The organism is Bacillus sp. F9_6S_D1_P_5, from assembly GCF_054823925.1.
On the sequence record NZ_JBTREW010000010.1, the window covers coordinates 57,672 to 115,342 of the forward strand.

Genomic DNA, 57,671 nt, shown 5'->3' on the forward strand with positions numbered 1-57,671 from the left:
AGCAACGGAGTAGTTTCTACTCGAGAAATGATTCATTTCATAGAAGGAAATACGGGAATAAAAGCACTCGTTCAACAGGTAGGAGATCATGTAGCACCTTATAATGAAGTGATTAATTGTACATTACATAATGGAAAAGCTAATGAATTAGGATTCACGTTCCGAGAGTTGAAAATAGAAATAGAAAAGGTATTACGTTATTACTTACATGCAATGGAATAATCATAAATCCCCCGGTGGCAATCCGGGGGATTCTGGAGGATTTCGACAATACTAATTTTACATTACCAAATTTACCTTATACGCACGACTAATGTGTTTGTGATTGAATTGCTTGTAAATACTTTTCATTTACCCGGTCCCAGTTCACCGTATGCCACCAGTTGGTAACAAATTCTGGGCGCCGATTTTGATACTTTAAATAATAGGCATGCTCCCATACATCGATGACGAGTAATGGAATCTTACCTTCTTGCAGAGGTGTATCTTGATTAGGTGTACTCATAACAGTAAGTTCCTCACCATCAAGGACAAGCCACCCATAGCCACTTCCAAAACGGCTAATCGCTGCTTTGGACAATTGATCTTTTAAGTTGTCAAAGGTATTGAAATAATAATCAATTACTTTTGCAACGTCTCCATTAGGTTCGCCGCCACCGCGTGGGCTCATTACTTCCCAAAACAGACTATGACAATAATGTCCACCACCGTTATTTCTGACAGCTGTAACAATTTCCTTTGGTAAAGTTTCTAAATTACATAGTAACTCTTCTAAAGATTTATTATGTAATTCCGTATAGTTTTCTAAAGCCGCATTCAAATTATTTACGTATGTCGCATGATGTTTTCCATGATGAATAGAAAGTGTGTTGCTATCAATATATGGCTCTAGTTCATCATAGTCATATGAAAGCTTTGGCAATTGAAATGAAGACATGACATTCCCTCCTTTCTCATTAAAAGTTGGTCTAGGTAAAAATAATTTACCTGAGTCAAAAATACACCTATTTTTTATACAAGTCAATAGTAATCTCTTTAATTTTCTGAAAAATATTACAATAAAAGTAACACTTCGACTTTCATTTGTGACTCTTATTCTTTTTGCTTATACTGTAAAGTAGTAACGTTTTGTTGAAATAGAAGGAGATCGTTTATGAGTAAAACGAAACAATTAATAGAGGAAGCGAGTCAGTTTATTACGATTTGCTACAAAGAGCTTAATAAAGAACAATTCATAGAAGAACGCATGAAAGAAATTCAAGTTGAGATAGAGAACACAGGGACGTATGAGCATACATTTGAAGAACTTGTTCATGGATCGCGCATGGCATGGCGCAATAGTAATCGATGTATTGGAAGACTATTTTGGAGTAAGATGCACATATTAGATGCACGTGAAGTAAATGATGAAGAAGGTGTATATAATGCATTAATTCATCATATTAAATATGCAACGAATGACGGAAAAGTAAAACCGACCATTACAATCTTTAAGCAATATCAAGGTGAAGAAAATAATATACGAATTTATAATCACCAATTGATTCGATATGCAGGATATAAAACAGAAATGGGAGTGATTGGTGACTCTCATTCCGCTGCGTTTACGAATTTTTGTCAGGAGCTTGGCTGGCAAGGAGAAGGTACGAATTATGATGTATTGCCACTTGTGTTTTCTGTCGATGGAAAAGAACCTGTATATAAAGAAATTCCTAAAAAAGAAGTGAAAGAGGTACCGATTGAACATCCAGAGTATCCAATCTCATCTTTAGGAGTAAAGTGGTATGGAGTACCGATGATTTCAGATATGCGCCTAGAGATTGGCGGTATTTCTTATACTGCTGCTCCGTTCAATGGATGGTATATGGGTACAGAAATTGGTGCCCGTAATTTAGCGGATCATGATCGTTATAATTTACTGCCAGCCGTTGCAGAGATGATGAATCTCGATACATCTAGAAACGGTACGTTGTGGAAAGATAAGGCGTTAATTGAGTTGAATATTGCCGTACTAAACTCTTTTAAAAAACAAGGAGTTAGTATTGTGGACCATCATACTGCTGCACAACAATTTCAGCAATTTGAGAAACAAGAAGCTGCTTGTGGACGGGTTGTAACAGGGAATTGGGTGTGGCTCATTCCACCGTTATCTCCAGCTACTACTCATATTTATCATAAACCGTATCCGAATGAAATTTTAAAGCCGAATTTCTTTCATAAATAGTTTGTAGTATAGGGCATTTTCTATAAAAATATAATTTTTTTTAATTACTGTTATGTAGCAAATGGAAGCCTTTACGCTCGGTTATTTTTGGAAGGTGCTTTTTGAACCAAGCAGTTCCTTATGTTATAATCAAATTTCTGTTTCGAAGACCTTATAGAAATATAAGGTCTTTTATTTTGCTTTTTTATGTAATAGGAATAGAAATTTTCTTTTAAATAAGGGATTTAGCATATTTTTAGGGACAACATAAGTGTGTGGAAAAATTGATGAATTATTATGCTTATATAATCATTATGTTTTGGGTGTAAACGATAAAACATAATAAAGTTGTTTTTTTAGATTGCTGAGGAAGGAGGAAGTGTAAATGAGAATGAAGAGTCGAAAAACAGATTGGCCTGTATTTCTTATTAGTGGTGGCTTACTTTTATTATTTGTAATTGCAGTTTTCTTAAATAAAAGTTACGTAGAGGAAGTTATTAATAGCAGTTTTGCAGCTTCAATTAAATACTTTGGTGCCTTTTGGCAGGTTTTACTAATTGGTACATTTATTGTTGCAATGTGTATGGCGTTCTCAAAATATGGGAGAGTTAAACTTGGGGGATTAGAAAAACCTGAGATTAGTACGACAAAATGGCTTGCTATTATTATGTCTACATTACTGGCCGGAGGTGGCGTTTTTTGGGCAGCAGCAGAGCCGATGTACCACTTGATGACAGTGCCACCGATACATGAAGGTATAACTGCTGGAACGAAAGAAGCGGTAATGCCTGCTTTAGCACAAAGTTATATGCACTGGGGTTTCCTCGCTTGGACGATTTTAGGTACAATTAGTGCGGTAGTTATGATGTACGGACATTATCATAAAGGTATGCCGTTAAAACCTCGAACGCTTTTATATCCTATTTTTGGAGAGAAATTGCGAAAGAGTTGGCTTGGAACAATGATTGATGTATTTGCCATTATTGCGGTAGCTGCAGGGACGATTGGTCCAATCGGATTTTTAGGACTACAAGCAAGTTATGGGTTACAAGCATTGTTTAATATTCCTGATGTGTTTACTACTCAATTAGCTATTATTGTTTGTGTAGTAGCGGTTTCTACTATATCTGCGGTAACGGGAATTGATAAAGGGATTCAAATTATAAGTAATTTAAATGTTAGGTTAGCAGTTTTATTAATGGTATTCGTATTACTGTTTGGACCAGGTGGATTTATTATTGATTCATTTGTTTCTTCATTTGGATTTTATATAAATGAATTTATTCCAATGAGCACATATCGTGGTGATACAGGTTGGTTAGGATCGTGGACAATCTTTTTCTGGGGATGGTTTATTGGATATGGACCGATGATGGCAATTTTAGTGAGCCGTATTTCAAGAGGAAGAACAATCCGAGAAATTATCGTTGCAATTGGAATTATTGCACCTATTATTACAACGTTTTGGTTTACAATACTAGGGGGATCAGGTGTGTTTTATGAGTTAATGAAGCCTGGTTCTATATCGACAGCATTAAGTGAATCTGGTATGCCAGCAGCTATGATTGCAATTACAGAGCAACTGCCACTCTCAAATATTATTGGACCCGCGTTTCTTTTATTAACAATTTTATTTGTAGTAACAACAGGAGATTCAATGGCGTATTCAATTTCAATGGCAGTGACTGGAGATGGAGATCCTAGAATTAGCTTGCGAGTGTTTTGGTCGCTTATTATGGGAACAGTTGCTGCGATTCTTTTATACATGGGTGAGGGAAGTATTAATGCGCTGCAATCATTCATCGTAGTAACAGCTGTCCCGGTATCTATTCTGTTATTCCCAATGCTATGGCTAGCGCCAAAAGTTGCAGGGGAATTAGCTTTAAAGCAAGGTATTGTAAAAGAAGAAGAGAAAACCTCCTTCTTGTTCCAAAAAGCTAGTAAATCAAAATAAATAATTGTATTTATATAAAAAGAGGAAGCATCTCATTTGAGATACTTCCTCTTTCCTATTTATCCAACTATTTTTCTTGAAGGATACAGTTTCAATCTATTCTAGTACTTTATCCTTCGTCTCTGGAACACATAATAGCATCGTAACTAAACCGATTGGATAGATAATGAAGATGAGAGATAATGCTCCCATTAAATTCCCACCTGCAGCAAGCAATCCGATAATAACCGGTCCAAATCCAGCTAAACCACGTCCTGTACCGAAAATAAAGTTTTCTGCTGTAGAGCGAGCTTCAGCAGGATAGTTTTCAGCTAAAACTGCTCCGAATCCTCCCATCATGCCATTTGCAAAGAATCCAAGCAATGCGCTTCCCCATAATAATAATGTTGAGTCTGTGAATAAGAAGAAGTAAATGAGACAGTATATAGTACCACCGACATAATAGATTGTAAAAGTTTTACGGCGACCAATTTTATCGGCTAGAATACCAAAAGTTGCAATCCCAATTAGCATGCCGATCGTAGAGATGAACATCCAACCGCTCGCCTTTGCTAATGTGTAGTTATATTTATTCGCTAAAATAGTTGGCATCCATGTAAAGATGCCATAATATCCGAAGTTCTGGATGAATGACATAATAATAAGACCAATTGTTGTTATCGTTACTTTTTTATTTGCGAACAGCTTTCGAAGTGGGAACTTTTTCATTTGTTTTAGCTGTTCTGCTTCAGTAGTTGTTAAATTACCTTCAACCTCTTTTTGTAACAACTCTTTCTTGTATCTTTGTTTCTGTTCCCATATTTTCGGTTCACTTAAACTTTTGCGTACATAAACAGCTAATAAAGCGGGAATGAGTCCAAATAAGAAAACAGCTCTCCATCCAAAATGCGGGACGATAAACGCTGGAAGGAGTGAAGCGACTAGTACGCCGAATTGCCATCCAAGTGCAACAACGGATGTTGCTTTAGCACGCATTTCTTTAGACCATGTTTCAGTTACGATGGCCATTCCAATCCCGAATTCACCACCAACTCCCATTCCAACTAAAAAGCGAAGAATTAATAATTGCCAATAATCTGTTGCGAAATAAATGAGTGCTGTTGCGAGTGAAAATAGTAAAATCGTGAAGGCCATCGTACGGATACGACCAAATAAATCAGCGATAAATCCAAACAAGTAGGACCCGATTAGCATCCCTATTGTAGTAGCTAATGTTAAGTTTCCACCTTCAACAGGGCTTAAATGAAACTCTTTTAAAATGTAGACGAGTACGAAAGATAAGAGCAACATATCTAAACCTTCTGCTGCATATCCTAGCGCGGAACCAAATAATGTTTTATATCTTTTCTCTTTCGTCTCCTCTGTTGTTGATTGTACATCAGTAGTGACGCTCATCATTACTCCTCCTTATTTTTCTACAGTCGCTATGGAAGAATAACAAAAGGCCTTCTCACCTGATATGATGAGAAGGCCAAAAAGTCATACGTATCCCTAAAAAAGGGCATACGTATAGTATATTCCGACTTCCTTCTCAACCTCACGGGGTTGGGTTAAAGGACTGTATTATATTACTTTATTTTTAGCACTCTTCTATTACATTGTCAAATAAAGAGGGAATTGTTATGTGTAAAATATTTCAAAAGGCATGTCATTCTTCTTGACGTCCACTTCATTATTTTCCCATAATAAAACTAACTCATATAAAAAGGAATGAATCACAGATGCTAAATTTAGTACTTATGATGATTGAACGTGTCGGACTTATTGTTATTTTAGGATTTTTACTTTCTCATATTAAAACGTTCAGGCGCCTTCTTCATAAGCAAGATGGATATGTAGATAAGCTTAAGCTTATTTGTATTTTTTCAGTGTTTACAATTGTAAGCAATTACACAGGGATTGAAATTGCCGGGAATACAATTATGAAAGAAAATTGGCTACAAGGTGTTTCGTCATCGAGTACAATTGCGAATACACGTATTATGGGTGTTGGAATTAGTGGGTTGCTTGGTGGTCCTATCGTCGGCATTGGAGTAGGATCGATTGCGGGTATTCACCGTTATATGCTTGGCGGGACGACAGCACTAAGCTGTGCAATTTCGTCAATTTTAGCAGGTATTATAACGGGGTATATTGGATATATTTTCAAAAAATATAATCGTGCAATTACACCTAAATTTTCAGCGGTTTTAAGTGTGTTTATCGTTTCTTTAGAAATGATTATGATCCTATTAATCGTAGAGGATGGGAGTAGTATCGTGAAAACAATTGCGATACCAATGATCCTTGTAAATAGTTTCGGGAGTTTTATTTTACTTTCTATGATACAAGCTATTTTGCGTCAGGAAGAAAATGCGAAAGCCCTGCAAACGCATAAAGTATTACGAATTGCTGACAAAACATTACCATATTTTCGCCGCGGATTAACAGAAGATTCTTGTAAACATGTGGCACAAATTATTCACCGCTTTACGGGAACAGATGCGGTATCCTTAACAGATACAGAGAAAATATTAGCTCACGTTGGATTAGCATCAGATCACCATATTCCTTCACATAGCTTAATAACTGGTTTATCGAAAGAAGTGTTGAACACAGGAAAAATAATGAAAGCGAAATCGCGTGAAGTTATTAATTGTCAACATGAAGGTTGCCCTTTGCAAGCGGCGATCGTTATTCCACTAACTTCACATGGAAATACAATTGGGACATTAAAACTGTATTTTAAAAATTCTAATCAGTTAAGTCGTGTGGAAGAGGAATTAGCAGAAGGGTTAGCAAAAATATTCTCTACACAACTTGAATTAGGTGAAGCTGAGTTGCAAAGTAAATTATTGCAAGATGCAGAGATAAAAGCATTACAAGCACAAATTAACCCACACTTTTTATTTAATGCGATTAATACAGTTTCAGCTTTATGCCGAACAGATGTAGAGAAGGCAAGGAAGTTATTATTACAGCTTAGCGTGTATTTCCGTTGTAATTTGCAAGGGGCACGCCAATTACTTATTCCATTAGAACAAGAGTTAAATCATGTACATGCATATTTATCGTTAGAACAAGCGAGGTTTCCGAATAAGTATGAAGTGAAAATGTACATTGAGGAAGAGTTAAAGACGACCTTAGTTCCACCATTTGTACTGCAGTTATTAGTTGAAAATGCGTTGCGCCATGCTTTTCCGAAAAAGCAACCGGTGTGTCAAGTTGAGGTACATGTATTTGAAAAAGAGGAGATGGTTCATTTTGAAGTACAAGATAATGGACAAGGGATTGAGAGTGAACGTCTAGGACAATTAGGAAAAATGGTAGTTCCATCAAAAAAAGGGACTGGAACAGCTTTATATAATATTAATGAACGACTTATCGGATTATTTGGGAAAGAGACAATGCTTCAAATTGAAAGTGAATTAGAGCAAGGGACAAAAATCTCCTTCGTAATCCCGAAAAAAGTAGGGGAGGAAAAACGGAGTGTTAAAAGTATTAGTAGTTGACGATGAAATGTTAGCACGTGATGAGTTGAAATATTTATTAGAACGAACAAAAGAAGTAGAAATAATTGGAGAGGCTGATTGTGTAGAAGATGCATTGGAAGAGCTAATGAAAAACAAACCAGATATCGTTTTCCTAGATATTCAGTTATCTGATGATAACGGATTTGAAATCGCAAATATATTAAAGAAGATGAAAAATCCACCTGCAATTGTGTTTGCGACTGCCTACGATCAATACGCACTGCAAGCATTTGAAGTAGATGCGTTAGACTACATTTTAAAGCCATTTGATGAAGAACGTATCGTACAGACATTAAAGAAATATAAAAAGCAAAAACAAATAAAATTAGAAACAAAACAGGAAGTAAAGAGTGTAGACGTAGCGACCGAGATGCATAAATTAGCATTACCAATTGAGGAATCGATCGTACTTGTGAATATTGAAGATATTATATATGTAGGACTTGTGGACGGAAAAGTGACAGTGAAAACGATGAAGGAAACATATGTAACACATGATACACTTGTCATTTTGGAAAAGAAGTTGCCGCAAGCAAGTTTTATGCGTGTTCATCGTAGTTTTATTGCAAATATTAATCATATTACAGAAATACAACCGTGGTTCAATTCTACTTATAATTTAATTATGAAAGAAGGATCAAAAGTACCTGTTAGCCGTACATATGCAAAAGAACTCAAAAAGCTACTTCGTATTTAAGAAGTAGCTTTTTGTATTTCATCTACCTATTTTTGTAACTAATTTTGTATATTTGACGTTCTATTATGCAAACGCTTACAGTTTTGTTTGTATCTTATACAATAAAGGTACCAAATCGAAAGAGGTGGCCAAAATGAGTACGAAAAAAGTATATAGTTTCTTATCACAAGCATTCATATTTTCAGCTATTATGTTAGTTTCTAATATTATTGCAACACATTTACCAATTCCAATGCCTTCATCGGTGATCGGATTAGTCATTTTATTTAGCTTATTATGTTTAAAAGTTATTAAATTGGAGCAAGTTGAATCACTTGGAACAGCTTTAACAGGTATTATCGGATTCCTTTTCGTCCCATCAGGTATTTCAGTTATTAATTCTCTTGGTGTAATGGGACAATATTTTGTACAAATTCTAACTGTAATTGTTGTAGCAACAATTATTTTACTCGCTGTAACAGGGCTATTTGCACAATTCATTTTAGGAAAAGAAGACAAACAAACAGAAGATACGAAAGAATTGAAAGTAGTAAATAAAGGACGCAAGCACGGAAAAGTTGCGTAACGAATTTAGCGTATATATTGTTAGGAGGGAATGAACATGGCAAGCACAATGACTCCATATTTCGGAATTGTAGTTTCATTGATCGCATACGGAATCGGAACATTATTATTTAAGCATTCAAAAGGATTCTTCTTATTCACACCATTATTCGTAGCGATGGTATTAGGAATTGTCTTTCTAAAAGTAGGTAATTTTACTTTCGAAGAATATAATACTGGTGGAAAAATGATTAGTTTCTTCTTAGAACCAGCAACAATCGCGTTTGCAATTCCATTATATAAACAAGTGGATAAGTTAAAAAAATATTGGTGGCAAATTTTATCGGCTATCGTAGTTGGATCTATTTGCTCAGTAATTGTCGTATTCATTGTTGCAAAAGCAATTGGTTTAGATACAGCAGTAATGAATTCAATGTTACCACAAGCAGCAACAACAGCAATTGCGTTACCAATCTCTGAAAGTATTGGTGGTATACCAGCAATTACATCGTTTGCAGTTATTTTTAACGCAGTTATTGTATACGCATTAGGAGCATTATTCTTAAAAACATTTAGAGTAAAACATCCAATTGCAAAAGGTTTAGCACTTGGAACAGCAGGTCACGCATTAGGAGTGGCAGTAGGAATTGAAATGGGTGAAGTAGAGGCAGCTATGGCAAGTATTGCTGTAACAGTAGTTGGGGTTGTAACTGTAGTTGTCATACCGATGTTTATGCCATTCATTGGCTAGTAAAACTTACTTAAAAAATGAGAAAAGCAAGCTATTTGTAGGACAGATTTCTACTGATAGCTTGCTTTTTATGTTACAGTAGTGGTAAGACCTATATTAAAAAGGTAAGTTTCCTTAAATCTTCATTAATACTGTGTAGAATACGTTTTGAATTAGGTCATTGTATTGTAAAATAAGAAGTAAGCTACTATAAGGTCTGCTAAGAGAGACATATAATAAGCTTATAAAAATCTTTATATGAATGAATAATTAAAGGTAGAGAAGAGAGAAAAAATCTACTTATTAACGTTTTACTTTATAGGACAGGAGAGAGTACTCGTCGATTATGCAAATAAAAAACCTGTTTCAAAGCAAAGGATTTCAGAGGTTACTCGTATTAGTAATACTTGCTCTCGTGTTATACGGGCTGCAAAGTATGTTGAATTTAATTTTAATTACGTTTATTCTCACGTATTTAATGGATCGATTCCAAAAGTTTATTTCTCGTAAATTAGATCATTTCATGCCCATTAATAGGAAAATTATTATAGCATTTCTATATGTCATGTTAATTGGTGGAATTGCTATTACGCTATTTAAATATTTACCAGTATTAACGATACAAATTTCACAATTGATTTATCAATTTAACGTATTTTTAAGAAATCCACCAGATAGTGAATTAATTAAGTATGCAGTTAATGCTGTCAATCATATGGAACTGTCGAAGTATGTAGGACAAGGCGTTGACATTTTGTATAAATCAATTACGAATGTTGGGAAATTTGGCCTTCAAGTGTTACTTTCTTTAATTTTAAGCCTATTTTTCTTATTGGAGAAAGCTCGTATCGTGGCCTTTACTGCAAAATTTAAAGAAAGCCGACTTGCAATTTTCTATACTGAAATTGAGTACTTCGGCAAGAAATTTGCACGTTCATTCGGAAAGGTAATCGAAGCACAATTTTTAATTGCAGTAGTTAACTGTATTCTATCCGTTATTGCACTATCAATATTAGGATTCCCGCAATTATTAGGTTTAGCGTTAATGATCTTCTTACTCGGTTTAATTCCAGTAGCTGGGGTTATCATTTCGTTATTCCCGCTTTGTATGATTGCTTACAATATCGGCGGTATTATGTACGTTGTGTATGTTCTAGTTATCGTAACAGTCATCCATGCGCTTGAAAGTTACGTGTTAAATCCAAAGTTCATGTCCCAAAAAACAAACTTACCGATTTTCTATACATTTATGGTATTAATCTTCTCAGAACACTTCTTAGGTGTATGGGGATTAATTATCGGTATTCCAATCTTCATTTTCTTATTAGATGTATTAGATGTGACAAGTGATGAAATGGAGAAGGACGTTGGAAAAAAATAAAGTGAAGTAAAGAAAAAGCATCGATGTTCGATGCTTTTTCTTTTATAACATGACGTTCCTTATGCCATACTGTAAGAAGAACATAGAATAGGGGTGAAAGAATGGCTGTAAATGAAAAGGTAGAGTTAGCTACGTTTGCTGGAGGGTGCTTCTGGTGTATGGTTTCACCATTTGAAGAGATGGAAGGAATTATAGAGGTTGTTTCTGGCTATACAGGTGGTCATAAAGAGAGTCCAACATATAAAGAAGTATGTTCAGAAACGACAGGACATTATGAGGCAGTACAAATTACATTTGATGCAAATAAAATGCCGTATGAGGAGTTATTAAATATATATTGGAGACAAATTGATCCGACTGATGTAGGTGGGCAATTCCACGACCGCGGACAGTCTTACGAAACAGTGATTTTTTATCATAATGAAGAACAACATAAAAAAGCAGATGCTTCAAAAGAAGAGCTTGCAAAGAGTGGACGCTTTTCAAAGCCAATTGCGACAAAAATATTGCCAGCAGCTACGTTTTATCCAGCTGAAGACTATCACCAAGGATATCATAAGAAAAATACATTCCGCTACGAGCTATACCGTAAAGGCTCGGGACGAGATGCTTTTATTAAGCAACATTGGCCAAAAGATAATGCTCATTTAAAAGAAAAACTAAATGAGATGCAGTTTTATGTAACGCAGGAAAATGGTACAGAACCACCATTTCGAAATGAGTATTGGAATCATAAAGAAGAAGGTCTTTATGTAGACATCGTTTCAGGAGAACCGTTATTTACTTCTTTAGATAAGTTTGATAGCGGGTGTGGATGGCCTAGTTTTACGAAGCCGGTTATGTCAGCTAGTGTGAAAGAAAAAATGGATGTGAGTCATAATATGACGCGTACAGAAGTGAGAAGTAAGGAAGGAGATTCGCATCTTGGACACGTATTTTCAGACGGGCCAGGACCAGAGGGTCTTCGTTACTGTATTAACTCCGCAGCCCTTCGATTTATTCCAAAAGAAGAATTAGAGAAAGAAGGATATGGTGATTTCCTAATCTTATTCGGAAATAAAAAATAACCTCGCAGTTAGCGAGGTTATTTTTTTGTTATTTTGCTTTTTTCTTTTTGAACTTGCTTAATACTTCATAAACGATTGGAACAATAAGAAGTGTTAATAATGTCGAACTTGTTAATCCACCAATTACTGTTACACCAAGTCCTTTAGAAATTAAGCCGCTACCTTCAAATCCTAATGCAAGTGGGATAAGAGCCCCGATTGTTGCAATTGCAGTCATTAAAATCGGACGAAGGCGTGTTGCACCAGCTTCTAATAAAGCTTCACGTGTTGATAGACCTTCATTCTCTTTATGAATAACGCGGTCGATAAGTACGATTGCATTTGTTACAACGATACCGATTAACATAAGCGCACCAATCATTGCAGAGACACTTAATGTTTCACCAGAGATTAATAAGGCAACAAGAGCTCCGATAATTGTAAATGGTAGCGAGAATAAAATTGCGAATGGTGCAAGGGCACCACCAAATGTAACGACAAGAACGAAGTATACAATGGCAATCGCAGCTAACATCGCTAAGCCAAGTTGCTTAAATGATTCTTCAATATCTTTTGTAACGCCGCCCATAGAAACATCTACGCCAGAAGGAAGATCCATTTTATCTACTTCTTTTTGAACAGCGGCAGATGCCTTTGAAACGTCATCAGATGTTAGTTTTGCACTTACTTCCGCATAAACACGGCCATCGCGGTGTTTAACTGTATTTGAAGTTTCCCCTTCTTTTACAGTCATCACATCTTTCACAGCCACTTCATTACCAAGTGGTGTTGTAAGTTTTCGATTTGTTAAGTCATCAATTGTTTCATAATTTTGTTTTTCAGCTTCTACATATACATTGACGTCTTTACCGTCTTTTTTAATTGTTGTCAGAACAGGGCGATCATGTGGATTAGAAAGTCCCATTCCAATTTGCGCAGCTGTTAGACCCATTTTACTTAGTTTTTCCTGATCTGCGACTAAAGTGTACTCGGCATACGTTTTTGCGATACTAGAATCTATATCTTTTAAGTCTTTATTTTTCTTCATGATATTTTGAATATCTTTTACGACAGGCTTAATATCTTCTGAGCTATCACCGTAAACGTATAGTTTAATTTCGTTACTACCGCCACTTGCTCCGAAATCTTGGTTTTTCCATTCGCCTTTTCCAGACATCTTCTGTAAATCTTTAACGACTTGCTCTTTCTCTTTTTCGAAGTTTTTCGTGTCGTTATCATATTGCACGAAGAACATTGCCTGGTTTGATTGACCAGGACTCATTGGATTTTCGCCACCTAATGAGAATTGAATTGTTTTGACGTCTTTATTATCTTGGAAATGCTTCTCAGCTTTCGTTGCAATTTTTTCAACGTCTTCTAACGTTTGACCTGGTTCAGGGTTGTACGTTGTAATGATCATTTTTTCTTCTTCAGATGGTAAGAAACTTACACCGATAATTGGTACAAGTGCAAGACTACCAACTAATAGAAGGACAGCGATACTTGATGTAATGATTTTATGATTTAAAGCCCATGCAAGTATACGTTTATAAATGTTTGCTAATTTACTTGGTTTTTCTTCATGATGTACTTCTTTTTCCCTCATGCTCTCTTTCTTAAATAAAGAGTGAGCTAGCATTGGTACGATTGTAACTGCTACTAGTAACGATGCTAATAAAGCGAAGACGATAGTTAAGGCGAATGGTAAGAACATTTCACCAATCATACCTTTTACTAGTCCAAGCGGTAAAAATACAGCAATTGTTACAATGGTAGAAGACATAATCGGGATAAACATTTCCTTCGTAGCTTCACGAATTAAATCTTTCCCGCGCAACTTTTCTTCTGATAACGACATACGTCGGTAAATATTTTCAATAACAACAATGGAGTCATCCACAACGCGCCCGATAGCGACTGTCATTGCTCCGAGTGTCATAATGTTAAGTGTAATATCCATTTGTTTTATGACTAATACAGCAATTAATAAAGAAAGTGGTATGGAAACGACAGAGATTAATGTTGTTCGTATATTTCGTAGGAACAGCATGATAATAACAATCGCAAAGATAGCACCGAAAATAGCTTTGCTCAGCATTGTTTCTACTGATTTCTCAATAGGTGCACCTTGGTCAAATGTTGAAGTAATCTCTAAGTCTTTATATTTTTTCTCAAGTTCTTTTACTTTATCTTTCACTGCATTTACAACATCAACTGTATTCGCGTCAGCAGCTTTTACAATTTGAATTCCAATTGCTTCTTTTCCATTTGTACGGGAAATAGATTCTGCTTTTCCGACTTCTTTAATATCAGCAATTTCGTCTAATGTAACTGTCGGAATCCCGTTCATAGCGGCTGGATTCATTTGTGGTGTTTGTGCACCGGCGTTTTGACTACCTTGACCGCTTGGTGATGAAGGTATAGCCGGGATTTTTAATTCTTTTAATGCTTTCATTGTTGTAATATTTCCATCTACAACAACTGATTTTTCCGTGTCTTTAAATGTATATAAGCCAAGTGGTAAAGATACGTCCGATCCTTTAATTACATTTTTTACAGTATCTTCACTTAAACCTAATTCTTTCATCTTATCTTTCTTGAAGACAAGTTGTACTTCATCTACTTGTTGACCTGAAATTTGAACAGATGCGACTCCATCAAGTCCTTTTAATCCTGGAACAACATTTTTTTCTACACTTTCAGTTAAGGTGGCTAAAGATTCATTTTTACTTGCTACGCTTAACGAAATAACAGGAAAGGCATTGAAGTTTACACGTGAAACTTTCGGATCCTTTACGCCTTCTGGCATTTTCACATTTGCGAGAGCTTCTTTAATTTCTGTTTCGGCCTTTTCCATATTTTTATCAAAATCATATTCTACCTGAATAGAAGATGCGTTTTGAAAAGATGATGAACTAACAACGTTTACACCGCTTAAATTTTGCAGTTGCTCTTCCATCGGTTTTGAAACTTTGTCAGCTACTTCTTCTGGCGTAGCACCAGGATAAACCGTGGTTACTGTTACAATCGGTGTTGTAATATCAGGAATTGTTTCCAGCTTCATGTTCAGCCCAGAATAAATACCTGCAATGGTAACAATAATGGTTAGTAGCCAAACTGCGAACTTATTTTTTAACGAGAAATTAATGATTTTGTTCATGTTTGCGCTCCCTTTGTATTGTATTGACCAACTGGTCAGTCTAATACATAATATAACTGACTGATTGGTCAGTCGTCAATGAAAAGGGATGGTATAATAAAGTGAAGCTTTAATCAGTGGGGATTTTTTCATTCCCACTGATTATTAGTTGAACCAATCGGGCTTACTGCCCGTTAATGCGGGATAAATTCATAATAAGATGCGAGATTAAATTTAGGAGAGACATGATATGAAAGAAAAAGAGCGTTTAATTATAGAGATGGCTATGAAGTTATTTGCGACTAAGGGTGTAAATGCGACATCAGTGCAGGAAATTGTGACAGCTTGTGGCATATCTAAGGGAGCTTTCTATTTATACTTTAAATCGAAAGAGGAGCTTTTATTAGCAACACTTCGATATTACTATGACAAGATTCAAAATAAAATGATGGATATTGAAAAAGAATCGTTATTACCGCGTGAAAAATTTGAAAAACAATTGCATTGCCAGTTTAACGATATACAAAAGCATAAAGAATTTATTATTATGCATGCGAGGGAAAATGCTATACCTTTTAATAAAGAAGTAGAAGAGTTTATGATGCGGATGAAGTTAGAGTCTCACGCATTTTATCGGAATAGTTTACTGTCTATTTATGGTGAGAAGGTTATGCCTTATTTATTAGATTTAGTTATTATGGTAGAAGGCATATGCCGTGGATATTTAGAGTTAATTATTTTACAAGCGTCAGAAATTGACTTATCTTATGTTTCTGCTTTTATTTTGAAAAGAGTAGATGATTTAGTAGATGGATTGGTAGGATCTTCGGAAGAACCTGTTTTACATGAAGAAAAGCTTGGAGAATTTCTTTGCAAATCAGAGCTTATTAAGGAGCAGGTTAAGGAACACTTTTTAAAAGAAATTATCATTTTTAAACGTACATTAGCTGATCAATTAGAAGATGAGGAATTGCTTGTGACATTAGATGTTTTGGAGGCAGAAATGAGAATGCAAAATCCAAGAATTCCAGTTATCCAAGGGATGTTATTTAATTTAGAGGCATATCCAACTTTAAAAGAATTTTGTTTGAGGCTCATGGGCTATTACAATATAAAAAGGTAACAATGATAGTTTTCATTGTTACCTTTTTTATTATGCATTCACTTTTTCTTTTGTTTGTGTAGTCTCTTCTTGCTCGATATTAATTGTTTCTTTCACAATATATATCGGACGGTTTTTACTCTCGTCATAAATACGAGCAATATATTGGCCAACGATTCCAAGACCAAGTAACTGAATACCGCTAAAGAATGTAATAGCAACCATAATAGATGCCCAACCTGTTTGCGTACCGGTGCCAATAATTTTCACAGTAATTGTATATAGTAAGACAATTATTGAAATGAGAACTGATAATAATCCTAAAGTCATAACGATACGTAACGGTTTTGTTGAAAACGCAATAATACCATCAGATGCAAATTTAATCATTTTCTTTAATGGATATTTTGTTTCACCAGCAAAGCGCTCATCGCGTTCATATTCAACATACGTTTGGCGGTAGCCAACCCAAGACATCATACCGCGGATGAAGCGATTTCGCTCAGTCATTTGATTGAAAACATCAGCTACTTTGCGATCGATGATTCGGAAATCACCAGTATCTTTTGGGATATCGATATCAGACATGTAGTTTAAGAATTTATAGAAATATTTAGCTGTTAAAAGTTTAAACCAAGTTTCACCTTTACGTTGTTTACGTTTTGCATAAACAACTTCATATCCTTCTTCCCATTTTGCAATAAGTTCAGGAATAACTTCAGGTGGATCTTGTAAGTCTGCATCGATAATTACGATAGCGTCACCTTTTGCAGCGGAAATACCAGCTGTAACGGCTATTTGGTGTCCAAAGTTACGTGCGAAGTTAACGATTTTTGTACGATAATCATTTGCAGCAATCTCAGATAAGATTTCCATTGTACGGTCTGTACTACCGTCGTTTACAAAGACAAACTCGTAATTAATATTATTTTGAAGCATAACGGACTTTAGACGGTTATAACATTCCTGTGCTACTTCTTCCTCGAAGTACATAGGAACTACAACCGAAATTAATTTTTGCATGTTGTATCCTCCGTAATTGTAATAAGTTGTTTCAGTTTAATTAGTAGCCTTTTCAGTTTGGTTGAATGTCCAAATTTTATTAAGGACAAAATTTATAACCATTCCGATACCAATTGCGAAGATCTGTGCAATTAATGCATTAAAGGTCAGTTTATTTACTAATATAAATAAACTTAATTGATTAAAAGCAAATACAATTAAATTTACAGTTAGAAATTTAAAGAACATTGACGAGCTTTTATTATTAGGTTTAAACACCCAATTTTTATTCCAATAGTAGCTATTGGCAACACCAATTGAATAGGCAATGGTATTCGCAATCAGGTAATGCATACCGAATTTTAATAATATCCAAAAGCTAATAATTGTAATGAGTGTATTAAAGATCCCTACTAAACCAAACTTTAAGAGTTTCTCCATAATAGTATCCTCAACTTTATAAAATGTATAAATAAAACAGGAAATGTAGAGAGGTTATCCTACATAACAACTATCAATTATAGCATAGTTTATATTGAAACGTTAATGCAATTGAGTAAATCTAATGTTTTTGTAATTTAAACGTATAATTGGATGTATATATGTTTATTTTTATAATAATTTATTCAACTGATTAAATATTAAGAATTGAATATGGAAATATCAACCTGATTCATGTATAGTGATGTGTGATGTGGTTTGTACGTTATTATCAGGGATACTTGAACATTTATTAAGATGATAAATGTTCTTCAGTTTTATACAGTATATAACGGTATTTTTGTACCGATGTTTAAAGGAGTAGATTGTATTGAAATTATTTTTAAAAGGGTTATCGACTCTTTCTACACGTGCAGTATACATGATATATGTCTTTTTTGCCTCAATATTAGTTGTGGATTATTTTTCGGATACGCAAAAATATAATTACACAATGATAGTAACTGGGGTCGTATTTTTATGTACAATTGGGTTTTATGTACTTAGAAAAAGTTCTTTATATCTAGAAAAATTAAATGAGAAAAAATGCTTTTTTGTGTTAGTAATTATTTGCTTAGCAGTTAAATTAACGTGGGTTCTTACATACAAAATTCAGCCATTAGTTGATTATGCTACATTTTATTATACTGCGGAAGCATTGAGTAAAGAATTTGTTATTGATAATAATTATATAGCATTATTTCCACATATTTTTGGTTACGCCTCATTTTTAAGTATTTTCTTAAAAATATTTGGAGCTAGTCATATGGTAGCGCCTATCGTAAATGTTGTTTTAACTACAATATCAATGGGATTAATATATGTTATATCTAGAAAAATTGGTGGAGTTAGAACAGCCATAACAGCTAGTATTTTATGGATAGTATTGCCTTCACAAACGATTTATAACATGTTTGTATTGTCAGAGCCGTTGTATTGTACAATACTATTATTAATTTGGGTAGTTATGATAAGTGTTCATGAGAAGATTCATAATATAAGTATAAAAAAATTACTTGTGTACTCGATTTTATTAGCAGCACTACTTGCATTAATGAATATGGTACGACCAATTGCAGCTGTTCCAATTATAGCCCTAGTCATATGGTTATTTATTATCAATACGAAGCACATAGGAAATAAAAAAATATTATTAAATAAGGCAGTATATGTAGGGGTTATCGTTATTGGATATGTTATTTTTTCCTCGGCGATCAATCAGTATATAACATTACGTTTAGGTGAAGAGATAGCATCAGCACCAGGTTATAATGTTTATGTAGGATTCAATCAGGCGGAATCCGGAAAATGGAATATGCCAGATGCAGAATTGTTGTTTGAGTATAATAATAAACCAGGGTGGACTGCTGAGGATTCCCAACAAAAAATGCTAGAAGAGGCGAAGAACAGAATACTAAACGACAATATCGATTTTATGAAATTATTTTCGGATAAATTCTTTGTCTTTTTAAGTGAAGATAGTGCGGCAGTTTCTTACGCCGAGCCTGCACTAGATAATGTAGTAAGATATACCGTGGCATCTAATATTTTTTATTACTTCTTAATTGTTACTTCGATATTAGGTGTATTAATAATGATAAAAAATAAAACTAAATCTATCCTATTTATGATTTGCTTATATACAATAGGGTTAACAATGGCGCAGTTATTAGTAGAAGTGGCATCACGATATCATTATTCGGCTACAATACCTATGATAATCTTGTCTGCCTTTGGTATAAATTACGCTTACAATAAAAAAGAAAATATAGATATAAATAAAAAGGCATGAGTTCGGTATTGCACCGGGCTCATGCCTTTTCTATTTCGTTTTCGTTTATTTTAATAATCAAATATTCATTGATTAAAGTTACATTTTTGAAGACTTTCTGTTCGATATAAATCGATAGCATAAATATAGCCCGTAACTTTGAATAACCGTGAAGCTAGGAATGATGAAGTATCGGTATCTTGTTTGGTATTCAATTAAGAAATGAACAGTTATGTAACCGATTATCAACAATAAAAATAGTGTATAATGCGTGTTATTTTGCTTAGTCAATACGAGATAAAGAAGCGCTAATGTGCTAAAGAGCATAGCTGTAATGTACATATACTTTTCATATTTCGTAAGGTCATCTTTTAAAGTAATCATATCATTATCTGTGTCCCCAAGTGTCAGTAAACTCCATAATGGAGCGGAGTCGTAATCTGCCCACATGAGTGTGAACTTATCACCAAATAAAGATAAAACTTTTTGTGGATCAGCCAGTCGTTCTTGAATCAGCTTCTTTTCAGCAGCTTTGCGTTCTTCACCGATTTCAAGGGACATAATATATTCTGCATCTGCTGCAGAATAGCCACCCTTTGTTTCATGGTTAAATCCTACTGTGAATTTCCAGAGAGGGTCACGGTTAGATAGAGGATATTGTGTAATTCCAGCAGATATAAATGAATAACTTATAATGTAGTGTACAAGGTAAAATACGACGAAAATTCCACAAAGTTTTTTAATGGAAGTGAAGATATCTTGTTTTGATTTCCCTAACATACCTTGTAAAAAGACATAAATAGTTACTGCAATTAGGATGATAGCACCAAGTGGGCGCATTATATCACCTAAAGAAAGCGAAATCCCTATAAAAATCCACATATATTTATGGCTTAAGCCTTTTGTAATTAATAAATAAAACCCAAGATAAAATAAGAATGTAGCCAAATGTTGATTTGTTAGTACTGAGCTTAATACGATGCTTGGGATATAGATTGCATATAGTAAACCAGCCACACGTCCAGACCACTCATTAAATATGTGAGAAGTTATTTTGTAAATGAGTAATGTTGTTCCTGTGCAATATAATACGTTTAAGAACTTTAGAAGGAAGGTTCCTTCGCCAAATAAATTAATAATAAAAGCTTGGTACATTGTGAATCCAAGTTGATAAACCCATGAAGTATAATATGTACTTTGGGCGAAACTAAAATCTCCTTTAGTTGCTTGCACGGCACCATTGTACATCATAGCAAAATCCGATTCGACAGGAGTTTGGATATTAAGAACCCAGATTAATCGAATAGAGAAAGCTAAAATAATAAGTGAAATAGTGAATATTAGTTTTGACATATATTTGTTGGAAATATAGCCGATTAATAAAAATAGAAGTCCTATCATAATAATAATTGGGACTATAATAAGTAAACGAGTGTGGGCTTGTCCTCTAACTACGTATACTGATTGCCATGTAATAGCTGCAGAAATAATGAGACATAGCACTAACAAGGATTTCACACAAAATGTATTAAGTTTTAGAAAAAATGGACTTTGCATTATAAGTAAAAACTCCTTATTGAATTTAATTGCTATTTTAAGGGGAAATCCTTTTACACACTAGGTGTATAAAAGGATTGTTTCAGGTGATTAAGAATTTTCTTGGGCCCATTTTTCTACATCCCAAGTTTTTGTTACCCAATCTTCATAAAATTCCGGTTCGTGGCATACAAGAAGAATTGTTCCTTTGTATGCTTTCATCGCTTTTTTCAGCTCTTCTTTTGCTGTAACATCAAGGTGGTTTGTTGGCTCATCAAAGAGTAGCCAGTTACTTTCTTCACCCATTAGTTTACATAAACGAACTTTTGCCTGTTCGCCACCGCTTAATTGATTCAACGGACGAGAGATGTGTTCGTTTTTCAAACCACACTTCGCTAACATTGCACGTACTTGATGTTGGTCTAAGCTAGGGAATGTATTCCAAACATCATCAATTGGTGTTATATTATCAGCTTTTACTTCTTGCTCGAAGTATGATGGGTTTAAGAAGTCGCCAAGACTAGTTTTCCCGCTTAATGGTTTAATCTTACCTAAAATCGTTTTTAATAGTGTTGACTTACCGACACCATTACATCCAACAATTGCAATTTTTTCACCACGTTCAATTGTCATCGTTAATTTCGGTAATAACGGATGTGTATATCCAATTTCTACATTTTCCCCTTCGAAGACAAATCGGCTACTTGCACGACTTTCTTTAAAGGAGAACTCAGGCTTAATAGCTGTTTCAGGACGATCGATACGCTCCATGCGATCAAGTTGTTTTTGACGGCTCTTTGCACGACCTGTCGTTGAGTAACGAGCTTTATTTTTTGCAATAAAATCTTCTTGCTTTTTAATAAATTCTCGCTGCTTTTCATAAGCGTTTATATGTTGATTTTTATTGATTTCTGCCAGTTCTAAGAATTTTTCATATGTCGCTGTATAACGCGTCATTTTTGTAAATTCTAGATGGAAAATAACATCAACACATTTATTCATAAATTCCGTATCATGGGAAATTAATAGGAATGCATGTGGGTATTCTTTTAAATAATTTGTTAACCAATGAATATGTTCAACGTCTAAATAGTTGGTAGGCTCATCTAATAGTAATACTTCTGGTTGTTCAAGTAGTAACTTTGCAAGTAATACTTTTGTACGTTGTCCACCACTTAATGCTGCAACATCACGATCTAGACCAATTGCATCAATTCCAAGACCACGCGCTGCTTCTTCAATTTTAATGTCTAATAAATAGAAACCGCCTGCTTCAAGAGCATCTTGTATTTCTGCCATTTGCTCAAGTAGTTCTTCTAATTCTTCTGGTGTAGCAGTTCCCATTTTTTCTGTAACTTCATTTAATGCTTTTTCTTTTTCAAATAAAGGTAAAAATGCATCTGCTAATACCTCACGAATTGTACGACCAGGTGTTAAAATTGTATGTTGGTCTAAATACCCATAATTTGTACCAGGTGTCCATTCAACGCGCCCTTCATCATGGATAAGCTGACCAGTGATTATATTCATAAATGTCGATTTACCAACACCGTTTGCTCCGACTAATCCAACGTGTTCTCCTGCAAGTAAGCGCATGGATACATCTTTAAATAATGTGCGATCACCAAATGTATGGCCTAATTTCTCAACTGTTAATAAGCTCATAATGTCCTCCGTTCATTTCTAAATAGTGTCTTGAATCATGATACTAAATTCTTTGATATAATGCTATCATTTCAAAAATGTATATTTTTGAAAATAGATTTTTTTATTATTTCGGAAAAATATATAGTCGTTCTGTCTAAAACTCCATATTATGAAGGATTAAAAGAAATAATTATATATATGAGTAATAACAGTAAATAAAAAGTCGCCTTCTCTCTCGAAATTATGAGAAAGAAAGCGACTTTTACCCCACATTAACGGGCAGCAAAACTGCCACTGATTAAAGTTTCGCTTTATGCTATGTTTTTGCCGAGCTTTTTATTTACGAACCCTAAAAGTAACCCGCGTATTTGTGGATCAATGGCAAGGCCGATAATGCCGTACAATATACCAGTAAGCGTTAAAGCTACTAGTGGTGGTAAGCTAATTAATATTGTACGGTATAGAGCGTAACTAATTATAAATGCGAGACTATTAAATATAATTCCTTTAAATAATAGCTCGAAACCTTTACGGACAAATAAAGTAAATCCAATTAATAAAGTAACTTCAGTAAGGATAGCTGCTACAGCAGCTCCCATCATTCCAAATTTACTACCTAAGATGATGTAACTTATTATACCAACAGCCAATCCAATTCCCATAACCGTCGCACGCTTCCACTGTTGTCCAATTGTTGTTAAGTTATCGGCAAGTGGATAGTTGATAGATTGTAAAATGACCATAAAGGCTAAAATTGCAAGAGCGTTACCAGCTGGTGCATATTTTTCACCTAATAAAGTAATAATCCAAAAACTTGGATCAGCGATAAATGGAATGGCAATTCCCATACCTAAGAAGGACATAAGTTTTAATTCGAACTGAGATAGTTTTTTATGTTCATCAATATTCTTTTCATTTCCAAAAGCAAATAATTTTGGATAAAAGGCTGCTGCAATTACACCAGGGATTTGGTAAAGTACAGCAGGTATTTTATAGGCAGCCCCAAAGAATCCAACTTGCTCATTCGCTGAAACTTTTTCTAATATAATAGGACCTAACTGCGGCAAAAGCATAATGATAACGCCATTAATTGTGAAAATAAGTAATTGATCTAATATGCCTTTATCCCAGCCTTTATGGATTGTTGTATAGCGGATTGTCATGATAAAGGCAATGACTCCTGTTACAAGGCTAGATATTCCGTACATGGCAGCGACCATCATAAGTGACCATTGAAATGACATTCCTAGCAGAAGGGCGGCAGCGGCTGTCACACCTTGTAGTACAGAAATAATCGCTGTAAATTGCATACGCTCTGTTACTTGGAAATAAGCCATCCCAACACCTTGTAAAGTGGCTCCAAACATAGTTGGTAGTACGACCCAATATACCATGGCACGTAAGTAAGCATCAGTGTAGAAGAACTGAGCGAAAATAGCGAAGAGTACAGAAATTACGATAGCTAATACTAAACGAATACGTAAATAACTACTTATTAATACACTAATGTTAGCGTCGCTTCTCGTTCCTTCACGCATAAACGTATGTGTCAAACCTGCATCTGTAAAATAACAAATGACAGCGGAAACTGCTAATGCAACTGTAAACATCCCATACTCATCTGGTGAAACATATCTTGCAAAGAGAATGGTGGCAATAGCAAGTACAAATCGAACAGTAATATTTCCTACAAAGAGGTAGGAGGCGTTTTTAAGGATTTTGTTTGTTTTCATGGAAAAAGACCTTTCTATTCGTCAGGACATGCTTGTCCTATTTGTAAATTTAATTTGTTTACGGAAAGACTGTTTAAAAGCATATTCGTTTATTTAAGAAAATAAAAATTTGATGCGTACAAACCAAAGCATCGCATATAATTTTTTGCTTCGTTTCCCATTTTTTGAATAGATTTTGCGACAATATTTCTTTATATCACTTTTAATTAACTGAACCTTTGATTTATCTAATTTAGGGTGTCCTTTAATATATATACAAGCATTGTTAATGACTGTATATGGGAATAGATAAGTTTCAAGGATTTCAATCAGTTCCGTAGAATCATCGGTGATTAAGTCTTTTGATTTATTATGAATCCAATCTTTCATTCGATTAAATACTTCTAATTCTTTTGTCGTTTTTAACTCATAATCTTTATAATTTGAAGAAAGATTTCCTCCTGATAGAATTCGATAATATGTTAAATATTCATCCACATAACATACATTTGTTACACTCATTAATTTAAAAAGGAATTCTAAGTCTTCTCCCCAGCTACAACCTGGTGTGAAACGAATGTTATGATCCATTACGATAGATTTTTTGAAAATCCATGTACTTGTTTGAGCAAAAACTTGATGTGTTAAGAAAGCCTTTGTCATATTCCCCTTTACAAAGTTTGTCGTGTTTTCAACCTTTTCACCAGTCTCTTCGTAAAAGTTCATATATCCACAATAGCAGGCGTTCATATTATTTTTATGCATGCTTATGATTTGCTTTTCTATTTTTGTTGGATGCCATAAATCATCACTATCAAGAAACGAAATATATTCTCCACTTGCATTTTCAATTCCTGTATTACGAGCAACGGAAACGCCTTGATTTTCTTGTAAGATATATTTTATTTGTTCAGGGTATTTTTTCTTGAGATTTTTAACGATAGAAGATGATTGATCTTTACTTCCGTCATCAACAATTACAATTTCAATATTTTTATATGTTTGATTCAGTATTGATTCCATCGTTTCTTCAATGTATTTTTCCGCATTATACAGCGGGACAATAACGGAAACGAGTTGAGTTTGTTCCATCATATAATTATTATCTCCTCAAATTTTTTATGTTGTACATTATATAGGCCTTTTGCAAGGAAGAAGATTACAAGAACATCTGTATAAGTTTACCGCATATAAACTTTGTAAATCAACACTATGTATTTTATATAAAAAAAACCTTCCTTTTAGATTTGTAAAAAGGAAGGTAAATCAGTTATTACATACTCCAAGGTTTACTCAATGTTAATACTTCAGCCATTTCTTTACTTTTTAAACGTCCTTTTTTTCTATTTTCTGCACGCTCCGAACCAGTTGTGTGTAGCCAGTGCTCCTCTTCCGTTTCAGGTAGTACTTGTGGAACAGATGAAGGTTTTCCATCTTTTAATGCGACGAATGTAATGAAACATGTTGCAGCTATTCTACGCTCGCCTGCTAATAAATTTTCAGCAATTACTTTTACGAACACTTCCATTGAAGATTTTCCTGTATAACATACGAATGCCTCGTAACAAACAGAATCTGCTTGGTGAATGGGAGTTAAAAAATCAACAGAATCGATAGATGCCGTTACGCAATGTTTACGGCTATGTCTTGCAGCTGCAATTGAAGCGATGCTATCAATTTCTGCTAATAGTTTTCCTCCGAAAAGTGTTTGATGATTATTTAAATCATTTGGAAAAACACGTGTTGTTTTAATTGCTTTAGATTCTCGCATGAATTTCTTTTCCATATGGTCAGCCCCTATTTTCTGTTTTCAATCAGAATGACATGTATTGTAAGTGGAGTACAAAAATATTAAAAATCAATAGATATTTAATGAAGTAAAGAATTCCAGAAGAGGGTTAGCAAAACTTCTGTATTTGTATTCATGTAACTGAAAGAAAATTTATCATTATATAAAGTGTAGTGTAAAAGAGGATTCGCTTACATTGCAAGTGAAAAAATTAGGACCCTATATTTGTCATAGAAATTCCCTATCAGCGGTACGCCTATTCATGATAGAATCGTTTTGTTATGAATGGAAATAGAGGTGCAATGGACATATGAATCATATACAAACAAATTTTTCGTCTTTTTTCAGTAAAATAATGATTGGTGCGATGCTCGCATTTTTTGTTTATAGTTGTTGGTCTGCGTTTGAAACAAGCAAACAATTTTTTGGAGACAGTACAACAAGTGTAACAATCGTATTAGTTATTTTTGTTATTCTCATGCTGTTAGTGGCATCGATTTTACAGTATCGTTTTACAGATAAACAATTCCTTGTTTTTCTGATTAGTGCATCTATAGTTGTGAGACTTAGTATGGTTTTATTTGTAGATGTCCCGATAATCGGTGATATGAAAGCGATGTTTGAGTCTGCAAAGCAGATTGCAATTGGTAATAGCGTAGAGAATGTAGCACAATTACCTTTTATTATTTATGAATCAATTATTATTCGTGTATTTGGCGATACAGTATTTGCATTGCAGTTATTTAATATTTTATTTTGCACAGGGACTGCATTTTTCATTTATCGTATTGCAGCAATGATTTTTGGAGAAGAATGCGGCCGTATTGCGTCTGTGTTTTACGCTTTATATATACCAAATATATTTATGAGCTCCTTATTAACAGCAGAATCGCTTGCAATATTTTTATTTTATTTGGCTTGTTACATACTTTTATATAAAGGTTTAGATCATCCTTATATGTGGGTGCTTTCAGCAATTTTATTTGCATGTAGTAATATGATTTTCCCAATGGGGTTATTTCTTCCTATTTTTATTGCTGTATATGTGTTGTTAATTGAACTCTTTCAATCAGCAATGAAGCAAAAAGTATTATTAAAGATGATAGGGATACTTATTCTATTTTATAGTGCTCATTTTGGTGTGAGTTATGGAATTCAGACAATGGGAATGGCACAATATACAATTTCAAATGAGACGTATGTTCAATCTGTTTTAATTGGAAAAGGTAAAAATGAGGAAAAAATAACTAAGAATCAAAGCGTAACAGAGCATATTGATCAAAAGCTAAAAGAAATTGAAGAAGAAAGATTTAAACTTTTAAAGCCAGTAATAAATCAATTCTCAGGTGAGGGAATACATTCTATTCTATTTAAATGCGAAAAACTTATATACATAGCGGTAACATTGTTTATGTCGATAGCTTTATTACACTTTCTTATTAAGAAACAACAAAACGAAGGATATATGTTGTTCTTATTGTTAATTAGCGGATATGTATTGTTAAGACTCTTCCAAGTAAATATGGCATACTACAATCTTATTGTGCCAGCCTTGTTTATTTTGCAAAGCTTTGGTGTTTATATGAGTTATGTGTACTGTCAAAAAATATTCTTCAGAAAATAAAAAGAATCCAGTTTGGATTCTTTTTTTCGTGGAAGATGAGGACTGAGAGTCAGCAGAGATGAAGAATCTCTACTGACATAAGCTTCACTCTATCGGTTTAATTCTAGTTGTAAACTATCAGCTGTTAGAGCCATTTGTGAGGAATCTTCTTGAATTCCTTTCATTACTTGTGAAATGGTTTCTAACTCATTTTCAATTTTTTTATTCTGTTCTTTCGAGTTAGACATATCCTTTACAATTTCTTGGAAGTATTGATCTGTTGCAGACATGCTATCCGTTCCTTCAGATACGAGGGAGCTAATTTGTTTCACTGAAGAAGAGACGCGAATAATTTGTTCGTTTGTTTTTTCGACGAGCTTTGTAACGTTGAATATAGATTCTTTCGTTTGCTCTGATAACTTTCGAATTTCTCCAGCTACAACGGAAAAGCCTTTACCAAATTCCCCAGCTCGTGCAGATTCAATGGCAGCATTTAGTGCGAGTAAATTTGTTTGCTCTGCAATGGATTTTACAATATCTATAATTTCGTTAATTTTGTTAGAAATATCGAGAAGTTCATGAGTATCTGTAATAATCGTTTCCATGTTCGCTTGAATGTATTCCATTCGCTTATTTTGCTGATTTAATTGCTCTTTACCTTTATTCGCTTTTTCTTCTGATGTTGTAGCTAATGATGTACCTGTTTTGGCAATTCCTACAATAGTTTCAGATTTAGCGGTTAACTGTTGAATAGAAGCGCTCGTTTTCTCAGATACAGATGCTAGTTCTGTTGCAATATGCGTAATTGTCATAGCTGTTAGTTCTTTTTCTTTTTCATGTTCTTTTTGCATTCTTTCATATTCAGATTCATAAGCCGCAAGAACAAGCTCTTGTTCAAGAGTAAATAATTTATTTATTACGTTTATAGAATAAGAAAAATCGTCAATTGTTGTAATTTTTGTTTGCAAAATCTTCATGATAGAGCGGAATAATTCTTGATAAGCGGCAGTATACCATTTTCTATGTAACCCAATCTGTACATGTCTTTTGGCAATTCGAACACGTTGTTCAATAAAGTCTTCATGCATATCCCCGCTAAATAATTCTTTTATATGTGTTTTTAAAGTTTGCTTTAGTTTTGGAATAGAGCTATAACGCTCAATAATCGTAATTAAATTAGGCTGTTTTGTAATATTGGCATAAAATTTTTCCGTAATCCAATCAATTTCTTCATAAATAAAGGGCTGTAGTACTTTTACAATTTGTAAATCTTCTTTTGAAATATGTAGCATATCCATTTGAATTTTCAGTTCAGAATTAGTAGGCACGTTAAAAGTGATTTTTTGATCCTTACTTAATTCCATTATACTGGCGTTTGTTTTATTGGTATGTTTTTTAAAAACCCCAAGCATCGTTCTTCCCCCTGTTTGTAAAGCGTTTTCATTTTTTAGTTCTAATATAATTATATATTTTTATATACAATTACTCTATATTAGTGTGTAGAATAGTATATAAATTAAGAGAATTCTACATAGAATTCTCTTAATGACCCTTATTAATTTTAGCATGTGTTTTAAAGAAAACGGGGAAATGTACATTATATATGACAGTGACAACACGAATAATGAAAGTTACTAGTAAACAAATATAGAAAGCTAATACGTGTGCCCCCATTGAATATGTGATTAGGAAACTAATTGCCCCTAAAATAGAAGCGATTGCGTAAATTTCTTTTCGGAATACGTAGGGGATATCTTGAGCGCAAATGTCACGCAAAATACCGCCTCCAATACCTGTAATGACTCCCATTGAAACAACTAAAAATGAGGCGTCAACATGATGTGACATTGCCGCATTTGCACCAATAGCTGTAAAAACACCTAAGCCAACAGCATCAGAAAGCATAATAACGACTTGCAGCTTATTGATACGCTCAAAAAACATACAAGTAAATAACGCTGATAATACGCTTACGAAAAAGTAAATGGGTTTAACAAATGCGACGGGAGGCAGGTTACCGATCATAATATCACGAATAATACCGCCGCCGAGCGCAGTAGCTACAGCTAAACAAAGGACACCGAATAAATCTAAATCTTTTTTTAAACCAACTAATGTACCGGAAATAGCAGCGGCGATAATGCCAAGAAACGTAAATATGTCGATTAATAACATTGCTGTAATCCCTTCCTCCTAAAGATGTTCCAGAGAAAAAATATACACTAAAGTTATGTAAATAACAATGCATTTTCGTTACATGTAGAAAAAAAGAAAAAATGAGGAAAGAAAGCGCTTGAAAATACAAATATGCTTTTTCTATAAGGGTAAGGTTAGAGAGAAATGTGAGACGTTTAATTAAAAAATATATGTTATAATAAATATTTGAGATAAGAAAAAATATTAACTGTATAGATTGAAATTAGGTAATAGTTATGGAGGTTCTAGATGTTAAGCGAAAATAGTAAAAGTAATAAATTTGAAAATTTTCTACTAATCTTTATTTTGTTACAACCGATTTTAGATTTACTTACAGCGTTCTGTATCATGGTTTTAAAAATTGATACGACCATTGGAGTTATTACACGCTTATTCGTTATGTTCCTAGGCGGGATATATATTTTAATTCAAACGAAGAAACAAGGAAATATAAAATATATATTGTATATAATGTTAGTAGGAATAGTCTTCACTATCGGATTGGTAAATAACAAGCTTACAAAAAACCCTATGGTGCTTACAGAAGAAATTAAGTTTATAGCAAAAGCTTTATATCCGTTTGTTATGCTTACTTGTTATGTGTTTGTATTTAAGTCTTTAAAAGAAAAAAGCCATTCAAAAATGCGTGACTATATTACGTATGCATCGCTAATTATAGGGGTAGTCATGGTAGCTTCGATTACTACTGGAACAGATTACAATAATTATGAATGGTTAAAATTAGGATCACGCGGTTGGTTTTATGCAGGTAATGAGTTAGGATCTATTTTAGCCATCATGTGTCCGATTGTTATTTTATATTCAATTGAAAAAACAAAAAGTATGGGCAAAATATACTATTGGATTCCTTCTATTTTAGTTGTTTTTTCATTATTTGCAGTTGGTACGAAGGTTGGTATAGGAGCAATCTATGCAACAATGGCTATTGCAGTTGTTATGTGCTTTATTCAAGCCTTTATACAAGGTAAAAAAGGAAAGAAAAATATATATTTATTAAATGGTTTTATTGCAATGACTGTTTTTGTAGGAATCATGGCATATACACCTTTTTCACCATTTTTAAAAAATATGGGGATTCATGTTCAATTAATTGAAGAACAACAGACAGCGAAAAAGGAAGAGAAAAAGAAAGAAGAAGCTAAGGAGCATAAACCTCCTGTTACAGAAAAAGAGAAAGTGAAAGAAAAAGAAAAAGAAAAAGTTGCAGAGAAAAAAGAAGAAACGCAAGCTATTATTTTCAGTGGGCGTCAATTATTTGAGCAAATGTATAAAGATTTCTATAAAGAAGCCCCGATGTCTCAAAAATTATTAGGTATGGGTTATGCTGGTAACTATAAAGCCGATCCGAAATTAATTGAACGTGACTTCCACGATTGGTTCTATTCTTTCGGAATCATAGGGTTCATTTTACTTGTAATTCCATTCTTATACTTTGGTATTAAATTTATTGCATGTATATTTACTAAATTTAAAGAAATATTCACCGTAAAATATGCAATGGTAGTCGCATCGATACTTCTCGGATTAGGTATCTCATTTATAGCTGGTCATATTTTAATGTCACCTGGAGTGAGTTTCTTCTTAGTATTAATCATGGCATATTTAATAGTTGACTTGGAAATTGAATGATAGAAAAATAAAAGCTAGCATATGTTAGCTTTTATTTTGTTATAGTAAATAAAAAGAAAAAAATGGGGGATGTAAGAAATGAAAGTGTTGCATATGAATGCTGGTGCAGAAGAAGGTGGGGGGAAAACACATATTATTTCACTTTTATCTCAGTTTTCAAAGGAAGAAGTGGAATTAATGGTATTTGAAGAAGGTGCGATTGCTAGAGAGGCGAGAAACCTTGGTATTCAAGTGCATGTTTTTACCCAATCATCTCGGTACGACCTATCAATTCTTTCAAAAATAAAAGCATTTATTAATGAAAATCAATTTGACATTGTGCATACACATGGCGCACGAGCAAATTTCTATCTCTCCCTCTTGAAAAAAGGTATAAAAGCGAAATGGATAATGACTGTCCACAGTGATCCAACTTTGGATTTTATGAAGAGGGGATTAAAAGGGTGGGTATTTACGAAGTTAAATTTACGTTCTTTCAGGAAGGTAGATTTGTTCTTTGCAATTACGGAGAACTTTAAGAGAAATATAATAAAACTAGGTGTACCAGAAGAGAAGATTTGTACGGTTTATAATGGGATTGAGTATGATAGTACGCCAGTAAAACCTTATGATAAGAGTGAATTTGGCATCGGTGAAGGAGTATTTACAGCCATTCAAGTAGCGCGTCTGCATCCTGTTAAAGGTCATGATATTTTATTTGAAGCGTTGCAAAAAATTAAAATTCCAAATATAAAAGTACTCTTGCTTGGTGATGGGCCTATAGAAGCAGAATTAAAAGAGATGGTGAAACAAAAGGGCTTAGAGGATAAGGTGATGTTTCTAGGTTTTCGTACAGATTCAAAAGAATTATATGCATCTGCACACATTAATTTGCTAACCTCTTATAGCGAAAGTTTCCCACTCGTTTTATTAGAAGCAGCTAATCAACGTTTAACATCTATTGCAACAAATGTAGGCGATATGAAAAAGTTAATAGTTGATGATACGTATGGATGGATTGTACCGATTGGTGATGTAGATTCGTTAGCAAAAGCGTTAGAAAATGCTTACGAAAAATGGTTGAATGGTGAATTAGAAGCGATGGGAAATCGTTTATATACTCACGCATCTACTCATTTCTCGCTAAAGAATTTGTATGAAGATACTTATAATGCATATAAAAAACTTTTACTGAAATAGAGAGGATAGTTAAACATGGAAGTAAAAACGGTTGATATTCTAGGTGTTCCTTTTTCTACAATGACAATGGATGAAACAATCCAATATTTGAAGGCTCAACTAGAATTGGAACGAACGCATACTTTTCAGGTAGTAACGGCAAATCCTGAAATTGTTATGTGTGCAAAAAAGGATGAAGCATTCCATCAAACATTATTAAATGCAGATTTAATTACACCTGATGGTATTGGAGTTGTAAAAGCAAGTGGTATGTTAGGTACACCTGTAAAGGAACGTGTAGCAGGTTTTGATTTAATGTGTAATTTATTTGCGAAGCTATCAGAAGAGAATAAACCAGTATCTGTTTTCTTACTTGGTGCAAAACCGCATGTTGTACAAGCTGCAGCAGATCATTTAACGAAGACGTATTCAGCTGTATCTATTGTTGGTATACAAGATGGGTATTTTAAACAAGAAGAAGAAGAGAATATTATTTCTCGTATTCAAGAAGCAAAGCCAGACTTATTACTTGTCGCACTTGGTTTCCCAAGACAAGAGAACTTTATCCAAACTAATAGGCATCGTTTAGAAACAAAAATGGCTGTTGGAGTGGGTGGAAGTTTAGACGTATGGGCTGGAGAGGTAAAACGCGCACCGAAATGGATTCAAGCGATCCATTTAGAGTGGTTTTATAGATTGTGTAGTAATCCAACGCGCTGGCGTCGTCAGTTAGTATTAGCGGAATTTTTAAAAGAAGTCATGCGTTCGAAAAAGTAGCGTCCTATCGCTACTTTTTTATTTAGCCATTTTTAATAAAGTGAGGCTTTGTTCACCCCCCACTAATTGTTATCCCTCACTAATTGGGTGTTTAACGGCAGTTAATCTTCAATCTAACCTCTTTGTTCCAGCTTAATTTTGAGGTTGGAGTCTTACTGCCCTAAGGTAGTGGGATAAGTATTTTATTTTTCGGGAATGATGAAGGAGAATTTTTTACACGAAAGTATTTTACTTATACAATTCACACATGTAAAATGATGTGTAAAGACAGCTGTGTAAGGAGGACTTCATGTGGGCAAGGTGAAAGAAATTTCGAAGCGGAAGCTACTTGGTATAGCCGGGCTTGGATGGCTATTTGACGCAATGGATGTTGGAATGCTTTCATTCGTAATGGTAGCACTGCAAAAAGATTGGGGATTAAGTACGCAAGAAATGGGCTGGATAGGCAGCATTAATTCAATTGGTATGGCAGTCGGAGCGCTCGTTTTTGGAATACTATCAGATAAAATAGGACGGAAATCAGTCTTTATTATTACATTATTACTATTTTCTATCGGTAGCGGTTTAACTGCTTTAACGACAACGCTTGCGATGTTCCTTGTGTTACGATTTTTAATTGGTATGGGGCTTGGCGGAGAGCTTCCGGTTGCTTCTACATTAGTATCAGAGAGCGTTGAAGCGCATGAACGTGGCAAAATAGTTGTGCTATTAGAAAGTTTTTGGGCAGGTGGATGGCTAATTGCAGCTCTTATCTCGTATTTTGTTATTCCGAAATATGGTTGGGAAGTTGCGATGATATTGAGTGCGGTTCCGGCACTATATGCTTTATATTTAAGATGGAATTTACCGGATTCTCCCAGATTCCAAAAGGTTGAAAAAAGACCGTCCGTTATCGAAAATATAAAATCAGTTTGGTCTGGGGAATACCGTAAGGCAACAATTATGTTATGGATTCTATGGTTTTCTGTTGTCTTTTCCTATTATGGAATGTTCCTTTGGTTACCTAGTGTAATGGTATTAAAAGGGTTTAGTTTAATAAAAAGTTTCCAATACGTACTTATTATGACGTTAGCTCAATTGCCAGGGTATTTCACAGCTGCTTGGTTTATTGAACGTCTTGGTCGGAAGTTTGTTTTAGTTGCGTATTTAATCGGTACAGCGTGTAGTGCTTACTTGTTTGGAGTGACAGAGTCATTAACGGTATTAATTGTAGCAGGTATGTTACTATCCTTCTTTAATTTAGGTGCTTGGGGTGCATTATACGCCTATACACCTGAACAGTATCCGACAGTTATTCGTGGTACAGGTGCAGGGATGGCAGCAGCATTTGGTCGTATTGGTGGTATTCTTGGGCCGCTATTAGTAGGATATTTAGTTGCTTCACAGGCTTCACTATCACTAATATTTACGATTTTCTGTGGATCAATTTTAATTGGTGTATTTGCTGTAATTCTACTTGGACAAGAAACGAAACAACGAGAATTAGTATAAGGTAAAACTTGAATCAGTGAGGGATTTATTCCCGCACTGATTATGGGTTCTTACTAATAGCGGAATAAAAGGAAAGGGGAAACCGTGAAGGTTTCCTTTTTTCTGTTTTTTTAGATAAATAATGGTATAGTAAGAAAAAGGGAATGTTCCTTATAAAAGCGAATGTATACAACAGGACATACGGACAAAAGAATTAGGTGGTTGAAGAAATGAAAATTTTACTAATCATGGAAGAAGCAGAAGAGCGAAGAAGTTTAGCTGAAAAATTTACTGGAAATATAAGGAATGTAGAATGTTTTGAAGCAAACACAGGAACAGAATCATTATTTATCATGAAAAAGCATACACCGGATTTTGTTTTTTTAAATTCGAAATTACTAGATGGAACAGGTTTTGAATATGCAAGTTTATTACGTGAAGTAAATTTTTATACGAAATTTATTTTTATGGGTGAAGATATCGAAGAGTCCATTACGGCATTTCGTTTTCAAGCATATTATTATTTACTACGCCCGTTTCGCGAAGAAGATTTGCAATTCCTTTTATATAGAATGAGTAAAGAGCAAGGCGAGAAAGCAAAGAGTTATTTACGAAAACTACCGATAGAAGGTCAAGAGGGGATTCGGTATATTTTCCCTGAAGATATTGTATATGTAAGCAAAAATAAGGAAAACAAAACGGTTTCAATTTATACAACAAATAATCAGTATATTTCAACATATACACTTCAGGAGCTGGAAAATAAGCTGAATGCATATGATTTTTTACGTGTGCATAAAAGCTATTTAATTAATATGTCATATGTACAAGAACTAAAACCTTATTATAATGGCACATATAATTTGTATTTAGATAAATATGATGAGCAACCAATTCCAGTTAGTCGTAATTATGTGAAAAAACTCCGAAATAAAATTGAATTGTAGCAGATAATGCGAAAATTTTAACATGATAAACTAAAAATCCTTCATGATAGGGAGGATTCAAATTAAATATTCAGAAAATTTAGTACAATCCCACTAAGAAATAGTATTGGGGGGATTGTATGTGAAAACATTGAAGTCGATTTTACTTTGGGGAGTTATTGCAGCAGTAGGAGCAGGTGCTTTTGGTGTAATAGCTTTATCACAAGGTGAAACTATTAATGCAGTGTGGCTCTTAGTAGCTGCGGTATGTGTGTATGCAGTTGCTTATCGCTTTTATAGTAGATTTATAGCGAGAAAGGTATTCGGTTTAGATAATAATCGGCAAACGCCAGCCCATACATTAAATGATGGAAAAGATTATGTTCCGACAAATAAGTGGGTATTATTTGGACACCATTTTGCAGCAATTGCTGGGGCGGGGCCTTTAGTAGGGCCGATTTTGGCGGCACAAATGGGATATTTACCAGGAACAATATGGATTATTGTTGGTGTAGTTGTCGCTGGAGCTGTGCAAGATTTTGTAATTTTATTTGCTTCGATGAGACGAAATGGTAAATCTTTAGGAGAAATGATTAAAGATGAAATCGGTCCTGTTACAGGGCTTATTGCAATGATAGGTATTTTAGGTATTATGATTATTTTATTAGCGGTATTAGCATTAGTAGTAGTAAAGGCGCTTGTCGGAAGCCCTTGGGGAATGTTTACAATAGCAGCGACAATTCCTATCGCTATTTTAATGGGAGTGTATATGCGCTACATCAGGCCTGGACGGGTTGGTGAAGGATCAGCAATCGGAATTATTCTACTTATATTGTCTCTTATCGGAGGACAGTATGTAGCAGAACATCCAACGCTTGCAAGTATGTTCACATTTAGTGGTGAAACGATTGCTATTATGCTTATTGTATATGGATTTATCGCATCAGCATTGCCGGTTTGGATGCTTTTAGCACCGCGTGACTATTTAAGCACATTTTTAAAAGTCGGAACAATTGTAGGGTTAGCGATCGGTATTTTAATTGTAGCGCCAGATTTACAAATGCCAGCAGTTTCGAAATTTATCGATGGAACTGGTCCAGTATTCTCCGGAAACTTATTCCCGTTCTTATTTATTACAATTGCTTGTGGTGCGGTGTCTGGATTCCATGCTCTCGTTTCATCAGGTACGACGCCAAAAATGATTGAACAAGAGGGGCACGCGCAGCCAATTGGTTATGGAGCAATGTTAATGGAATCATTTGTAGCGGCAATGGCGATGATTGCAGCTTGTGTATTAACACCAGGCACTTATTTTGCAATTAATAGTCCCGCAGCACTTATCGGTACGGATGTCTCGCAGGCAGCTCAAGTTATTTCTTCATGGGGATTTGCTATTACACCAAATGAACTAAAAGATCTCGCTATAAACGTCGGTGAGCAAACGATTTTATCACGTACAGGTGGTGCGCCAACGTTAGCGATAGGTATGGCATATATTTTCTCGCAAGTAATAGGTGGAACGGCCATGATGGCATTTTGGTATCATTTTGCAATCCTCTTTGAAGCACTATTCATTTTAACAACAATTGATGCTGGAACGCGTGTAGGTCGATTTATGATTCAAGATATTTTAGGGCATGTATATAAGCCATTTGGAAAAACGGATTCTACATTAGCAAATGTAATAGCTACAACGTTATGCGTATTAGGATGGGGGTATTTCTTATACCAAGGGGTAGTTGATCCGCTTGGTGGAATTAATACATTATGGCCACTTTTCGGTATTGCAAACCAAATGTTAGCAGGTATTGCCTTATTACTTGGAACGACAATTTTGTTCAAAATGGGGAAAAAGGCATATGTTTGGGTGACGCTTATTCCGACTGTCGGATTGCTTATTGTAACGATGACGGCGGGTTATCAAAAGCTATTTCATGAAAATCCTAAAATAGGATTTCTATCTCATGCAAAGGTATTTCAGGGGGCATTAGATGAGGGAAAAGTGTTAGCACCAGCTAAAAATGTCGCTCAAATGAAACAAATTATTTTTAATGATTATATTGATGCAGCGCTTTGCGGGATTTTTATGATCGTTGTAATTGCTGTATTAATTTCTGCAATTCGAATTTGGATTCAAGTGTTAAGAAATAAGCCGATGCCGCTAAAAGAGGCACCATATATACCTAGAGATGAAAGTGAGTCGAGGAACTATGCTTAAAAAATTGCGGCAAGTATGGGGACAAAGAAAACACTTTATTAGTTTGCTCGTTGGGGTACCAAGCTATGAAACATATGTAGAGCATATGAAAAAGCATCATCCAGAAGAAGCAGTTGTATGTCAAAAACAGTTTTTTGCAGAAGCGCAAGAAGCTAGATTTAATGCAAAGGGTGGAAAGATATCACGTTGTTGTTAATGAAAAGGGCGAATTTTCGTCCTTTTTTATTTTTGCTGTTTCACGTGGAACAGCAAAAATAAATAAAAAGCTTTGGGAATTATAGGTATCTCGTATACAATAAAATAAGGAAAGGGATAGATAGAAAAGTAGGGAGATTATTTTATGTTAAGGGACTTATTTGTAAATACAACAATTATTCTTTCCTTTATTTTTGTTGGAGGTCAGATTTTAAGAGATAAACCTTTAAAAGAAGAGTTCTCTTTGTGGCAGAAATGTGTAGTAGGTATTCTTACTGGAATATTAAGTGTACTGTTGATGTATTTTGGTGTACATATTGAAAATATTATGTTGGATCTACGTTATTTAGCGGTTATTTTGGCAATTATAATCGGAGGTCCAATAGCTAGTAGTATAACAGTTATTATTATTTTGATTACCCGTTTATTTTTAACCGAGTATTCTTTAGCTTCTGAATTGGCTTGTTATACGATTGTATTGATAGGTGCTGGGATTACTTTCATTTGGCAGATGAAATCTTCTATATTTACAAGATGGATCTTGTTTAATGTATATAGTTTATTTATTTTAGTAGTGCCACTTTCTATTTTATTTAAGGATATGTCTATAGTAGCATTATATGTAGTTTGTAGTAGTGTTGCAGCATATATCACATTTATAAGCGCAAATTATGTATTGCAATCCAATGAGTTATTTCAAACGATGAAGCAATATGCAACGATAGATGCACTGACAGGTTTAGGGAACGTAAGACAGTTTGATTTAGAGATGAATCGTCATATTGGTAATAAGCGTATGGAAAATGATTCACTTTGTTTACTACTTATAGATATTGATCACTTTAAGTGTGTAAATGATACGTACGGGCATCCTGCGGGAGACGAAGTGTTAAAACAAATAGGGTATATTTTAAGAGAAATTTCAACGTTTCCAGATTTGGCTTTTCGAAAGGGTGGAGAAGAGTTCGCGCTCTTGATACCGAAAAAGGGATTAGCTTATGGAATGCATATGGGAGAACAAGTACGTACAGCTGTTGAAAACCATTCATTCCAATTGTTAAATGGAAAAAACATAAAAATTACAGTTTCAGTAGGTATTTCAGTATATGAAGAATCACCAGAGCAATTTATTCAAGCTGCTGATGATGCATTATATTACTCCAAAAGAAATGGTAGAAATCAGGTTAGTTCTGCATCTTAAAGATAGGATGACCAGAAGAATTTATAAAAAAACACCCACAGAAGGAATACACACTCTGTGGGTGTTTTCATTTATATATTAGACAAGTTCTTTTGATGCAACGAATTTACGATATGCACCGTGATGTGTTGGGCCTACGTATTCGTTGATCTTGAATGAATAACGGATAGCAGCTGTGATAAATTCTTTAGCAGTTTTTACTGCTTCTTTCACAGGTTTTCCTTTTGCAAGTTCTGCTGTAATTGCAGCAGAATATGTACAACCTGCGCCGTGTGTATTTGTCGTATCGATTTTTTCTGATTCTAGAAGATCAAAAGTTTCTCCATCATATAGAACGTCGATAGCAGTTTCTGTACCAAGCTTGCTACCGCCTTTAATTAGGACGTATTTCGCACCTAAAGCGTGGATTTTTTTCGCTGCTTCTTTCATGTCTTCAAGAGAATTAATTTTTACGCCACTTAATTGGTAAGCTTCAAATAAGTTTGGTGTTACAACTAATGCCTTTGGAACAAGAACGTCACGTAAGCAATCATTTGTTTCAGGATGTAATGCCTCATCAGCACCTTTACATACCATAACAGGATCAACTACTACATTTTTGAAATTATGTTTTTCGATTGTTTCTGCAACCATTTCAATAATTTCTACTGATCCGAGCATACCTGTTTTTAAAGCATCTACTCCAACACCTTCAATTGTCGTTTCTAATTGTGGTTTTAATGTAGAAGCTGGGATTGGGAATACGTTATGTGCCCAACCGTTATGTGGATCCATCGTTACGATTGTCGTAAGAGATGTCATTCCGTATACACCAAGTTCTTGGAATGTTTTTAAATCTGCTTGTATACCAGCACCGCCACTTGTGTCAGAACCAGCGATAGTAAGTGCTTTATTTAATGTCATTATGAAAGCCCCCTCAGGTGATATAATGAAAACTATGTTTTCACCATTATATCAATGTTACGAATAAGTACAAAGTGAAAAGTAGATGATTTATGTTAGAGGCTATGTAAAATCTTGTATGTAGGAGACGAATTATGTTTCAAGAGAATCGTACAAATGAATTAGTTATATTAAAAGAAATTGCAGAAACACTAAATACATCAAATGATACGTACCATGTACTGCAAGCGGTACTAGAAAAATTGCTTAGTGTAACGGGTCTAACGACGGGTTGGATTTTTCTTGCGGATGAAAATGGGAGATATACGAAATTAATCGATTACCAGTTACCAGAGGCACTTACATATGAAAACAAACGCCCGATGTGTGAAGGTGAGTGTTGGTGTTTACGTGGCTTTGTGGATGGAAAATTAGAGCGAGCGGTTAATATTATTGAATGTAAAAGAATTAATAATGCGATTGAATATAATTGGGGAGATACAGAAGGGATCCTTCATCATGCTACGGTTCCTGTAAAGGCTGGAGGAGAAAAATTTGGTGTTTTAAATGTAGCAAGCCCAGGTAAAACGCATTTTTCAGAAGAAGAATTAGTATTGCTCCAATCAGTTGCTTTCCAAATTGGGACGGCCTTAAAGCGAACAAAATTATATGAAAATGAAAAGCGACGAGCACATTATTATGTGAAATTGGAGCGGTTTATTCAAGCATTAAAAACGATTCATAAGTTTAATGTATTACCTGAAAAAGTGGTAAATCACGTAGGTGAAGTATTTCAGTGGAATCAAGTGGCATTTTTTATTAGGGAAGAAATAGAATTATCTTTGCGAGCTTCTTATGGTCATGGAGAGTTACAAGAGGGTGTAAAAGAAGCGGCAAAGAAGGCGTTAGAACAAGATGAGCCAGTTCTAGTAAAACATCTAAATGGAGCTGTTATTGCTACGCCAATACATATTCAAAATCATATGTTTGGTGTTCTATGTGTTAGTTTAAATAATGGAGAATTTGATGTTAATACAATAGATGTGATTCAAGCATTATCGAACCACGTTTCCTTAATAATAGAGAATTTAAGGTTAAACGAACAGCGCCGTGAACTCGTACGAATGGAAGAAAGAAACCGATTAGCGAGGGATTTACATGATTCTGTTTCGCAAAAATTATTTTCATTAACCTTTATGACAAAAGGTGCTGAAGCTGTTTTAAAAGGTCAAAATGAAAAGGTAGATCAATCTTTGCATGAGATGCGTGAACTAGCGCAAGGAGCTTTAAAGGAAATGAGAACATTAATTTGGCAGCTTCGTCCGGCAGGATTAGAAAAAGGCTTATTACCAGCTTTAAAGCAGTACGGTGAAAACTTGGGACTGAAAATTAGGGAACAAGTTACAGGCGTTCGTGATTTGCCGCGCGTAGTAGAGGAAGCGCTATGGCGAATTGGACAAGAAGCTTTAAATAACGTAAGTAAACACGCGAATGTTAGAGAAGCGACGATTTATTTCAAAGTGACGGAGAAGAATGTATCATTAGAAATAGTCGATCAAGGAAACGGTTTTGTAGAAAAGAATATAAAAGAGAAGAAATCACTTGGCATGACTACGATGCGCGAAAGAGTAGAATTAATTGGTGGAACAATTAAAATTGTAAGTGACAAGAAAAAAACAAGTGTAAAAATAAACGTACCATTATGATGTGAAAATGAGGGAAGTTCGTGAAAATAAAAGTATTGTTAGTTGATGATCATACAGTTGTTTTAAAAGGATTAGCATTTTTCTTAAGTACACAGGAAGATTTAGAGCTAGTTGGAGAAGCAAGTAATGGGAAAGAGGCATTAGTGAAAGTAGGGGAGACACATCCTGATGTTGTACTAATGGATTTATATATGCCCGAAATGGATGGTGTTGAGGCGACAGGGTGTATTAAAAAAGAATATCCGGATGTGAAAGTAATTGTATTAACTAGCTTTTCTGATCAGGCACATGTTTTACCAGCATTAAGGGCAGGAGCAAGCGGCTATATTTTAAAAGACGTAGAACCGGATCAACTTGTTGAAGCGATTCGAAGCGCATATAAAGGTAATATTCAATTACATCCTGATATAGCAAATGCTCTTCTTTCTCAAACATTACCTGTAGAAGAAAAGGAGGAAGAACCTTCTATTCAAGTGGATGTGCTAACGGCGAGAGAAAATGAAGTGTTGCAGCTATTAGCGAAAGGGATGAGTAATAAAGAAATCGCTTCTGTTTTAGTTATTACAGAAAAAACGGTAAAAGCTCATGTAAGTAGTATTTTAAGTAAGTTGAATTTATCTGATCGCACGCAAGCGGCATTATATGCAGTGAAAAATGGAATTGTATAAGACAAAAGTCGTAAGACCTAGTTCGCCTTTAGAAGGTGGACTTTTTTTATGGAAAAATACGTCTATGTGAGGACGAAATTGTCTTGATATAAAGATAAAATATGTTTGTAAGCAACAAAACAACGATTACAAGGGATACCTTTTTGAAAAGCATATAACAACATAAGAGTGAGTATTAGGAGGAAAAATAATGGCAACAGTTTTATTTGTAAAAGCAAACAACCGCCCAGCGGAACAAGCAGTTAGTGTGAAATTATACGAGGCATTTTTAGCAAACTATAAAGAAGCACATCCAAATGATACAGTAGTAGAACTTGATTTATATAAAGAAGAATTACCATATGTAGGCGTAGATATGATTAATGGTACATTCAAAGCAGGTAAAGGATTTGATTTAACGGAAGAGGAAGCAAAAGCAGTAGCGGTTGCTGATAAGTATTTAAATCAATTCTTAGAAGCTGATAAAGTCGTTTTCGGTTTCCCATTATGGAACTTAACGATTCCAGCAGTATTGCACACATATATTGATTATTTAAACCGAGCTGGTAAAACGTTTAAATATACGCCAGAAGGTCCAGTTGGTTTAATTGGAGATAAGAAGATTGCATTATTAAACGCGCGCGGCGGCGTATATTCTGAAGGTCCAGCAGCAGAAGTAGAAATGGCTGTTAAATATGTAGCAAGCATGATGGGCTTCTTCGGCGCAACGAATATGGAAACAGTAGTTATTGAAGGACATAACCAGTTCCCAGATAAAGCAGAAGAAATCATTACAGCTGGTCTTGAAGAAGCAGCTAAAGTAGCAAGTAAATTTTAATTGAAAATAGAATCGTCACTCGAAAAAAGTAGCATTAACAGATAAACGTTAATGCTACTTTTTTTATACTTTAAGTTCGTCAGCCAGTTTTTCTAATTGAATCCGGTCGTGTATGTAATAGGTTCTGCCGTCTTTTTTTAAATAATTTTGTTGGCAAAACTGGTTTAATACATATAAAAGATGACGGTAGCTAACATTTAAGTATTCCGAAGCCTCGGTATGTTTTTCTGTATAACTGTTATTTTGTTCTGTTAATAGAATAAATGCCGCTAACCGGTTTTCGAACGGATAACTATTATTTTTGGCGTAACTTTCTGTTCGGGTAATTGTTTTTTCGCCGATAAATTTGCATAGTTTCTGTAGAAAGGTAGCATCTTGCAACAAAAGATGCTGACAATCTTTAAGAGGAAGCGCTAAGCATATACAATCTTCGATTACTTCTACCGTTTTTGTAACAGATTCCACCCCAATTAACCCTAATTCTCCAATGAACGAAGGTGCTTGAATAAAGTTAATTAAGGAGACCCTCCCGTTCTTGTGACTCATATATATTTTCGCCTTCCCGGAAATTAAGTAATAAAGATAAGGAACGTCAACTCCTTCACTACATATCCTTTCTTTCTTCTGAAAGGAATGTAGTTCAGCATACGGTAAGACATTAAAAGAAAAAAGAGTATGGAAGTTGGAAGTTTGCATGTAATGAGAGATTTCTTCGCTATGTTTGCTAACTTTCATGTTTTCACCTCATGTTTAGTATGAGATATCTCCTATTATGTTTACAAGAAGGAATGATACGATTTACGTAAATTTATTTTTGTAGAAAAGAGAGTGTGAAGGGCTTATGAAAAAATATAAAACATTGTTATTTGATGTAGATGATACATTGTTAGATTTTCAAAAGGCTGAGAAAGTGGCGTTACGTATGCTGTTTGAAGAGAGAGGGATTCCTCTAACTAGAGAGGTTGAGGCGCAATATAAAAAAATTAATAAAAGTCTTTGGGATGCTTTTGAAGAAGGGGAAATAAATCGTGATGAAGTCGTAAATACACGTTTTTCGATTTTGTTGAAAGAATACGGGGAAGAGGTAAATGGAATATTATTTGAAAATAATTATCGTAGCTACTTAGAAGAAGGAAATCAGCTCATGCAAGGTGCATTTGAATTTATAAGTCAAATTCAAAGTGAGTATGATTTATATATAGTGACAAACGGTATTTCTAAGACGCAAGATAAACGTTTACGTAATGCAGGATTACATCCCTTGTTTCAAGGTGTTTTCGTTTCTGAAGATACAGGATTCCAAAAGCCGATGAAAGAGTATTTTGATTATGTTTTTGAACGAATTCCTAATTTTGCTCCTGAAGAGGGGCTCATTATTGGAGATTCGTTAAGTGCTGATATTAAAGGTGGATATATAGCGGGAATTGATACTTGTTGGTTTAATCCAGAAAAGAAATTAAATGATAGCGAAATTGTGCCGACATATGAAGTGCAAAATTTTGAAGAGTTATACGCATTATTGAAGCAACGTGTGTAATGAAAAATAGGCAGTGGAACTTTTGTCCCTACTGCCTATTTTATTCGTTTATAGCTTCGTTGTTTTTAGGAAGTGGAAATGCATTACCAATCGCTGCCGCTCCAAGCATCGGTAATAGTAAATTGAGCGGGAAAAACATGAGTAATAGTAATGTTATAGCAATTGGTTTTCTTAATGCATAGCTTGAAATTGCTGTCGTGACGATGGCTACCGAAGCGATTGGATCTATCGGGATAATGGAAGCTATAGCATATCCGATACTAGATCCAGCAAATATGATTGGGAAAATATGTCCGCCGCGCCAACCTGTATTTAAACAAACGGCAGTAATACATAATTTTAAAATCCCTGAAAGAAGTAGTACCCAGAAGGATAAATGGCTCCATTCCACGACTAAATCTTTCAATTGATGTTCTCCTGAGAATAACGTGTAAGGGAGAAAAGTTCCTGTAATTCCTAATAAAATACCACCGATAATACCAAGTGATAGTTTGTATTCTTTTAAGGGATGTATTAATTTCTCTAATGTGAACTCTAATTTGAAATAAAAGAATCCAACTATAGCGCCAATACTAGCAAGTGGGAGAAAGGCAATCCATTCATTAAGAGAAAGAGAACCTTCTCCGAAATCAACGATAAAGGATCCGCGATTATCGAATTTACTAAGTAATAAATAAACGGAAAAACCAGCGAAAGTAGTAGCTAAATATACAATTGCTTTTTTCCCTTTAGAAAATTCGTTAATTTGCTCACCCTCATTTTCATTTGGAGCTAAATAACCGAATAATGGCGCGTTAAAAATTACACTTAAAGTAGCACCAATTCCAACCTCTGTTAGTTCATTCATCCCCTTTAAGGCGAATGTAAAGCGATCCCCTACCCATGTACAAAGTCCACCAATAATGCCAACAAGTGCTGCCTCGGGACCTAAACTAGCTCCAAAGATTAAAACGATAATCGCAGTTAAAGTAGCTTTATGTACAAAGCGGTATTCAATTCTACCTGTTTTTTTATATTCACCCATCACTTCTGGCATAAGACGTGGATATGTACCGAAATACTTTTGAGTTAAACCAACGAGAATACCACCGATAGTTGTTACGCAAACAGTGTAGTAAGGGGGAGAAGCGAAAATAGTAGGTAAGTACTCCCAAATAAAGTGAATGCCGATATTTATTGTAACTAAAAATAACCAGACTGTTGCTCCTACTATAGAGCCTAAAAGAATGCCGTATAGGACGAGTATATAGTGCATGTTCTTTGTGTTTGTCATGTTATACCTCCGTTATGTAAGTTCTAATGTCGAAAGGATTAAATATGCTACTGTGAAATGAATATGTATAGTATCTTTTTGAGAGGTTGGCTTATTCAATATATTGAGGTCTCGTGAGAATTTGAAATGTATACAGTTAAACTACGTATTTAATTCTATATAGTAATCGGGGGTTTTAAAAGGTCTTTTTCAAATGAATATGGAATATATTTCTTTTGTTATGCATGTCAAATTCTTTGTATTTAATTTAGAACATTCAGAAAAACTGATTGACATTAGGAAATTATTGCTATAAAATCAACGGTAATTGCATAGTCTTATCAAGAAAAGGTGGAGGGACAGGCCCGATGAAACCTTGGCAACAGCCGTATAACGGAATTGTGCCAAATCCTGCAGGTAATAAATCCTGAAAGATAAGAAAGAGCCTTTAGAGCGTGTTTTCAAACTGCTCCTTTCTTGTTTTCAGGAAAGGAGCAGTTTTTTATTTTGTATAAAAGAAAGGAGAATGAGAGATGGGAGAATCATGGGGAAAAGGAACAATTTGTGTGCAAGGTGGCTATACACCAAAGAATGGTGAACCGCGTGTTTTGCCACTTTATCAAAGTACAACGTATAAATACGATACTTCGGATGATTTAGCAGCCTTATTTAACTTAGAGGCGGAAGGATATATATATACGCGCATTGGAAACCCTACTTTAGCTGCATTTGAGCAAAAGCTAGCGGATTTAGAGGGCGGTGTAGGAGCTGTTGCAACGGCTTCCGGGCAGGCTGCTATTATGCTTGCTGTTTTAAATATTTGTAGTAGCGGAGACCACTTGCTTTGTTCTTCCACAGTTTATGGCGGGACGTTTAATTTATTTGGAGTGAGTTTGCGTAAGCTTGGTATCGATGTTACGTTCTTTAATCCAAATTTAACTGCTGATGAAATTGTGGCCCTTGCTAATGATAAGACGAAACTCGTTTATGCAGAATCGCTAGGAAATCCGGCGATGAACGTTTTAAACTTCAAAGAGTTTTCAGATGCAGCGAAAGAGTTGGAAGTACCTTTTATCGTGGATAATACATTAGCAACTCCTTATTTATGCCAAGCATTCGAACATGGAGCAAATATTATCGTTCATTCTACGACGAAATATATTGATGGTCATGCAAGTTCGTTAGGTGGCATTGTTATTGACGGAGGGAACTTTGATTGGACAAACGGGAAATATCCTGAACTTGTTGAACCGGATCCAAGTTATCACGGCGTAAGTTACGTTCAAAATTTTGGTGCAGCAGCTTATATTGTGAAGGCACGTGTTCAATTATTAAGAGACTACGGAAACTGTATGAGCCCATTCAATGCGTATATTAGCAATATCGGCTTAGAAACACTGCATTTAAGAATGGAACGTCATAGTGAAAATGCTCTCGCAGTTGCTAAGTGGCTTGCTAACCATGAACGTATTGAATGGGTGAATTATCCGGGATTAGATAGTAATGAAAATTATTCGTTATCACAAAAATATTTGAAAAAAGGTGCTAGTGGAGTTTTAACATTCGGCATTAAGGGAGGATTAGAAGCTGCGAAAGAATTTATCGCAAATGTAAAACTCGCAACTCTCGTAACGCATGTAGCTGATGCACGAACTTGCGTTATACATCCTGCTAGCACAACGCATAGACAATTAAGTGCTGAAGACCAGCGTTTAGCTGGCGTCACATCAGATTTAATTCGTTTATCAGTTGGTATAGAAGATGTTTCTGATATTATTGCAGATTTAGAAGAAGCGCTAGTCGGAGGCAAACAACATGCCGATCATAATTGATAAAGATTTACCAGCTCGCAAAGTGTTGCAGGAGGAAAATATTTTTGTAATGACAAAGGAGCGAGCAGAAACACAAGATATCCGTGCATTGAAAATTGCTATATTAAATTTAATGCCTACAAAGCAAGAAACAGAAGCGCAATTACTTCGTTTAATTGGCAATACACCGTTGCAATTAGATGTTCATTTACTTCATATGGAATCACATTTGTCTCGTAATGTAGCACAGGAACATTTAACGAGCTTCTATAAAACATTCCGTGATATTGAGAATGAGAAATTTGATGGACTTATTATTACAGGAGCACCAGTTGAAACTCTTTCTTTTGAAGAGGTAGATTATTGGGAAGAGCTTAAACGCATTATGGATTATTCAAAAACAAATGTAACATCTACGCTTCATATTTGCTGGGGGGCACAGGCTGGTTTGTATCATCATTATGGCGTTCCAAAGTATCCTCTTAAGGAAAAAATGTTCGGTGTATTTGAACATGAAGTCCGTGAGCAACATGTGAAATTGTTACAAGGATTTGATGAATTGTTTTTCGCCCCGCATTCTCGTCATACAGAAGTACGAGAGAGTGATATTAGAGAGGTGACAGAGTTAACATTATTAGCAAACTCTGAGGAAGCCGGTGTTCATCTTGTTATTGGGCAAGAAGGAAGACAAGTGTTTGCGCTCGGTCATAGTGAATATAGTTGTGATACGTTAAAGCAAGAATACGAACGAGATCGTGACAAAGGGTTAAATATTGATGTGCCGAAAAATTACTTTAAGCATAATAATCCAAATGAGAAACCGCTTGTAAGGTGGAGGAGTCATGGGAATCTATTATTCTCTAATTGGCTGAATTATTACGTGTATCAGGAAACCCCTTATGTATTATAAAAAAACGATTGTGTAACACGTGGCAACGTTTTCTTTGTAATGATTAACCTATATTTTTCCGAATGTTCAAAAAACATTGTTTTTCAGATTTTTTACTCATATAATTTCATCTAAACACAATTTTTGAGGGGTGGACAGTATTATGAAAGAAATTCAAGTTGGTTTATTAGGTCTTGGAACAGTTGGTAGCGGTGTAGTTCGTATCATTACAGATCATCAAGAGCGACTTATACACCAAGTAGGTTGCCCTGTAAAAGTAACGAAAGTACTAGTGCAAAATATTGAAAAAGAGAGAGAAGTAGAGGTACCTTCTACTCTATTAACACAAGATGCAAATGAAATTTTAGATAATCCGAATATTGACGTTGTCATCGAAGTAATGGGTGGCATTGATGATGCGAAAGCATATATTTTGCAAGCTTTACAAAGCGGGAAGCATGTTGTGACTGCCAATAAAGATTTAATGGCGTTACATGGAGCGGAACTGTTAGCGGTAGCAAAAGATAATAAAGCCGATCTGTTTTATGAAGCAAGTGTAGCCGGAGGGATTCCGATTTTACGAAGTATCGTAGAGGGACTTTCTTCAGATCTTATTACGAAAGTAATGGGAATTGTAAATGGAACGACAAATTTTATTTTGACGAAAATGTCAGATGAAGGGAGAGCATATAACGACGTGTTAAAAGAAGCCCAACAACTTGGATTTGCAGAAGCAGATCCAACATCAGATGTAGAAGGTTTAGATGCAGCAAGAAAAATGACGATTTTGGCTACCCTTGGTTTCTCTACAAATGTAGAGCTTGGAGATGTGAAGGTAAAAGGGATTACTTCTATTACAGAAGAAGATATTGAATACAGTAAGAGTTTAGGATACACGATTAAATTAATCGGTCTTGCGAAGCGAGATGGTGAAAAATTAGAGGTTACAGTTGAACCGACACTACTTCCAAATACACATCCTCTTGCGGCCGTACAAAATGAATATAACGCTGTATATGTGTATGGTGAAGCGGTCGGAGAAACGATGTTTTATGGACCAGGTGCAGGAAGTTTACCGACAGCAACAGCTGTTGTTTCCGATTTAGTAGCTGTAATGCAAAATATTAGATTAGGGGTAACAGGAAATAGTGCTGTAGTCCCGCAATATCAAAAAGTATTAAAAGAGCCAGACGAAATTGTTGTGAAGAAATTTTTAAGACTTCATGTGAAAGATGAAATTGGTGTATTTGCAAAAATTACTTCGTTATTCTCTGAGCGTGGTGTTAGCTTTGAAAAGATTATTCAAATGCCACTTGAAGAGAAAGGAAAGGCTGAAATTGTAATTGTAACGCATCGTGCGTCTCTTGCTGATTATGATTATATTCTACATACATTGCAATCGTATGAAGAAATAGATTGTTTGAAAGCAAATTACCGAATTGAAGGGGATGCTAAGTAGCATCTCGTATCATAAAACAGAAAGGGCCTATTAAGCAGCTTGCTCAATAGGCTCTTTTCTATTTAAAATCTTTGTACCAATTTGAATAAATGCTTGAATAATCCAGCCTGTTGTAAAAGATAAGATAATTGTTCCAAAATAGATAGGTCCATCTAATAAAAAGCTTAACGTTAAAAATAAGAACGCTAGCGAAATTTCGGTTCTTCTAAATGTCCATTTCTTTTTCTCAGCAACCGTTAAAACGAAAGCTTCTTGAGGTGCTGCGCAAAGATTTGTAGAGACGTAAAGACCAATACCGGCTCCAACGAATAGATTTCCGCAAATAAGTGTTATATATTTTGGAAGAGAACGGATAGCGTCCATAATAGTTGTAATGGAACCAATCCAATCAACAAAAAGAGAAATAAGAACCATCGTTACAATTGTACCAATCGTTATTTGTTTTTTATTCCAAAAGAGTACGATAAGGGTAAACGCAAAGTTAATCATGAAAATCCAAAAACCGATACTAATCCCGAAATTTTGATATAGTGCAATAAAGAAGGAATCATAAGGGCTAAGTCCAAAGGAAGTAATTGTCGTCATCATATTAATGCCGATGGCGAGAATGAGTAGACCGCCAATGAAAAATATATATTCTAATTTGAGTCGAAGCATAGTTGTATATCCTTTCAAAAAGTATTTGCTAGGAAAGGATATATTGTGGAAAGCTTACCAGGTCAAGGGAGAATTTTTTGCAGGGAAGGGGAAAATGAGATGACGAATATAAGGAAGATTGCTGAGCTTGCTGGGGTATCTGTTTCAACTGTTTCACGTGTACTAAATAATCATCCATATGTGAATGAACAGAAACGAAAAGAAATTTTAGCAATTATAGAAGAATTAAATTATACGCAAAATGTGAATGCAATTCATTTAGTGAAAGGAAAAACGAATGTAATTGGCGTGTTATTACCGCACGTAAATGATCAATATTATAGCGCTATTATCGAGGGAATATCAAAGGAAACAGCAAAGAATAATTATAATATGATGCTTTGTCAGACGAATTATAGTGAGGAAAAGGAATTAGAAATTTTGAATATGTTAAAAATGAAAAAACTTGATGGGGTTATTATATGTTCGCGGACAAATAGTAAGGAAAAGCTTGAAGAATATACGAAATTCGGCCCTATTGTTATGTGCGAAGAAATTGACTCGAATTTCATTTCGAGTGTGCATATTGATTACTATAAAGTGTTTTCGCGCGGAATGAAAAGCTTAATAGATGCGGGCCACACAAGTATTGGGTATTGCATTGGAAGAAGTAATAGCATTAATAGTCAGAGAAGAAAACAAGCATATGAAGATTCACTTCAACAGATTGCTGTAACACCGATAGGGGCTTGGAAGTTTAAAGGCTGTTTTACAGTGGAAGATGGGCGTAATGTAATTAGGGAATGGACCCGTATGTCAGTAAAACCAACAGCGTTTCTTGTATCTTGCAACCATATTGCCGCGGGGATGGTAACGGAAGCGAAAAAACAAGGCATTCGTATTCCGGAAGATATTACGATTATCGGTTGTGATGATCAAGATGTGGCAGATATTTTAGGCATTACGACGATTTCGTATTGTAGTAAAAATGTTGGTGTGAAGGCATTTGAATTATTATATGAAAAGATTAATGATGAGCAAATAGATGTAAAGCACGTAGAGTTATTACCAGAACTAGTACATAGAGAAACAACATAATAGATAAGGTGTGAAAATCGCTTTTCAAAATGGCGTTTGGTATAATTATGGACAATCTATGAGGGCTAAAAGGGGTTTTGATATGAGATCAAAAGTAGTAAAAATAATTCTACTCATTACAATTGCATCTTTCTGTTTATTTGCATATGGCTTTGTTTCAGGTGTAAATGATGTATTAAATCCAGAAGCTTCAAATTTAATTAAAAAGACCGATGTAGTGGCAAAAGAGAAAAAGAAAACGGGAACGTTACAAATCGTTAGTTTAGGTGATTCATTAACACGCGGTGTTGGTGATAAAGAAGGAATTGGCTATATTGGACGGATGAAAGAAGATTTACAAAAAGATTATAAGCAAAAGGTTGCTTTAACGAATTTAGCTGTTAGTGGAGCGAAAATGCCTGACTTATTAAAACAAATGGAGAGTAGTGGCGCTCAATATTCAATTAAGCAAGCGGATGTAATCGTTTTAACGATTGGAGGAAATGATTTATTTCCAGGGTGGGAATCGCTTGGAAAGATAGATTTAGAAACATATCGTCCTGATACGGAAACATTCCAGAATGAAGCGAAGAAAATTATAGAAGAAATTCGTAAGTTAAATACAGATAGCCCTATTTTTTGGCTAGGTTTATATAATCCTTTTGAAGATGTAGAAGATTTAAAAGGGTCTTCAAACATCGTTGTAGACTGGAATGCATCTTTAGAAAAATTAGCAGTAAATGATAAAAACGTGTATATTACACCGACATTTGATTTATTCCAAAACCGCGGGAAAGATTTATTATACTCCGACCATTTCCATCCAAATGAAGTAGGATATACATATATGGCGGATCGATTAGTTCAAAATGTTGCAAGTAAATTAAAACTAGAACAAGGAGGGGTAAAATGACGACGATACTTTCCGTACGAGACGTGAAGAAGGTAATTGGAAAGAAGACAATTGTAGAGAATATTTCCTTTGATGTAAAACAAGGAGAAGTGTTTGGCTTCCTAGGACCGAATGGCGCCGGAAAAACGACTACCATTCGAATGTTAGTTGGATTGATTAAAGAAACAGAAGGTACGATTTCTATCGGCGGTTATTCTATTAAGGAAAATTTCAGAGAAGCGATGCGTCAAATTGGGAGTATCGTTGAAAACCCAGAACTGTACACATATTTAACGGGATGGGAAAATTTAAAACAATTTGCCCGTATGTTAGGCGGTATATCAGATGAACGTATTATCGAAATTGCTCAAATGGTTCATTTGGATGAAAGAATTCACGATAAGGTAAAAACATACTCACTCGGTATGAAACAGCGTCTTGGCATTGCGCAAGCGCTTCTTGGAAATCCAAAATTGCTCATATTAGATGAGCCAACAAACGGTTTAGACCCAGCTGGAATTAGAGAACTTAGGGAATTTATACATAAGCTTGTGAAAGAGGAAAATATGAGTGTGTTTATTTCTAGTCATTTGCTAAGCGAAGTACAAATGATATGCGATCGTGTGGCGATTATTCATAAAGGAAAAATGATAACAGTTGCGAAGGTTGAAGAGTTAATTAAAACAGCAAGTGATCGCGTAGAATGGATTGTTACACCGATTTCTAAGGCAAAGGATATGTTAGAAGATGCTGAAGAAGTAAGAGAAGTGAGTATAGAAGGTGATCGACTACTATGCCGCATGAATATCGCATCTATAAGTAGTTGGAATAAACATTTTGTAGAAAACGAGATAGATGTACATAGTGTTAAGGAGCTTGTATTTACGCTAGAAGATTTATTTATTGAACTCACAAGGGGTGAGCAGCATGCGTGAATTTGCGAATCTAGTTTTAAATGAATCGGAGAAAATTTATCGTAAGAAGCGTATTTTTGTTGTCATGCTTATTTTAGCAATCTTGATCCCACTTTTCGTGTATGCGCAGTATCGTGAAATAGAAACGACACAAAAAAGACTCGGTACAACGGATTGGAAAGTTTCACTGCAACAACAAATTGTTGATTCTCAAAACCGCTTGAACAACTCTAGATTACCAGAAGAATGGCGCGATTGGTTAAAGGTAAGAGTGGAGCAACAACAATATTATTTAGATCATGATATTAATCCGATGGCACCGGGCGCACCAACCTTTGTAAGGGCGTTTATTGAGCAAGGAATTACATTGTTTATTCCGCTTCTCGTAATGATTGTCGCTATTGATATTGTTTCAGGAGAACGAAGTGATGGAACGATGAAGATGTTACTTACTCGGCCAATTCGGCGCTGGAAAATACTCCTTAGTAAATACGTGACGATGTTATTTTTCATTTCACTCATACTGCTCCTTGTCGGTCTGTTTGCTTACGTATTATCAGGCCTTGTATTTGGATACTCGGGCTGGAATTTACCTGTTTTAACAGGGTTTGTTATCGATAAGGAAACGTTAAATACGAATTTTGTACATCTTATTCCGCAATGGCAATACGTATTAATGGCGTATGGACTAGCTTGGTTTGTTGCTATCGTTGTCGGAACTATATCATTTATGGTTTCTGTTTTAATTCGAAACACACCAGCTGGTATGGGCGTTATGTTAGCCGCATTAATCGCAGGTGGTATTTTGAGCTCATTCGCAACATCTTGGGAAGGTGCGAAATATATTTTTAGTGTGAATTTATCATTAACAGATTATCTATCAGGAAAATTACCTGCATTACAAGGTTTATCGATGGGGTTTTCTTTAATGAATTTAACTGTATGGGCCGTTGTATCCCTTATTATTTCGTTTGTAGTATTTACAAAGCAGGATATGGTGAATTAATTGGACGGGAAGTGAAAGCATGAAAAATGTTTTAACAAATGATTGGGGGCCATTATTGGCACCGGAATTTGAGAAAGAATACTATCTTACTTTAGCTGATTTTTTGAGAGAAGAGTACAGCACACATGTTGTTTATCCAAAAGTAGAAGATATTTTTAACGCTCTAGAATATACAAGTTATGAAAAGACAAAGGTCGTTATTTTAGGACAAGATCCATATCACGGGCCGGATCAAGCACATGGTTTAAGCTTTTCAGTACAACCTGGTATTAAAACACCGCCGTCCTTGCTAAATATGTATAAAGAACTTCGAGATGAATATGGCTATGAAATCCCGAATAACGGTTATTTAGTAAAGTGGGCAGAGCAAGGAGTTTTATTATTAAATACTGTACTAACAGTTCGACAAAGTGAAGCGAATTCTCATAAAGGGAAAGGATGGGAGCATTTCACAGATCGCGTAATTGAGCTATTAAATGAACGTGAAAAGCCAGTTATTTTCATATTGTGGGGACGTCATGCACAGGCGAAGAAAAAGTTAATTACGAATACGAAGCATCATATTATCGAATCTGTACACCCAAGCCCATTATCAGCAAGACGTGGTTTCTTTGGGAGTAAACCATATTCTAAAGTAAATATGATTTTAGCTAATATGGGTGAGAGAGAAATTGATTGGGAAATTCCAAACCTATAAATAGAAAAGGTAGTTAACAGTCGTTAACTACCTTTTTATTATTGTTGTTCGTTCTTTAATTTTGCATCTAGTACAAACGTACCAAATGGGATAACTGATGAAACAAATGCCCCAAGTGCCCATGCAATTGATTTGCGGTGTACGATTGTTACTTGAATTACTGCAAAGATGAATAGAATAAATAAAACACCATGAGCCATACCTGTAATTTTAACGGCTGTTGCAAATCCTGCAAAATATTTTAATGGCATTGCTACAAATAATAGTAGTAGGAAAGAAATCCCCTCAACAAGTCCAATTGCTCTTAATCGTCCGATTGGTGTAGATAACATGAAGTAGCCTCCTTTAATGTATGCTTGTATATAGTAAATTTGTATTCTTTTTCAAAATAAAATAGTCTATTTTGTTTCATTATATACAAAAAGAAAGTTTACACTACGAGAATAGTGCAAAGTTCAAAATATAGTCACAAAAGCATAGTAATTTAAATAAAAACCTATTTGAAGTATTTGACTTCAAATAGGTTTTATGAATGAAAATATTAAACAAGTACTTCGTTTTTTAGTACGAACTTCTCTACAACTTTTGCAACGCCATCGTTCATATTTGTATCTGTTACGTAGTTTGCAATTTCTTTAATATCATCAGGTGCATTGCCCATTGCAACACCAAGACCAGCAAATTCAATCATCGCTTGGTCGTTATAGCTATCGCCCATTGCGATAACTTCTTCGCGCTTAATGCCAAGTTTTTGAATCAGTTGGTTTAAGCTCGTTCCTTTTGTAACACCAGCTTCAGTAAATTCTAAGAAGAATGGTTTAGAACGCATAACGCTTAATTGTCCTTCTAGTTGTTGTTGTAGTTTCTTTTCTACTACAACAAGGCGTTCAGCTTCTTTATTCATTAATACTTTTACTACAGGTTCTTTAACAGCAGCTTTAAAGTCATCTACTACAACAATTGGCATACCAGTAATGTCGCCCTCAATTTCAGTATAAGGATTATTTTCTTCTGTTACGATATCATCGCCAATATAAGTATGAATCCATACATCTTCAGTTTTACTAATTTCAAATAGGTTGTGAACGATTTCAGGAGATAGCGTACTACTAAAGATTTCTTCGTTTGTTTTACAGTTAATAATTTTTGCGCCATTAAAAGATAGAATGAAACTGCCGTATTCTTCTAAACGAAGTTCTTTCGCTACATTGCGCATACCAAACGTTGGGCGCCCAGAAGCAAGTACAACTTTTACACCTTGCTCTTGTGCAGTCATTAGAGCCTCTTTCGTACGAGGTGAAATAGTATGGTCATCACGTAATAAAGTATCATCTAAATCTAAAACAATCATTTTATAAGTCATATTGAAAATTCCTCTCTTTGTTGAAATAGAAATAAAGTTTTATGAAGATATTGGGGAATATATAGTAAGACATCGAACTTCTTCCTGTGAAGTTAGGAAAAGTTCTATATTGTTAGTATAAATTACCATGAGCATGTTGCCCATGATAATTTATACCGATACCGCCTGATTAGCTTTCACTGTATCATTATCGTAACAACTCTAAAGATAGAGTGCAATAATGGAAGTTTTCCAATTTACGATGGTTGTTTTTCTGTTGAACGAGAAAATAGTATTTCCAGCAAAATTGCCATTACAGATCCAAGAACGAGACCGTTACTTAAAAATGATGCTAGAAATGGTGGGAGTGTAGAAAATGCTCCTGCTGGAACGAACATAACGCCGATGCCTGTAAAGATTGAAAGCCCTGCTACTTTAAATAATCGTT

The 57,671-nt window shown here is 34.9% G+C and carries 51 protein-coding genes, 1 pseudogene and 1 riboswitch (2 of these 53 cut by a window edge); of the genes and pseudogenes, 32 read left to right on the plus strand and 20 right to left on the minus strand.

Going from position 1 to position 57,671, the window contains the following annotated elements; translation table 11 throughout:
* Positions 1–222, plus strand: the 3' portion of a protein-coding gene (locus ACUXEY_RS14090; RefSeq protein WP_461300948.1) for an NAD-dependent epimerase/dehydratase family protein. The gene continues 660 nt to the left of window position 1, outside the view; only the last 222 of its 882 coding nucleotides appear in the window; its start codon lies beyond the left edge, outside the window; it ends in the stop codon at positions 220–222.
* Positions 223–310: 88 nt separating this feature from the next.
* Here the strand turns inward: ACUXEY_RS14090 and sodA are convergent, their stop codons facing one another.
* A complete protein-coding gene (gene sodA, locus ACUXEY_RS14095) occupies positions 311–937 on the minus strand; it encodes a superoxide dismutase [Mn] (RefSeq protein ID WP_048527953.1) in 627 nt (208 codons plus the stop codon).
* Positions 938–1,153: 216 nt separating this feature from the next.
* Between sodA and ACUXEY_RS14100 the strand changes: the two genes are divergently transcribed.
* Positions 1,154–2,224, plus strand: a complete 1,071-nt coding sequence (locus ACUXEY_RS14100; RefSeq protein WP_429601677.1) for a nitric oxide synthase oxygenase — start codon at positions 1,154–1,156, stop codon at positions 2,222–2,224.
* Between the two features lie 364 nt (positions 2,225–2,588).
* Entirely contained in the window at positions 2,589–4,157 is a 1,569-nt protein-coding gene (locus tag ACUXEY_RS14105) for a BCCT family transporter (RefSeq protein ID WP_461300949.1), read from the plus strand.
* 96 nt (positions 4,158–4,253) lie between these two features.
* Here the strand turns inward: ACUXEY_RS14105 and ACUXEY_RS14110 are convergent, their stop codons facing one another.
* Complete coding sequence (locus tag ACUXEY_RS14110; protein WP_166704395.1) at positions 4,254–5,552, minus strand: MFS transporter; 1,299 nt, start codon at positions 5,550–5,552, stop codon at positions 4,254–4,256.
* 326 nt (positions 5,553–5,878) lie between these two features.
* Between ACUXEY_RS14110 and lytS the strand changes: the two genes are divergently transcribed.
* The 6 genes from lytS to msrB all read left to right on the plus strand — a co-directional run bounded on the left by lytS (position 5,879) and on the right by msrB (position 12,087).
* Complete coding sequence (gene lytS, locus ACUXEY_RS14115; RefSeq protein ID WP_429601674.1) at positions 5,879–7,648, plus strand: two-component system sensor histidine kinase LytS; 1,770 nt, start codon at positions 5,879–5,881, stop codon at positions 7,646–7,648.
* Positions 7,626–8,366, plus strand: a complete 741-nt coding sequence (locus tag ACUXEY_RS14120; RefSeq protein ID WP_461300950.1) for a LytR/AlgR family response regulator transcription factor — start codon at positions 7,626–7,628, stop codon at positions 8,364–8,366. Before lytS ends, ACUXEY_RS14120 begins: the two co-directional genes overlap by 23 nt.
* A 133-nt stretch (positions 8,367–8,499) precedes the next feature.
* On the plus strand, positions 8,500–8,931 hold the full coding sequence (gene lrgA, locus ACUXEY_RS14125) for an antiholin-like murein hydrolase modulator LrgA (RefSeq protein WP_098344640.1): 432 nt from the start codon (positions 8,500–8,502) through the stop codon (positions 8,929–8,931).
* Positions 8,932–8,967: 36 nt separating this feature from the next.
* A complete protein-coding gene (gene lrgB / locus ACUXEY_RS14130; protein WP_000168869.1) occupies positions 8,968–9,660 on the plus strand; it encodes an antiholin-like protein LrgB in 693 nt (230 codons plus the stop codon).
* 325 nt (positions 9,661–9,985) lie between these two features.
* Positions 9,986–11,020: an AI-2E family transporter gene (locus ACUXEY_RS14135; RefSeq protein ID WP_429601671.1), complete on the plus strand. Its 1,035-nt coding sequence runs from the start codon at positions 9,986–9,988 to the stop codon at positions 11,018–11,020.
* A 101-nt stretch (positions 11,021–11,121) separates the two neighbouring features.
* The gene (gene msrB, locus ACUXEY_RS14140) at positions 11,122–12,087 is read left to right on the plus strand and encodes a peptide-methionine (R)-S-oxide reductase MsrB (protein WP_461300951.1); all 966 of its coding nucleotides are present in this window, start codon (positions 11,122–11,124) and stop codon (positions 12,085–12,087) included.
* A 28-nt stretch (positions 12,088–12,115) separates the two neighbouring features.
* Here msrB and ACUXEY_RS14145 read toward each other — a convergent pair whose 3' ends face one another.
* Positions 12,116–15,226 carry an efflux RND transporter permease subunit gene (locus ACUXEY_RS14145; protein ID WP_429601669.1) on the minus strand — a complete coding sequence of 1,037 codons (3,111 nt, stop codon included), beginning with the start codon at positions 15,224–15,226 and terminating at the stop codon, positions 12,116–12,118.
* Positions 15,227–15,455: 229 nt separating this feature from the next.
* Between ACUXEY_RS14145 and ACUXEY_RS14150 the strand changes: the two genes are divergently transcribed.
* Positions 15,456–16,328 carry a TetR/AcrR family transcriptional regulator gene (locus tag ACUXEY_RS14150; RefSeq protein ID WP_429601667.1) on the plus strand — a complete coding sequence of 291 codons (873 nt, stop codon included), beginning with the start codon at positions 15,456–15,458 and terminating at the stop codon, positions 16,326–16,328.
* Between the two features lie 30 nt (positions 16,329–16,358).
* On the opposite strand, the gene ACUXEY_RS14155 is transcribed toward ACUXEY_RS14150, so the two are convergent.
* Positions 16,359–17,330: a glycosyltransferase family 2 protein gene (locus ACUXEY_RS14155; RefSeq protein ID WP_429601665.1), complete on the minus strand. Its 972-nt coding sequence runs from the start codon at positions 17,328–17,330 to the stop codon at positions 16,359–16,361.
* 36 nt (positions 17,331–17,366) lie between these two features.
* Positions 17,367–17,750 carry a GtrA family protein gene (locus ACUXEY_RS14160; protein WP_461300952.1) on the minus strand — a complete coding sequence of 128 codons (384 nt, stop codon included), beginning with the start codon at positions 17,748–17,750 and terminating at the stop codon, positions 17,367–17,369.
* Positions 17,751–18,120: 370 nt separating this feature from the next.
* Between ACUXEY_RS14160 and ACUXEY_RS14165 the strand changes: the two genes are divergently transcribed.
* A complete protein-coding gene (locus tag ACUXEY_RS14165) occupies positions 18,121–19,581 on the plus strand; it encodes a glycosyltransferase family 39 protein (protein ID WP_429601663.1) in 1,461 nt (486 codons plus the stop codon).
* 78 nt (positions 19,582–19,659) lie between these two features.
* Here the strand turns inward: ACUXEY_RS14165 and ACUXEY_RS14170 are convergent, their stop codons facing one another.
* The 5 genes from ACUXEY_RS14170 to ACUXEY_RS14190 form a co-directional block, all read right to left on the minus strand.
* Positions 19,660–21,117: a glycosyltransferase family 39 protein gene (locus ACUXEY_RS14170; protein WP_461300953.1), complete on the minus strand. Its 1,458-nt coding sequence runs from the start codon at positions 21,115–21,117 to the stop codon at positions 19,660–19,662.
* A 90-nt stretch (positions 21,118–21,207) separates the two neighbouring features.
* On the minus strand, positions 21,208–22,761 hold the full coding sequence (locus tag ACUXEY_RS14175) for an ABC-F family ATP-binding cassette domain-containing protein (RefSeq protein WP_166704404.1): 1,554 nt from the start codon (positions 22,759–22,761) through the stop codon (positions 21,208–21,210).
* A 293-nt stretch (positions 22,762–23,054) separates the two neighbouring features.
* Positions 23,055–24,476, minus strand: a complete 1,422-nt coding sequence (locus ACUXEY_RS14180; RefSeq protein ID WP_429601661.1) for a flippase — start codon at positions 24,474–24,476, stop codon at positions 23,055–23,057.
* Positions 24,477–24,569: 93 nt separating this feature from the next.
* Entirely contained in the window at positions 24,570–25,550 is a 981-nt protein-coding gene (locus ACUXEY_RS14185; RefSeq protein WP_429601660.1) for a glycosyltransferase family 2 protein, read from the minus strand.
* A gap of 178 nt (positions 25,551–25,728) precedes the next feature.
* A complete protein-coding gene (locus ACUXEY_RS14190) occupies positions 25,729–26,241 on the minus strand; it encodes an acyl-CoA thioesterase (protein WP_048527968.1) in 513 nt (170 codons plus the stop codon).
* 313 nt (positions 26,242–26,554) lie between these two features.
* Here ACUXEY_RS14190 and ACUXEY_RS14195 point away from each other — a divergent pair, with 313 nt between their 5' ends.
* The gene (locus ACUXEY_RS14195) at positions 26,555–27,868 is read left to right on the plus strand and encodes an ArnT family glycosyltransferase (protein ID WP_166704407.1); all 1,314 of its coding nucleotides are present in this window, start codon (positions 26,555–26,557) and stop codon (positions 27,866–27,868) included.
* A gap of 89 nt (positions 27,869–27,957) precedes the next feature.
* On the opposite strand, the gene ACUXEY_RS14200 is transcribed toward ACUXEY_RS14195, so the two are convergent.
* From ACUXEY_RS14200 to ACUXEY_RS14210, 3 genes and pseudogenes are all read right to left on the minus strand, one after another.
* The gene (locus tag ACUXEY_RS14200) at positions 27,958–28,698 is read right to left on the minus strand and encodes a methyl-accepting chemotaxis protein (protein WP_432207167.1); all 741 of its coding nucleotides are present in this window, start codon (positions 28,696–28,698) and stop codon (positions 27,958–27,960) included.
* Positions 28,699–28,761: 63 nt separating this feature from the next.
* A pseudogene (locus tag ACUXEY_RS14205) lies at positions 28,762–29,259 on the minus strand (protoglobin family protein); the annotation flags it as partial.
* Between the two features lie 130 nt (positions 29,260–29,389).
* Positions 29,390–30,022, minus strand: coding sequence for a trimeric intracellular cation channel family protein (locus ACUXEY_RS14210; RefSeq protein ID WP_166704409.1), 633 nt, complete (start codon positions 30,020–30,022; stop codon positions 29,390–29,392).
* A gap of 270 nt (positions 30,023–30,292) precedes the next feature.
* On the opposite strand from ACUXEY_RS14210, the gene ACUXEY_RS14215 reads away from it, so the two are divergent.
* The 8 genes from ACUXEY_RS14215 to ACUXEY_RS14250 all read left to right on the plus strand — a co-directional run bounded on the left by ACUXEY_RS14215 (position 30,293) and on the right by ACUXEY_RS14250 (position 39,638).
* Positions 30,293–31,693: an O-antigen ligase family protein gene (locus ACUXEY_RS14215; RefSeq protein ID WP_166704410.1), complete on the plus strand. Its 1,401-nt coding sequence runs from the start codon at positions 30,293–30,295 to the stop codon at positions 31,691–31,693.
* A 78-nt stretch (positions 31,694–31,771) separates the two neighbouring features.
* On the plus strand, positions 31,772–32,872 hold the full coding sequence (locus ACUXEY_RS14220) for a glycosyltransferase family 4 protein (protein ID WP_429601657.1): 1,101 nt from the start codon (positions 31,772–31,774) through the stop codon (positions 32,870–32,872).
* A gap of 15 nt (positions 32,873–32,887) precedes the next feature.
* Positions 32,888–33,628 (plus strand): WecB/TagA/CpsF family glycosyltransferase, encoded by a 741-nt coding sequence (locus ACUXEY_RS14225; RefSeq protein ID WP_429601656.1) that lies wholly within the window; start codon positions 32,888–32,890, stop codon positions 33,626–33,628.
* Between the two features lie 291 nt (positions 33,629–33,919).
* The gene (locus tag ACUXEY_RS14230) at positions 33,920–35,119 is read left to right on the plus strand and encodes an MFS transporter (protein WP_461300954.1); all 1,200 of its coding nucleotides are present in this window, start codon (positions 33,920–33,922) and stop codon (positions 35,117–35,119) included.
* Positions 35,120–35,328: 209 nt separating this feature from the next.
* On the plus strand, positions 35,329–36,045 hold the full coding sequence (locus ACUXEY_RS14235; RefSeq protein ID WP_461300955.1) for a LytR/AlgR family response regulator transcription factor: 717 nt from the start codon (positions 35,329–35,331) through the stop codon (positions 36,043–36,045).
* 121 nt (positions 36,046–36,166) lie between these two features.
* Positions 36,167–38,242, plus strand: coding sequence for a carbon starvation protein CstA (gene cstA / locus ACUXEY_RS14240; protein ID WP_461300956.1), 2,076 nt, complete (start codon positions 36,167–36,169; stop codon positions 38,240–38,242).
* The gene (locus tag ACUXEY_RS14245) at positions 38,235–38,438 is read left to right on the plus strand and encodes a YbdD/YjiX family protein (protein ID WP_461300957.1); all 204 of its coding nucleotides are present in this window, start codon (positions 38,235–38,237) and stop codon (positions 38,436–38,438) included. Before cstA ends, ACUXEY_RS14245 begins: the two co-directional genes overlap by 8 nt.
* Before the next feature lie 144 nt (positions 38,439–38,582).
* The gene (locus tag ACUXEY_RS14250; RefSeq protein ID WP_461300958.1) at positions 38,583–39,638 is read left to right on the plus strand and encodes a diguanylate cyclase; all 1,056 of its coding nucleotides are present in this window, start codon (positions 38,583–38,585) and stop codon (positions 39,636–39,638) included.
* A 78-nt stretch (positions 39,639–39,716) separates the two neighbouring features.
* Here the strand turns inward: ACUXEY_RS14250 and pdxK are convergent, their stop codons facing one another.
* The gene (gene pdxK, locus ACUXEY_RS14255) at positions 39,717–40,541 is read right to left on the minus strand and encodes a pyridoxine/pyridoxal/pyridoxamine kinase (protein WP_000174251.1); all 825 of its coding nucleotides are present in this window, start codon (positions 40,539–40,541) and stop codon (positions 39,717–39,719) included.
* Between the two features lie 134 nt (positions 40,542–40,675).
* Here pdxK and ACUXEY_RS14260 point away from each other — a divergent pair, with 134 nt between their 5' ends.
* From ACUXEY_RS14260 to ACUXEY_RS14270, 3 genes are all read left to right on the plus strand, one after another.
* Positions 40,676–42,226, plus strand: a complete 1,551-nt coding sequence (locus ACUXEY_RS14260) for a GAF domain-containing sensor histidine kinase (RefSeq protein WP_461300959.1) — start codon at positions 40,676–40,678, stop codon at positions 42,224–42,226.
* A gap of 20 nt (positions 42,227–42,246) precedes the next feature.
* Positions 42,247–42,894, plus strand: coding sequence for a response regulator (locus tag ACUXEY_RS14265; RefSeq protein WP_098089684.1), 648 nt, complete (start codon positions 42,247–42,249; stop codon positions 42,892–42,894).
* A 190-nt stretch (positions 42,895–43,084) separates the two neighbouring features.
* Positions 43,085–43,711 carry an FMN-dependent NADH-azoreductase gene (locus ACUXEY_RS14270; protein WP_000246726.1) on the plus strand — a complete coding sequence of 209 codons (627 nt, stop codon included), beginning with the start codon at positions 43,085–43,087 and terminating at the stop codon, positions 43,709–43,711.
* A 63-nt stretch (positions 43,712–43,774) separates the two neighbouring features.
* On the opposite strand, the gene ACUXEY_RS14275 is transcribed toward ACUXEY_RS14270, so the two are convergent.
* On the minus strand, positions 43,775–44,446 hold the full coding sequence (locus tag ACUXEY_RS14275; protein ID WP_461300960.1) for a transcriptional regulator YeiL: 672 nt from the start codon (positions 44,444–44,446) through the stop codon (positions 43,775–43,777).
* A gap of 106 nt (positions 44,447–44,552) precedes the next feature.
* Between ACUXEY_RS14275 and ACUXEY_RS14280 the strand changes: the two genes are divergently transcribed.
* A complete protein-coding gene (locus ACUXEY_RS14280; protein WP_429601649.1) occupies positions 44,553–45,248 on the plus strand; it encodes a YjjG family noncanonical pyrimidine nucleotidase in 696 nt (231 codons plus the stop codon).
* 40 nt (positions 45,249–45,288) lie between these two features.
* Here ACUXEY_RS14280 and ACUXEY_RS14285 read toward each other — a convergent pair whose 3' ends face one another.
* Positions 45,289–46,521 (minus strand): chloride channel protein, encoded by a 1,233-nt coding sequence (locus ACUXEY_RS14285; RefSeq protein ID WP_429601648.1) that lies wholly within the window; start codon positions 46,519–46,521, stop codon positions 45,289–45,291.
* 314 nt (positions 46,522–46,835) lie between these two features.
* Positions 46,836–46,941, plus strand: a riboswitch (SAM riboswitch).
* A gap of 92 nt (positions 46,942–47,033) precedes the next feature.
* Here ACUXEY_RS14285 and ACUXEY_RS14290 point away from each other — a divergent pair.
* The 3 genes from ACUXEY_RS14290 (at position 47,034) to ACUXEY_RS14300 (ending at position 50,659) form a co-directional block, all read left to right on the plus strand.
* Positions 47,034–48,332, plus strand: a complete 1,299-nt coding sequence (locus tag ACUXEY_RS14290; RefSeq protein ID WP_461300961.1) for a bifunctional O-acetylhomoserine aminocarboxypropyltransferase/cysteine synthase — start codon at positions 47,034–47,036, stop codon at positions 48,330–48,332.
* Positions 48,316–49,221, plus strand: coding sequence for a homoserine O-acetyltransferase MetA (gene metA / locus ACUXEY_RS14295; protein WP_166704423.1), 906 nt, complete (start codon positions 48,316–48,318; stop codon positions 49,219–49,221). Before ACUXEY_RS14290 ends, metA begins: the two co-directional genes overlap by 17 nt.
* A 142-nt stretch (positions 49,222–49,363) precedes the next feature.
* Positions 49,364–50,659 carry a homoserine dehydrogenase gene (locus tag ACUXEY_RS14300; RefSeq protein ID WP_461300962.1) on the plus strand — a complete coding sequence of 432 codons (1,296 nt, stop codon included), beginning with the start codon at positions 49,364–49,366 and terminating at the stop codon, positions 50,657–50,659.
* 30 nt (positions 50,660–50,689) lie between these two features.
* Here ACUXEY_RS14300 and ACUXEY_RS14305 read toward each other — a convergent pair whose 3' ends face one another.
* A complete protein-coding gene (locus ACUXEY_RS14305) occupies positions 50,690–51,316 on the minus strand; it encodes a YczE/YyaS/YitT family protein (protein ID WP_461300963.1) in 627 nt (208 codons plus the stop codon).
* A 99-nt stretch (positions 51,317–51,415) separates the two neighbouring features.
* Here ACUXEY_RS14305 and ACUXEY_RS14310 point away from each other — a divergent pair, with 99 nt between their 5' ends.
* Genes ACUXEY_RS14310 through ACUXEY_RS14330 form a run of 5 tightly spaced genes read left to right on the plus strand, consistent with a single transcriptional unit; the run spans position 51,416 to position 55,881 of the window.
* Positions 51,416–52,393 carry a LacI family DNA-binding transcriptional regulator gene (locus ACUXEY_RS14310; RefSeq protein ID WP_461300964.1) on the plus strand — a complete coding sequence of 326 codons (978 nt, stop codon included), beginning with the start codon at positions 51,416–51,418 and terminating at the stop codon, positions 52,391–52,393.
* Positions 52,394–52,403: 10 nt separating this feature from the next.
* Complete coding sequence (locus tag ACUXEY_RS14315; protein ID WP_208326609.1) at positions 52,404–53,285, plus strand: SGNH/GDSL hydrolase family protein; 882 nt, start codon at positions 52,404–52,406, stop codon at positions 53,283–53,285.
* Positions 53,282–54,199, plus strand: coding sequence for an ABC transporter ATP-binding protein (locus tag ACUXEY_RS14320; protein WP_461300965.1), 918 nt, complete (start codon positions 53,282–53,284; stop codon positions 54,197–54,199). The genes ACUXEY_RS14315 and ACUXEY_RS14320 overlap by 4 nt, the downstream gene beginning before the upstream one ends.
* Positions 54,192–55,184: an ABC transporter permease subunit gene (locus ACUXEY_RS14325; protein ID WP_151630136.1), complete on the plus strand. Its 993-nt coding sequence runs from the start codon at positions 54,192–54,194 to the stop codon at positions 55,182–55,184. Before ACUXEY_RS14320 ends, ACUXEY_RS14325 begins: the two co-directional genes overlap by 8 nt.
* A gap of 19 nt (positions 55,185–55,203) precedes the next feature.
* On the plus strand, positions 55,204–55,881 hold the full coding sequence (locus ACUXEY_RS14330) for a uracil-DNA glycosylase (RefSeq protein ID WP_166704429.1): 678 nt from the start codon (positions 55,204–55,206) through the stop codon (positions 55,879–55,881).
* Between the two features lie 38 nt (positions 55,882–55,919).
* On the opposite strand, the gene ACUXEY_RS14335 is transcribed toward ACUXEY_RS14330, so the two are convergent.
* From ACUXEY_RS14335 to ACUXEY_RS14345, 3 genes are all read right to left on the minus strand, one after another.
* A complete protein-coding gene (locus ACUXEY_RS14335; protein WP_048527993.1) occupies positions 55,920–56,213 on the minus strand; it encodes a DUF3817 domain-containing protein in 294 nt (97 codons plus the stop codon).
* Between the two features lie 209 nt (positions 56,214–56,422).
* Positions 56,423–57,244, minus strand: coding sequence for a Cof-type HAD-IIB family hydrolase (locus tag ACUXEY_RS14340; protein WP_166704430.1), 822 nt, complete (start codon positions 57,242–57,244; stop codon positions 56,423–56,425).
* A 236-nt stretch (positions 57,245–57,480) separates the two neighbouring features.
* A protein-coding gene (locus ACUXEY_RS14345) for a purine/pyrimidine permease (RefSeq protein ID WP_166704431.1) crosses the window boundary here: on the minus strand, positions 57,481–57,671 show its 3' end. Its footprint extends 1,093 nt past the window's final position; only the last 191 of its 1,284 coding nucleotides appear in the window; its start codon lies off the right edge, out of view — the gene reads right to left on this strand; the stop codon is at positions 57,481–57,483.

Excerpts from the sequence above, each read along its gene's own strand:
- sodA (WP_048527953.1), bottom strand. The coding sequence starts at position 937 with ATGTCTTCATTTCAATTGCCAAAGCTTTCATATGACTATGATGAACTA.
- ACUXEY_RS14100 (WP_429601677.1), top strand. The coding sequence starts at position 1,154 with ATGAGTAAAACGAAACAATTAATAGAGGAAGCGAGTCAGTTTATTACG.
- ACUXEY_RS14105 (WP_461300949.1), top strand. The coding sequence starts at position 2,589 with ATGAGAATGAAGAGTCGAAAAACAGATTGGCCTGTATTTCTTATTAGT.
- ACUXEY_RS14110 (WP_166704395.1), bottom strand. The coding sequence starts at position 5,552 with ATGAGCGTCACTACTGATGTACAATCAACAACAGAGGAGACGAAAGAG.
- lytS (WP_429601674.1), top strand. The coding sequence starts at position 5,879 with ATGCTAAATTTAGTACTTATGATGATTGAACGTGTCGGACTTATTGTT.
- lrgA (WP_098344640.1), top strand. The coding sequence starts at position 8,500 with ATGAGTACGAAAAAAGTATATAGTTTCTTATCACAAGCATTCATATTT.
- lrgB (WP_000168869.1), top strand. The coding sequence starts at position 8,968 with ATGGCAAGCACAATGACTCCATATTTCGGAATTGTAGTTTCATTGATC.
- ACUXEY_RS14135 (WP_429601671.1), top strand. The coding sequence starts at position 9,986 with ATGCAAATAAAAAACCTGTTTCAAAGCAAAGGATTTCAGAGGTTACTC.
- msrB (WP_461300951.1), top strand. The coding sequence starts at position 11,122 with ATGGCTGTAAATGAAAAGGTAGAGTTAGCTACGTTTGCTGGAGGGTGC.
- ACUXEY_RS14145 (WP_429601669.1), bottom strand. The coding sequence starts at position 15,226 with ATGAACAAAATCATTAATTTCTCGTTAAAAAATAAGTTCGCAGTTTGG.
- ACUXEY_RS14150 (WP_429601667.1), top strand. The coding sequence starts at position 15,456 with ATGAAAGAAAAAGAGCGTTTAATTATAGAGATGGCTATGAAGTTATTT.
- ACUXEY_RS14155 (WP_429601665.1), bottom strand. The coding sequence starts at position 17,330 with ATGCAAAAATTAATTTCGGTTGTAGTTCCTATGTACTTCGAGGAAGAA.
- ACUXEY_RS14160 (WP_461300952.1), bottom strand. The coding sequence starts at position 17,750 with ATGGAGAAACTCTTAAAGTTTGGTTTAGTAGGGATCTTTAATACACTC.
- ACUXEY_RS14170 (WP_461300953.1), bottom strand. The coding sequence starts at position 21,117 with ATGCAAAGTCCATTTTTTCTAAAACTTAATACATTTTGTGTGAAATCC.
- ACUXEY_RS14175 (WP_166704404.1), bottom strand. The coding sequence starts at position 22,761 with ATGAGCTTATTAACAGTTGAGAAATTAGGCCATACATTTGGTGATCGC.
- ACUXEY_RS14180 (WP_429601661.1), bottom strand. The coding sequence starts at position 24,476 with ATGAAAACAAACAAAATCCTTAAAAACGCCTCCTACCTCTTTGTAGGA.
- ACUXEY_RS14185 (WP_429601660.1), bottom strand. The coding sequence starts at position 25,550 with ATGATGGAACAAACTCAACTCGTTTCCGTTATTGTCCCGCTGTATAAT.
- ACUXEY_RS14190 (WP_048527968.1), bottom strand. The coding sequence starts at position 26,241 with ATGGAAAAGAAATTCATGCGAGAATCTAAAGCAATTAAAACAACACGT.
- ACUXEY_RS14195 (WP_166704407.1), top strand. The coding sequence starts at position 26,555 with ATGAATCATATACAAACAAATTTTTCGTCTTTTTTCAGTAAAATAATG.
- ACUXEY_RS14200 (WP_432207167.1), bottom strand. The coding sequence starts at position 28,698 with ATGCAAAAAGAACATGAAAAAGAAAAAGAACTAACAGCTATGACAATT.
- ACUXEY_RS14210 (WP_166704409.1), bottom strand. The coding sequence starts at position 30,022 with ATGTTATTAATCGACATATTTACGTTTCTTGGCATTATCGCCGCTGCT.
- ACUXEY_RS14215 (WP_166704410.1), top strand. The coding sequence starts at position 30,293 with ATGTTAAGCGAAAATAGTAAAAGTAATAAATTTGAAAATTTTCTACTA.
- ACUXEY_RS14220 (WP_429601657.1), top strand. The coding sequence starts at position 31,772 with ATGAAAGTGTTGCATATGAATGCTGGTGCAGAAGAAGGTGGGGGGAAA.
- ACUXEY_RS14225 (WP_429601656.1), top strand. The coding sequence starts at position 32,888 with ATGGAAGTAAAAACGGTTGATATTCTAGGTGTTCCTTTTTCTACAATG.
- ACUXEY_RS14235 (WP_461300955.1), top strand. The coding sequence starts at position 35,329 with ATGAAAATTTTACTAATCATGGAAGAAGCAGAAGAGCGAAGAAGTTTA.
- ACUXEY_RS14245 (WP_461300957.1), top strand. The coding sequence starts at position 38,235 with ATGCTTAAAAAATTGCGGCAAGTATGGGGACAAAGAAAACACTTTATT.
- ACUXEY_RS14250 (WP_461300958.1), top strand. The coding sequence starts at position 38,583 with ATGTTAAGGGACTTATTTGTAAATACAACAATTATTCTTTCCTTTATT.
- pdxK (WP_000174251.1), bottom strand. The coding sequence starts at position 40,541 with ATGACATTAAATAAAGCACTTACTATCGCTGGTTCTGACACAAGTGGC.
- ACUXEY_RS14260 (WP_461300959.1), top strand. The coding sequence starts at position 40,676 with ATGTTTCAAGAGAATCGTACAAATGAATTAGTTATATTAAAAGAAATT.
- ACUXEY_RS14270 (WP_000246726.1), top strand. The coding sequence starts at position 43,085 with ATGGCAACAGTTTTATTTGTAAAAGCAAACAACCGCCCAGCGGAACAA.
- ACUXEY_RS14275 (WP_461300960.1), bottom strand. The coding sequence starts at position 44,446 with ATGAAAGTTAGCAAACATAGCGAAGAAATCTCTCATTACATGCAAACT.
- ACUXEY_RS14280 (WP_429601649.1), top strand. The coding sequence starts at position 44,553 with ATGAAAAAATATAAAACATTGTTATTTGATGTAGATGATACATTGTTA.
- ACUXEY_RS14285 (WP_429601648.1), bottom strand. The coding sequence starts at position 46,521 with ATGACAAACACAAAGAACATGCACTATATACTCGTCCTATACGGCATT.
- ACUXEY_RS14290 (WP_461300961.1), top strand. The coding sequence starts at position 47,034 with ATGGGAGAATCATGGGGAAAAGGAACAATTTGTGTGCAAGGTGGCTAT.
- metA (WP_166704423.1), top strand. The coding sequence starts at position 48,316 with ATGCCGATCATAATTGATAAAGATTTACCAGCTCGCAAAGTGTTGCAG.
- ACUXEY_RS14300 (WP_461300962.1), top strand. The coding sequence starts at position 49,364 with ATGAAAGAAATTCAAGTTGGTTTATTAGGTCTTGGAACAGTTGGTAGC.
- ACUXEY_RS14305 (WP_461300963.1), bottom strand. The coding sequence starts at position 51,316 with ATGCTTCGACTCAAATTAGAATATATATTTTTCATTGGCGGTCTACTC.
- ACUXEY_RS14310 (WP_461300964.1), top strand. The coding sequence starts at position 51,416 with ATGACGAATATAAGGAAGATTGCTGAGCTTGCTGGGGTATCTGTTTCA.
- ACUXEY_RS14320 (WP_461300965.1), top strand. The coding sequence starts at position 53,282 with ATGACGACGATACTTTCCGTACGAGACGTGAAGAAGGTAATTGGAAAG.
- ACUXEY_RS14325 (WP_151630136.1), top strand. The coding sequence starts at position 54,192 with ATGCGTGAATTTGCGAATCTAGTTTTAAATGAATCGGAGAAAATTTAT.
- ACUXEY_RS14330 (WP_166704429.1), top strand. The coding sequence starts at position 55,204 with ATGAAAAATGTTTTAACAAATGATTGGGGGCCATTATTGGCACCGGAA.
- ACUXEY_RS14335 (WP_048527993.1), bottom strand. The coding sequence starts at position 56,213 with ATGTTATCTACACCAATCGGACGATTAAGAGCAATTGGACTTGTTGAG.
- ACUXEY_RS14340 (WP_166704430.1), bottom strand. The coding sequence starts at position 57,244 with ATGACTTATAAAATGATTGTTTTAGATTTAGATGATACTTTATTACGT.